Origin of the sequence: Blautia sp. AF19-10LB (assembly GCF_003461245.1) — a bacterium.
GTDB lineage: Bacteria > Bacillota > Clostridia > Lachnospirales > Lachnospiraceae > Blautia_A > Blautia_A intestinihominis.
This window is the reverse complement of the sequence record NZ_QTWS01000005.1, coordinates 1-57671: the sequence shown is the minus strand read 5'-3', so window position 1 is coordinate 57671 and position 57671 is coordinate 1. Positions and strand designations below refer to the sequence as shown.

38 protein-coding genes and 1 riboswitch (1 of these 39 running past the window's edge) are annotated in these 57671 nt (G+C 43.4%); of the genes, 33 read left to right on the top strand and 5 right to left on the bottom strand.

All coding sequences use genetic code 11. The annotated features are described in order from the left end of the window. The 11 genes from DWX28_RS04715 to DWX28_RS19820 all read left to right on the top strand — a co-directional run. Positions 1 to 1305 carry the 3' portion of an NAD(P)-dependent oxidoreductase gene (locus DWX28_RS04715; protein ID WP_118252006.1) on the top strand. The gene continues 807 nt to the left of window position 1, outside the view, so the window shows 1305 of its 2112 coding nt (coding positions 808–2112); the start codon falls outside the window, past its left edge; its stop codon occupies positions 1303 to 1305. Beyond that, complete coding sequence (locus tag DWX28_RS04710) at positions 1302 to 2195, top strand: hypothetical protein (RefSeq protein WP_118252005.1); 894 nt, start codon at positions 1302 to 1304, stop codon at positions 2193 to 2195. Before DWX28_RS04715 ends, DWX28_RS04710 begins: the two co-directional genes overlap by 4 nt. Further along, entirely contained in the window at positions 2183 to 4027 is a 1845-nt protein-coding gene (locus DWX28_RS04705) for a DUF2194 domain-containing protein (protein ID WP_243002338.1), read from the top strand. The genes DWX28_RS04710 and DWX28_RS04705 overlap by 13 nt, the downstream gene beginning before the upstream one ends. A 39-nt stretch (positions 4028 to 4066) precedes the next feature. Next, on the top strand, positions 4067 to 5491 hold the full coding sequence (gene pelF / locus DWX28_RS04700; RefSeq protein ID WP_118252004.1) for a GT4 family glycosyltransferase PelF: 1425 nt from the start codon (positions 4067 to 4069) through the stop codon (positions 5489 to 5491). Beyond that, positions 5472 to 6941, top strand: a complete 1470-nt coding sequence (pelG, locus tag DWX28_RS04695) for an exopolysaccharide Pel transporter PelG (RefSeq protein ID WP_118252003.1) — start codon at positions 5472 to 5474, stop codon at positions 6939 to 6941. Before pelF ends, pelG begins: the two co-directional genes overlap by 20 nt. After that, on the top strand, positions 6928 to 8706 hold the full coding sequence (locus DWX28_RS04690) for a CotH kinase family protein (protein WP_243002335.1): 1779 nt from the start codon (positions 6928 to 6930) through the stop codon (positions 8704 to 8706). The genes pelG and DWX28_RS04690 overlap by 14 nt, the downstream gene beginning before the upstream one ends. Next, entirely contained in the window at positions 8696 to 9445 is a 750-nt protein-coding gene (locus tag DWX28_RS04685; protein WP_118252002.1) for a polyphosphate polymerase domain-containing protein, read from the top strand. Before DWX28_RS04690 ends, DWX28_RS04685 begins: the two co-directional genes overlap by 11 nt. Further along, the gene (locus DWX28_RS04680) at positions 9442 to 10113 is read left to right on the top strand and encodes a DUF4956 domain-containing protein (protein ID WP_118252001.1); all 672 of its coding nucleotides are present in this window, start codon (positions 9442 to 9444) and stop codon (positions 10111 to 10113) included. The genes DWX28_RS04685 and DWX28_RS04680 overlap by 4 nt, the downstream gene beginning before the upstream one ends. A 56-nt stretch (positions 10114 to 10169) precedes the next feature. Further along, complete coding sequence (locus DWX28_RS04675) at positions 10170 to 10430, top strand: hypothetical protein (RefSeq protein WP_147342081.1); 261 nt, start codon at positions 10170 to 10172, stop codon at positions 10428 to 10430. After that, positions 10422 to 10512, top strand: a riboswitch (cyclic di-GMP riboswitch). It overlaps the preceding gene by 9 nt. Before the next feature lie 236 nt (positions 10513 to 10748). After that, on the top strand, positions 10749 to 13955 hold the full coding sequence (locus DWX28_RS04670; RefSeq protein WP_118251999.1) for a response regulator: 3207 nt from the start codon (positions 10749 to 10751) through the stop codon (positions 13953 to 13955). 411 nt (positions 13956 to 14366) lie between these two features. Beyond that, positions 14367 to 17093 carry a hybrid sensor histidine kinase/response regulator gene (locus tag DWX28_RS19820; RefSeq protein WP_243002333.1) on the top strand — a complete coding sequence of 909 codons (2727 nt, stop codon included), beginning with the start codon at positions 14367 to 14369 and terminating at the stop codon, positions 17091 to 17093. On the opposite strand, the gene DWX28_RS04660 is transcribed toward DWX28_RS19820, so the two are convergent. Beyond that, entirely contained in the window at positions 17094 to 18029 is a 936-nt protein-coding gene (locus DWX28_RS04660) for a leucine-rich repeat protein (protein ID WP_118251998.1), read from the bottom strand. Between the two features lie 188 nt (positions 18030 to 18217). On the opposite strand from DWX28_RS04660, the gene DWX28_RS04655 reads away from it, so the two are divergent. The 9 genes from DWX28_RS04655 (at position 18218) to DWX28_RS20360 (ending at position 37718) form a co-directional block, all read left to right on the top strand. Beyond that, positions 18218 to 19111: a hypothetical protein gene (locus tag DWX28_RS04655; protein ID WP_118251997.1), complete on the top strand. Its 894-nt coding sequence runs from the start codon at positions 18218 to 18220 to the stop codon at positions 19109 to 19111. A 252-nt stretch (positions 19112 to 19363) separates the two neighbouring features. Then, positions 19364 to 19984 (top strand): hypothetical protein, encoded by a 621-nt coding sequence (locus DWX28_RS04650; protein WP_118251996.1) that lies wholly within the window; start codon positions 19364 to 19366, stop codon positions 19982 to 19984. A 102-nt stretch (positions 19985 to 20086) separates the two neighbouring features. Next, the gene (locus tag DWX28_RS04645) at positions 20087 to 21538 is read left to right on the top strand and encodes a transposase (RefSeq protein WP_118251995.1); all 1452 of its coding nucleotides are present in this window, start codon (positions 20087 to 20089) and stop codon (positions 21536 to 21538) included. Positions 21539 to 22003: 465 nt separating this feature from the next. Further along, the gene (locus DWX28_RS04635) at positions 22004 to 23083 is read left to right on the top strand and encodes a hypothetical protein (protein ID WP_118251993.1); all 1080 of its coding nucleotides are present in this window, start codon (positions 22004 to 22006) and stop codon (positions 23081 to 23083) included. Between the two features lie 34 nt (positions 23084 to 23117). Next, positions 23118 to 23831, top strand: coding sequence for a hypothetical protein (locus DWX28_RS04630; protein WP_118251992.1), 714 nt, complete (start codon positions 23118 to 23120; stop codon positions 23829 to 23831). Between the two features lie 25 nt (positions 23832 to 23856). Next, positions 23857 to 24819, top strand: coding sequence for a hypothetical protein (locus DWX28_RS04625; protein ID WP_118251991.1), 963 nt, complete (start codon positions 23857 to 23859; stop codon positions 24817 to 24819). Between the two features lie 75 nt (positions 24820 to 24894). Then, positions 24895 to 36456 (top strand): hypothetical protein, encoded by an 11562-nt coding sequence (locus DWX28_RS04620; RefSeq protein ID WP_118251990.1) that lies wholly within the window; start codon positions 24895 to 24897, stop codon positions 36454 to 36456. Between the two features lie 291 nt (positions 36457 to 36747). After that, the gene (locus DWX28_RS20365; protein WP_319638493.1) at positions 36748 to 37146 is read left to right on the top strand and encodes a hypothetical protein; all 399 of its coding nucleotides are present in this window, start codon (positions 36748 to 36750) and stop codon (positions 37144 to 37146) included. A gap of 125 nt (positions 37147 to 37271) precedes the next feature. Then, the gene (locus DWX28_RS20360) at positions 37272 to 37718 is read left to right on the top strand and encodes a hypothetical protein (RefSeq protein WP_319638492.1); all 447 of its coding nucleotides are present in this window, start codon (positions 37272 to 37274) and stop codon (positions 37716 to 37718) included. Positions 37719 to 37860: 142 nt separating this feature from the next. On the opposite strand, the gene DWX28_RS04610 is transcribed toward DWX28_RS20360, so the two are convergent. The 4 genes from DWX28_RS04610 to DWX28_RS04595 all read right to left on the bottom strand — a co-directional run bounded on the left by DWX28_RS04610 (position 37861) and on the right by DWX28_RS04595 (position 40779). Continuing rightward, positions 37861 to 39210: a lectin like domain-containing protein gene (locus DWX28_RS04610; protein WP_147342079.1), complete on the bottom strand. Its 1350-nt coding sequence runs from the start codon at positions 39208 to 39210 to the stop codon at positions 37861 to 37863. Continuing rightward, positions 39161 to 39514, bottom strand: coding sequence for a hypothetical protein (locus DWX28_RS04605; protein ID WP_118251988.1), 354 nt, complete (start codon positions 39512 to 39514; stop codon positions 39161 to 39163). Before DWX28_RS04605 ends, DWX28_RS04610 begins: the two co-directional genes overlap by 50 nt. After that, entirely contained in the window at positions 39511 to 40152 is a 642-nt protein-coding gene (locus tag DWX28_RS04600; RefSeq protein ID WP_022214550.1) for a C1 family peptidase, read from the bottom strand. Before DWX28_RS04600 ends, DWX28_RS04605 begins: the two co-directional genes overlap by 4 nt. 183 nt (positions 40153 to 40335) lie before the next feature. After that, positions 40336 to 40779, bottom strand: coding sequence for an RbsD/FucU family protein (locus tag DWX28_RS04595; RefSeq protein ID WP_022214549.1), 444 nt, complete (start codon positions 40777 to 40779; stop codon positions 40336 to 40338). A 305-nt stretch (positions 40780 to 41084) separates the two neighbouring features. On the opposite strand from DWX28_RS04595, the gene DWX28_RS04590 reads away from it, so the two are divergent. The 13 genes from DWX28_RS04590 (at position 41085) to DWX28_RS04525 (ending at position 57554) form a co-directional block, all read left to right on the top strand. Then, positions 41085 to 41936, top strand: a complete 852-nt coding sequence (locus DWX28_RS04590) for a class II fructose-bisphosphate aldolase (RefSeq protein ID WP_118251987.1) — start codon at positions 41085 to 41087, stop codon at positions 41934 to 41936. A gap of 26 nt (positions 41937 to 41962) precedes the next feature. After that, the gene (locus tag DWX28_RS04585; RefSeq protein WP_118251986.1) at positions 41963 to 42985 is read left to right on the top strand and encodes a LacI family DNA-binding transcriptional regulator; all 1023 of its coding nucleotides are present in this window, start codon (positions 41963 to 41965) and stop codon (positions 42983 to 42985) included. Positions 42986 to 43089: 104 nt separating this feature from the next. Beyond that, a complete protein-coding gene (gene xylB, locus DWX28_RS04580) occupies positions 43090 to 44604 on the top strand; it encodes a xylulokinase (protein ID WP_118252059.1) in 1515 nt (504 codons plus the stop codon). A 314-nt stretch (positions 44605 to 44918) separates the two neighbouring features. Then, positions 44919 to 45971 carry a galactitol-1-phosphate 5-dehydrogenase gene (locus tag DWX28_RS04575; RefSeq protein WP_118251985.1) on the top strand — a complete coding sequence of 351 codons (1053 nt, stop codon included), beginning with the start codon at positions 44919 to 44921 and terminating at the stop codon, positions 45969 to 45971. A gap of 2 nt (positions 45972 to 45973) precedes the next feature. Next, positions 45974 to 46903, top strand: a complete 930-nt coding sequence (gene pfkB / locus DWX28_RS04570) for a 1-phosphofructokinase (protein WP_118251984.1) — start codon at positions 45974 to 45976, stop codon at positions 46901 to 46903. Between the two features lie 74 nt (positions 46904 to 46977). After that, complete coding sequence (locus tag DWX28_RS04565; RefSeq protein ID WP_022214543.1) at positions 46978 to 47979, top strand: aldo/keto reductase; 1002 nt, start codon at positions 46978 to 46980, stop codon at positions 47977 to 47979. A 283-nt stretch (positions 47980 to 48262) separates the two neighbouring features. Continuing rightward, positions 48263 to 49882, top strand: a complete 1620-nt coding sequence (locus DWX28_RS04555; protein WP_022214542.1) for a response regulator — start codon at positions 48263 to 48265, stop codon at positions 49880 to 49882. Then, positions 49879 to 51666, top strand: a complete 1788-nt coding sequence (locus DWX28_RS04550; RefSeq protein ID WP_022214541.1) for a cache domain-containing sensor histidine kinase — start codon at positions 49879 to 49881, stop codon at positions 51664 to 51666. The genes DWX28_RS04555 and DWX28_RS04550 overlap by 4 nt, the downstream gene beginning before the upstream one ends. After that, entirely contained in the window at positions 51663 to 52655 is a 993-nt protein-coding gene (locus DWX28_RS04545) for a substrate-binding domain-containing protein (protein WP_022214540.1), read from the top strand. The genes DWX28_RS04550 and DWX28_RS04545 overlap by 4 nt, the downstream gene beginning before the upstream one ends. A 158-nt stretch (positions 52656 to 52813) precedes the next feature. Continuing rightward, positions 52814 to 53791 (top strand): ABC transporter permease, encoded by a 978-nt coding sequence (locus tag DWX28_RS04540; protein ID WP_118251982.1) that lies wholly within the window; start codon positions 52814 to 52816, stop codon positions 53789 to 53791. A 20-nt stretch (positions 53792 to 53811) separates the two neighbouring features. Beyond that, complete coding sequence (locus tag DWX28_RS04535; protein ID WP_118251981.1) at positions 53812 to 55326, top strand: sugar ABC transporter ATP-binding protein; 1515 nt, start codon at positions 53812 to 53814, stop codon at positions 55324 to 55326. A gap of 11 nt (positions 55327 to 55337) precedes the next feature. Continuing rightward, a complete protein-coding gene (locus DWX28_RS04530) occupies positions 55338 to 56318 on the top strand; it encodes an ABC transporter permease (RefSeq protein ID WP_118251980.1) in 981 nt (326 codons plus the stop codon). A gap of 120 nt (positions 56319 to 56438) precedes the next feature. Next, entirely contained in the window at positions 56439 to 57554 is a 1116-nt protein-coding gene (locus tag DWX28_RS04525) for a substrate-binding domain-containing protein (RefSeq protein ID WP_022214495.1), read from the top strand. The last annotated feature ends 117 nt before the right edge of the window (positions 57555 to 57671 follow it).

Genomic DNA, 57671 nt, shown 5'->3' with positions numbered 1-57671 from the left:
TATGAGGATTATTGTGAGAAAACGAACCATAAGACACGGAAGATCGATGTAGTAAAAACTTTTTTGAAAGCACATGATAAAATCGTGAAAATCGTGGAATTGCTGCTCACATTTTTTGTTTTTGAAGCACTGAACCGGATGGCGGGAAATCAGGTGCAGTTTCAGATGATCGATCTGAGGCTTGTTTACATCGTGCTGTTCAGCAGTCTGTACGGCATTAATTACGGGCTTGCTGCAGCGGGGCTGGAAACACTTTCATTGCTGGCAGCATATACGAAAACCGGGATCGGCTGGACGACACTTTTCTACGAACCTTCGAACTGGATTCCGTTTATCTTCTATTTTGCAGTCGGCGCGATCTGTGGTTACATCCGACTGAAAAACAGAGATAATATTCAATTCATGAAAGAGGAGAATAAACTGATCCTGGATAAATTTCTGTTTATGAGAGAAATGTATCAGGAGACGCTTTCTGATAAACGGCAGTACAAGAAGCAGATTCTGGGAAGCCGTGACAGCTTTGGTAAGATTTTTGATATTACGAAAAAACTGGATATCATTCTTCCGCAGGAGCTTTTTGTTGAAACTCTGCATGTGATGGAATCAGTTCTTGAGAATCATACATTTGCGATTTATTCAGTTGGAAAGAATCAGAGCTATGGACGTCTTGAGATCGCATCCCAGGGAATGACAGATGTGTTGAAAAAATCCATTTGTCTGGATGATTATCTGGAAGCGAAAGAGACGATTGTGTCAGGAAAGGTGTGGGTAAACCGGAATTTCCTGGACGGCTATCCGATGTATATGAACGGGATTCACAAGGATGGAGAGCTCGTGATGCTGATTTTCATTCAGGAAGTGGGAAATGAACAGCTTTCCCTCTATTATCTGAATCTGTTCCAGATTCTCTGCGGTCTGGTAGAAACAGCACTTTTGCACGCACTGGAATATCAGGAGGCAATCAAGAACAGGCAGTACGTGCAGGGTACACGTATATTGAAGCAGGAGTATTTTGAAGAACGGCTGTATTCCTTCCATTCTATGAGGGAGGAGAATCGGGCATCCTATGTGCTTTTGAAGCTGGAGTATCCGAAGATGACACTGGAAGAGGCAGACACAGCGCTACAGGCTTCGGTCCGTGAAAATGATGTCTGGGGGATTTCTGAAAAAGGAGAGCTCTTCCTCATTCTTTCACAGACGGACAGAAGTTCCTTGCCGATCATTCTTGCAAGACTGGAAAATGACGGCTTCGTCTGTCATGAGATCGATACCGTGGAGAATGCAAATACAGGAGAAAAATTATGATTCAGACAGTGCTTGGAGTATTCCTGATCCTGTTGCATATTGTCTGCTGTGTGCTGGTCTGGCTGGGGATAAAGACACATCTGCTGAAGGTGAAAAAATATCTGATGGCACTTGTGATCTTCGTTCCTTTCTGGGGAACAGTGTGCGTGCTGCTTTTGCATTTGCAAATGCTGACCAGAAGAGACAATAGGATAGAACCGGGAGTGGAAAAGCTTCGTGTAAATGAAGAGATTTATAAAAATATTTTTCAGGCAGTTTCGGATACGGACAAAAAGATCGTTCCGTTAGAGGAAGCACTTTTGATTAACGAACCGAGAGTGCGCCGTGAACTGATCATGGATGTGTTAAATGATGATCCGGAAGAATATATGGATCTTCTGAAACAGGCCCGCATGAATGAAGATGTAGAGGTTGTCCATTATGCGATCACAGCCATGGTTGAACTTTCCAAGGAATATGATTTTCGTTTGCAGAAGATGGAGAAGCTGTATGCGGCATCACCGGACGATCCGGAAATCCTGGAGCAGTACTGTGATTTTATGGAAGAGTATCTGAATCAGGGGATTCTGGAAGCCCAGATGGAGAGAGAACAGAGGAAACATTATATCCGTCTTTTAAGACAAAAGCTGAAGGTGAAAACGACGCTTTCCACATGTGTGCGTCTGTTCCAAAATCTGATGAAAACAGGAGATTATGTTCAGGCGGAAGAGATTCTAGGGCTGATGGATCAGAAATGGCATCGGAAAGAGGAGTTCTGGATTTTGAAGATCCGGTATCTGGCAGAACGAAAAAAGGGAGCGGAGTTGCAGCAGTGTTTAAGACAGATGAAAGAGGAGCAGATCTATCTGTCGTCTAAGAGTAAGGAGGAATTGGCTTTTTGGCTGGATTAAAATCATTGAAAACATTTCCGTTTAAAAGTATGCTGGTGATCCTGGGTGTATTTCTGATGATCGCGGTCGTCCTTTTTGCTGAACGAAGTGGAATTCAATATACTGAAAAAGACAGAAAAGTCGCATATCTCAGTCAGGAAGAAGTGGTTACGGAACAGATGGCTGCGAAATCACTGCCGAAGACCTGTCTGGTACTTCGTAACAGTGAAGATGAGGCGAGTGTGGCTGCATGGGAGCAGTTTCAACAAATTTTTAAAGATATGAAGGTTGGAACAGATGTGGTAGACCTGCAGAGTGCATCCTCTATTCCAGATTATCATGCTTATGAAACGGTTGTTGTATTACTGAGTGATGTAAGTCCGTTGAAAGAGAATCTTATGGAACTGTGTGATTGGGTGTCAGAGGGTGGGAATGTACTTTTTGCCCTGACACTTCAGAAAACAGCGTATTCATCAGTGATTGAGCAGAAGCTTGGAATCATTTCTTCCGGATATGACAATACACTTGTAGACAGTATTTATTTTGAACCGGAATTTATGCTTGGCGGGGGACAGGCTTATACGATCACAGATCCGTATGATGCTGCCTGGGCGGTCGAGTTGAGCGAAAAAGCACAGGTATATGCGAGAATCAGAGATGAAAAGGGAGCGCCGCTGATCTGGGAAAACCAATATGGAAAAGGGAAGTTTGTAGTAGACAACTTTGGACTGTATGAGAAAGCGGTGCGTGGATTCTATGCGGCTTCCTACAGTCTCCTTACTGATGTGGGGGTTTATCCGGTGATCAATGGATCAGCATTTTATCTGGATGACTTTCCATCACCGGTTCCGGAGGGAGATGCTACTTATGTGAAGCGGGACTATGGAATGAGCATTAGTGATTTCTATATGGATGTGTGGTGGCCGGATATGCAGGAGCTTGCATCCGATCACAACATTCGCTATACCGGTGTGATTATTGAAAATTATGAGGATGCGACGGATGGAACGATTAAGAAACAGAAGGATACCAGACGTTTTCAGTATTTTGGAAATATGCTGCTTCATCAAGGTGGAGAACTCGGGTATCATGGATACAATCATCAGCCGTTGAGTCTTTCAAATGTGGATTATGGTGACGTGCTTCCGTATGATACATGGAAAAATGAGGCGGCCATGAAAAAGGCTGTAAAAGAATTGATCCATTTTGGAGAGGATACATTTCCCAGTGTATCAATGTCAGTCTATGTACCGCCGTCCAATGTATTGTCAGCAGAAGGAAGAGAGATGCTCGCGAAAGATTTCCCGGAGATCCGGACGATCGCCAGTAATTATTTCACCGGTGAGTTTGCGTATGTGCAGGAATTTGAAGTTGCAAAGGATGGGATTGTAGAACAGCCGCGTATCATCTCCGGTGCAATTATCGATGATTATATGAAGATGGCGGCACTGTCGGAATTAAATATGCATTTTGTGAACAGTCATTTTATTCATCCGGATGATCTTCTGGACGAAGACCGCGGTGCAGCACTTGGCTGGGAAAAGATGAAGAGCAACCTCGCTGAATATATGGACTGGCTGGTGGATTCGGCACCGTCCTTGAGACAACTCACCGGTTCGGAACTATCCGGTGCGATTCAGCGTTATGGAGCGGTTACATTTACAAAGACAGTGACAGAGCAGTCTATAGAATTGAAGCTTAAAAACTTCTATGATGAAGCATATTTTATGGTGAGGATCAATGAAGGAACACCGGGTGAAGTTTCGGGAGGAAAACTTACACATCTGACAGGAAATCTCTATCTGCTTCAGGCAAAGGAACCAACAGTAACTATCGAGAAATTAGAAGATTGAAATACAAAGCGGTAACACGCGACAGATAAGGAGTTAATTGTGAGAATCTGTCTCATATTGGAGGGGTGTTATCCCTACATATTTGGAGGTGTATCCACCTGGATGCACCAGTATATCAATGAAATGAAAGAGCATGAGTTTGTTCTGTGGGTGATTGGGGCAAATGCGAAGGATAAAGGGAAATTTGTCTACGAGCTTCCGAAAAATGTTGTAGAAGTTCACGAGGTCTTTCTGGATGACGCCTTGCGGCTGAAGGATTCAGGAAAAATGCTTCATGCCTTTACAGAGGAAGAGACGAACAGCCTGAAAGAGCTGATGCTGTGTAGACGCCCGAATTGGGAAATCTTGTTTCGGCTCTATCATGACCAGAAGCTGAATCCTATGTCTTTTTTAAGAAGTGAGGAATTCCTGAATATATTGACGGAGTGCTGTATAAAAGATTATCCATATACTCCGTTTGCGGATGCATTTCACACAATGCGTTCTATGCTGCTTCCGGTCTTTTATCTAATGGGAAGTGAAGTGCCCAAGGCAGATGTCTATCATGCAATCTGTACAGGATATGGCGGACTTCTTGCATGCCTGGGCGGGTATGTTTATAAGAAGAAAGTGCTGCTGACAGAGCATGGAATATACACAAGAGAGCGTGAAGAAGAGATCATTCGTGCAAAATGGGTACAGCCGGCATTTAAAAAGCAGTGGATTTCTTTCTTCTATATGCTGTCGGATATTATTTATACGAGAGCGTTTCTAGTCTCAGCATTATTTACCAATGCCATGCATGCACAGATCCAGATGGGATGTGACAAGGAGAAATGTCGTGTCGTTGAGAACGGAATCAACTATGAAAGGCTTTCCCCTATTCCATTGAAAGAGGAAGACGGATGGGTTGACATCGGTGCGATCGTGCGTCTGGCACCGATCAAGGATATCAAGACGATGATCTATGCGTTTTATGAGCTTTGCACGACAAGAGAACATGTGCGTCTCCACATTATGGGAGGCGTCGATGATGAGGAGTATGCGCAGGAGTGTTATGCGCTGGTCGATCAGCTTCATCTGGAAAATGTGATCTTTACAGGACGAGTGGATATCATCTCTTATATGGAGAAGCTGGATTTTACAATTTTGACGAGTATATCGGAAGGACAGCCGCTGTCTGTTTTAGAATCATTTGCTGCAAGGCGGCCTTGTGTGACTACAGATGTAGGATGCTGCAGGGAGCTTCTGAATGGTAATGAGGAGGATCGATACGGAACAGCAGGATATTGTGTTCCACCGATGTATCGAGAGGGGCTCGCGCAGGCAATGGATCAGATGTGCGCTTCCAGAGCTCGGAGACTCCGCATGGGGGAGAAGGCACAGAAACGAGTGAAAGCATATTATCGAAAAGAAGAAATGATTGAAAAGTACCGGAAGATGTATCAGGAGGTGGAAGAGGCAGATGGCCGGAATCGGATTTGAGTTAAAAAAATTATTCCAGAAGCGCGGACTTGCAGCGACGGCAAAAGCGTATGGGTATGCAGGAGTGATCTGTACAGGTCCGATGCTGCTCGGTATCGTGCTGTTGGTAGGAATCGCTTTTATCTGCGATCATACCGGTGCGACGAGACATAACCGGGAACTTCTGAACTGTATGATTACTTACACACTTCTCGCTTCGTTGACCGTGACCAGTTTCTTCTCTATGGTCGTGACGAGATATATTGCGGATATGCTGTATGAAGAACGCCACGAGGCGGTGCTTTCTTCTTTCTGGGGTTCAACAGCGATCCTGCTTTTAGTCGGCGGAATCATGTATGGGATTTTTCTTCTGTTTTCAGGAATCAATCTGATCGATCAGTTTTTGTGCCTGGAGTTTTTCGGAGAATTGATCGTCACCTGGAATGCGATGAGTTATCTGACAGCGATCAAGGATTACAAAGGGATTCTTATTTCATTTATTACAGCGGTAGCGGTATCATTGTTGGTCGGATTCCTATTGATCCTGATTGGGATTCCACATGTAGAGGCGTTGATGATCGCAGTTACGATCGGTTATGGAATTATGCTGCTTTGGGATGTGACGCTGTTGTACCGTTATTTTCCGCAGAGAGAGATCAGTGCATTTTTCTTTTTACGCTGGGTGGATCAGTTCCTTCCGCTTGCGTTTACAGGCTTGTTCACGAACATCGGACTATTTGCACATCTTGTTATCATGTGGTGCGGACCGATCCGTGTACATGTTCAGGGATTATTTTATGGTGCACCGTATCATGATGTACCTGCGATGATCGCCTATTTGACGATTCTTATTACAACCGTTAATTTCGTTGTATCTGTGGAAGTGAATTTCTATCCGAAATATCGGAATTATTATAGTTTGTTTAATGACAAGGGAGAAATCAAGGATATCCTGCAGGCGGGAAATGAGATGAGAAAGGTTTTAAACATGGAGCTGAAATATACGGCGTTAAAGCAGCTACTTACAACGGCACTGGCGATTTCGATCGGACAGCTGCTTCTGACATATCTTCCGCTTGGATTTAATGATCTTATGGAAGGATATTTCCGTACACTCTGTGTCGGCTATGGACTCTATGCAATTGCTAACACAATGATGTTGATCTTACTTTATTTTACAGATTACAAAGGAGCATTATTTGCAACAGGAATGTTCGCCGCGTGTACGACGACATTTACCTGTGTGTCTTTATTCTTCCCACAGGTGTATTATGGGTTTGGATTTTTGCTGGGAAGTGCAGTGTTCTTTTTGATCTGTACACTGCGTCTTGGATATTTTATAAAAAAACTTCCGTATTATATTTTGAGTGTACAGCCGATTGTAGCAGAGGATAAAACAGGTTTCTTCACACGGCTTGGATGCTTTTTGGAAGAGAAAATAGAGAGGGGAGATAAGCTTGAAAAAATATAAATTACTTGCGTTGGTATGTGCCCTTTTATTAGGAATGTCCTGTTGCCTGACGGGATGTACCACCCCGGAGAAAACAGGGGATACTTCAAAGAAACAGACAGAACAACAGGAAGAGATAAAAAAGGCAGAGACACAGGATATCAACGACGTTCACCTCAGGGATAAGGATAGTCTCTATGAAAATGATGACGAGACAAGTGTTGTGACGATGTATCTCACCGTTTCCCGCGGAAATTCTTCAGAGGGAACGGATCACACCTGGAAGGAGATCAACAGTTATTCGGCCTATGATTATGACAAGATGGGAGTAGACCGTTACCAGACAGCGGCGCTTCTTCAGGTTGGTGATGAGTCAGGTCCGCAGAGCGGGGAGGTTGGATATGGTGAAAATGTGCCGAATGCTACTGTGCAGATCAGAGGACAGACATCAAGCCGTAATGCACAGAAAAACTACAAGATTGAGCTGAAGAAGAACAAAGGAACCTGGCGTGGACAGCGCACAATCAATCTGAATAAACATCAGACAGAGGGAATGCGTTTCCGTAATAAGCTGTCCTACGATCTTCTGAAAGGGATACCGCAGCTGATGTCTCTTAGAACTCAGTTCGTACATTTATATGTAAGAGATCTTACCGAGGGGGACAGCTCAGAATTCCAGGACTATGGATTGTACACACAGGTGGAACAGCTGAACAAGACAGGAATGAAGAACCATGGAATGGATTCGAAAGGACAGTTGTACAAAATTAATTCGTTTGAGTTTTTCCGCTATGAAGATGTAATAAAAAAAGAAGACGATCCGACCTATGACCAGAAAGCCTTTGAAAAGCTCCTGGAGATCAAAGGAAATTCAGATCATACGAAACTGATTCAAATGCTGACAGATCTGAATGATATTTCTCAACCGATTGCGGATATCCTGGATCAATATTTTGACAGAGAAAATCTGACGTACTGGATGGCGTATCAGATACTGACCGGAAATGTAGATACACAGAATCGTAATACATATTTATATAGTCCACAGAATTCGGACACATGGTATCTGATTGCGTGGGATAATGACGGCTCTTTCATGAGAACCGAATACAACATTCAGAATCGTTTCGATCAGGAAAGTTGGGAATGTGGAGTCAGCAATTACTGGGGAAATGTTCTTTTTCAAAGATGTCTGCAGTCCGAGGATTTCCGTGAGGAACTTGACGCGGCGATCCAGGATCTGAGATCCTATCTCAGTGTGGATCGGATCAGTAGTATGATAGAGGAATATCGTACAGTTACTCAGAAGTATTTAAATCAGATGCCGGACCAGATGTATGCACCGTTGACTGAAGCGAAGTATGAAACAATTGCATCGGCAATCCCTTCAGAGGTAGAACAAAATTATAAACTTTATAAGGAGAGCCTGGAAAAGCCAATGCCGTTTTTTATCGGAAAACCGGTAATCGAGGGAAATATTTTGAAGTTCAACTGGGACGCATCGTATGACTTTGATGCAGAGACGATCACTTACACAGTTGAACTGGCAAAAGATTATAAGTTTAATGAGATTGTATTTCGTAAGGAGAATATTCAAATTCCGGAAGCGGAGACTACAGTTCCGGCAGATGGTCAGTATTTTGTGCGTGTCCGTGCGACAAATACATCTGGACAGACGCAGGATGCTTTTGATTATTATGTAACAGACGCTGGAAAGAATTATGGTATGAAATGTTTCTACATTACAGGCGGACAAAACGTTGAGGAAGATATTTATGAGGAATGATTTATCAAAAGAACGCTTCCGTAATGAATGGAAATATCTGATCAGTACCAGTGAGAAAAAATTGCTGGAGCTGAGGATGAAGCATTTGCTGAAAAAGGATCCAAATGCAAAGGGAAATGGTTATATGATCCGCAGCCTCTATTTTGAAGATTATTTCAACAGCGCTTATGCGGAAAAGGAATCTGGTGTCCTGATGCGAAAAAAATACAGGATCCGTATTTATGATTGTAGTGACCGTTCGATCAAGCTGGAGCGGAAGAAGAAATTCGGAAGTTATATTTATAAAGAAAGTGCTCCGCTGACAAAGGAAGAATTCTATAAGATCCTTGATGGAGATTATAAATTTTTGTTAAGCAGTCCGTATCCGTTGTGCAGAGAATTTTATGTGGAATGTGTCAGCAATCTCATGCGTCCACGCACGATCGTTGACTATGACCGTGTACCGTGGATCATGGATGAGGGGACAGTCAGGATTACATTTGACAGTGATGTGAGGGCTGCGGTCGGAAGTTATGACATCTTTGATCCGTCCCTTCCGACACTTCCGGTGCTTGAACCGGGGAAACTGGTTATGGAAGTGAAATTCACAGAGATGCTTCCACAGATCGTGCGTGACTTGCTTCCACCAAATGCACAAGAATTCACAGCAGTATCAAAATATGTACTCTGTTATGACAAATCGCAGTATTTGCATGGATTTGAATATTGGAATGAAACACAGGAGAGAAAACTATTATGAGTATACAAGATATGATTAAGAAGTCGGTGCTGGAATCCGGCGTATTTGATAGCTTTAATGCACCGAAGATGGCAATTTCGCTGATCATTGCATTGCTTCTTGGAGCGGTGATCTATATGGTTTACAGCAAATTTTATGTAGGGGTAATCTTTTCCAGAAGCTTTGCGGTTACTTTGGTCGGAATGACGCTTCTTACCTGTATGGTTACTCTGGCGATCAGTACGAACATTGTGATCTCACTTGGTATGGTCGGAGCGTTGTCTATCGTTCGTTTCCGTACAGCGGTGAAAGATCCGATGGATCTGCTATATCTTTTCTGGGCGATCACTACAGGAATCACAACCGGAGCAGGAATGTATGTGCTGGCTCTGATCGCGGCAGTTGTGATGATCGCAATGATCTTTTTGTTCTATCATAAGCAGCAGAAGGGCAGGATCTATATCGCAGTGATTCATTATCAGGGAGATGAGGCAGGTGATGAAATTATCCGCAACTTTGGAAAAATGAAATATTTCATAAAGTCAAAGACGATGCGTGGGGAGAAAACAGAGATGGCAGTTGAGGTATTCTGTCGGCAGAATGATCTCGATTTCACAGAGAGGATCCGGAAGATCACAAATGTAGAAGATATTACATTGATCCAGTATAATGGAGAGTATCATGGATAAAATGAAAAGATTATAACTGGTTGATTTATGCGGTAATCACAAGCCGAATAGATTCTTTGAATCGAAGAAAAACGCTTAGTAAGAGCCTTGCTTCGGCAAGGCTCTTATTTTGTGGAAAAGGAGATGGTGTAAAGGTTCCACATCTTGCAGCCAGTGAAATTGTAATAAATAATTTTATGGTGAGTGGTTTGGCGAGCCGATCGATAACTGACAATGCAGGCTGGCATACGCAAAATACACAGATTTTCTATCCAGCAATATTGACGTATGGAAAACTTTATGGTATTTTGTTTTTGATAAAAATAGAAATTATTTAAAGGCAAACCTGCTGAAAGGCAGGGACGCAAAGCCAGAAGGGGCTAAAGTCAAAAAGTTTGACCAGGTCAGCCGGTTGCCACTGTTTTCATATCATATATAGAAAAGATGTGAAAACGGAAGAGATTTCGATAACTTTTATACTATACGGATGTGTGATTTTGAAGAAATGTAGTAGGGACACTGGCATATTTTGGCATGTGTTCTTTTTTGTATGCCAAAATGGCAAAATGGGTAAGAAAACTGGCAGGGACAGGTTCTCTGTATACAGATAAAAGCAGGATGAAGAAGGCATAAGACGGAGAGAGGATTTTTATAAAATGAAAAATTATGAAGACAAAATATATTCATTAGGTGAGAATGTAACGGGGCAGACACAGGCCATGTTACAGGCCGTACAGAAAACACTGGAAAATAATGGCGGGGTAGGTATAATGACAGGATCTTATGACCAAAACCTGTCTATTTTGTCTGTGAATAATCTGCTGTTGCATAGTACAGGATATACATTCGATACTTTCATGAAACAGACAAAAGGCTCATTGAAAAACTTCTTTTATAATGGGGAAGATATAATGAATCGAGACCGTTTTTCGCAGCTTCACGGAGCAGGGGAAGCACAGATCCTTACTGCGGACGGTACCGTGAATAATGTACGGCTTTATAAAGAGGATGCGACAGATGAAGCAGGCAGACAGATCTGGGTTATGTCCGTACAGGTCAACTGGGATCATGTAAATTTGGCACTGCTCAATGAGGCTATCTATTCCGGCTTCTGGTATTTTGACTGTGACGAAAACAGTGAGATTGTGAATGCAAACTGGAGTCATGAATTCCGAAAAATGCTTGGCTATCATGACACTCTGGACTTTCCGAATAAACTGGAATCCTGGTCAGACCTTCTGCATCCACAGGATAAAGAAAGAGTAATGGTGCAGCTTCAGGCGGCAATTAAGGATAAGACGAACCAGATAAAATACCAGGTAGAGTATCGTATGAGAATGAAGGATAATCAATACCAGTGGTTTCGGGCATCGGCAGAAGTGATACGCCGGCTGGATGGTTCTGCCAGCAGGATTGCCGGGATTTTTATTAATATTGATGCAGAGAAAAAAGAGACCATGCAGGCACAAAAATCTGCTGCTTTCCACAGGGCTTTTACGAAAGCAGACCTGTGCGAGTATTATGTGAATCTGGAAGCGAATACTTTTGATACCTTTAAGGTTGAACCGTCCCTGATGACAGTCTTTGAACAGAGTCATACATGGGATGAACTGATCCGTCATTTTGTGGATTCCTATGTTGTGGAGACAGATAAGAAGGCGGTATCCGCTTTTTACGACCGTGGTTATGTTGCAGAAAGGCTGAAGGGTCTGGAAACAGAACTGGCTTTGGAGTGCCGCATCACTCTGAATGGTGAAGAACGATGGGTCCGTAATGTGATCATACGTGGAGAGATAGAGGATTCAGAATATGCCATGATTTTCCTGCGGGATATTACAGAGGCAAAGGTGGAGAGCGCACGGCATCTGCAAATGGCAGCGGACAATGCTTCCATGGAGCAGCTGATCCAGAGCATTGTGCGTCTGGTTGACCGTTTTGTTGTCTGTGATCTGGAAAATGACAGATATGAATTCTACAACCTGAATGGACAGATGATATATAAACCTTTGGGATTCTATCATGATTTTCAGATACAGGTTCTTGAAAAGTATAAGACACTGGAACCACTGGAGACTATGGATATCCTGACAGCACCGGAAAATATCCGGAAGAATCTGAAAAGTGAAAATGATATTTATAAGTTTGAGTACTGCAGCCTGGATGAAAAGATTTATAAAATCGCTTCTTATATTCCTCTGGAATGGGAGAATGGAAAGCTGGTAAAGGTATTGCTGGCATCCATGGATGTGACACAGGAGAAGAAAGCAGAGATTGAATCCCGTCAGGCACTGAAAGAGGCTTACCGATCCGCAGAAAATGCAAATCGTGCGAAAACAGAATTCCTTTCCAATATGTCCCATGATATCCGGACGCCGATGAATGCCATTGTGGGTCTGACGGCAATCGCAGGAGCAAATATTGAGAGTCAGGACAGAGTCATTGAGTGTCTCAGCAAAATTACAAAATCAAGCCGTCATCTGCTGGGGCTGATTAATGAAGTGCTGGATATGGCACGTATTGAAAGTGGAAAAATGACGCTGGCACAGGAGGATTTCAATCTGCCAGATCTGGTGGATAATCTTATAACACTCACAAAACCGGTGATTGATGAACATAAACACAATTTAGATATACACATTAATCACATTGAACATGAGAGTGTCTGTGGTGATAGCCTGAGAATCCAGCAGGTATTTGTGAATCTGATGAGTAATGCGATCAAGTATACACCGGATGGTGGGAATATTACTTTTTCCATAGAGGAAAAGCCAAATGGATTTTCGGAACTTGGATGCTATGAATTTACGATTGAGGATAATGGAATCGGTATGTCACCGGAATTCCAGAAAATCATGTTTGATCCTTTCAGCCGCGCAGATGACCATCGGACAACCAGAGTTCAGGGAACAGGTCTTGGAATGGCAATCAGCAGAAATATTGTGAACCTGATGAATGGTAATATTAAAGTGGAAAGCACCTTACATAAGGGAACTAAAATTACAGTAACAATTTATCTGGAACTTCAGGAAAAAGAAAAAGAACAGGACAGAAATCTGATGAATCTGCCTGTTCTGGTTGTGGATGATGATAAGACATGCTGTGAAAGTACAGTTGCCACATTGAAGGAGATTGGGATTACAGGCGAATGGGTCCTCTCTGGCAGGGAAGCTGTTGAACGTTGTTATGCACGTCATGAGCTAAAAAATGATTATTTTGCTGTTATCCTGGACTGGAAGATGCCGGAAATGGATGGCATAGAGACAGCCAGACAGATCCGGAAACGGATAGGGAAAGAGATTACCATTATTGTACTGACATCTTATGAATTCAGCGAGATCGAAGAAGAAGCAAAGGCTGCAGGCGTAGATGCTTTTATTGCAAAACCGCTGTTCCGTTCCCGGCTAACGGCTACATTGCGGCAGTTTACTTCTGGCAGAAAAGAAAAAACAGCAAGAAATTATCTGGATGAGCTGTCTGAAGCAGATTACACAGGAAAAAGGATTCTGCTGGTTGAGGATAATGAGTTGAACAGAGAAATTGCTGTTGAAATTCTGCAGATGACAGGGGCAGAAGTGGAAACAGCGGAAAATGGAAAAATTGCAGTTGAAAAAGTGGAAGCTTCTCCGGAAGGATTGTATGATCTTGTTTTTATGGATATTCAAATGCCTGTTATGAATGGTTATGAGGCAACAGCGGCAATCAGGAGCCTTCCGGGTGAACAGGGAAAACTGCCAATTGTTGCCATGACTGCCAATGCTTTTGCAGAAGATGTACAGCTGGCCAAAAATACAGGCATGAATGGACATATTGCAAAACCATTGGATATGAATAAGCTGAATGATGTTCTGGAAAGCTGGCTGTAATTCAATTCCAGGTGTGTATGGGAAAATTAAAAATGCTGGAAGAACATAATATGCGTTAGAATAAAATTTTATCCAAAGTCGTGGCGGGTATATGAGATGCGAAGATACCTGCCGCGACTTTATAACTAAGAGCATTCCTGATCAAATTCTATAACAAATGATATCATATGCTTCAGTTGTGCTAAACATCTGGTTATTAGTAATAAATTTTTATATTTTCCACAACAAATAAACAGATTTCCAATTGCTTCAAAAAATGATATACTCTTATTGATAATACTGTTTATGCAGTTCGATGTATTAAACAGTTAGGTAACTATTCAGAAAGCAGTATCCCGCGAGGCATTTTGACTCGTGACTGTGAGGGTGCTGAACAGTTACGAAATAGAATGGAACAGGAAAGGGGACTTTATGGGGGCACATTCATCAGGATATTACAGTATTGACGGGGATTACAATATTATTGGGTTTAACGAGACAGCGAAGGAAATCTATCCGAGTCTTCAGATGGGAATGAAATGTTACAAAGCACTGATGGGACTGGATGCACCATGTCCGCCGTGTCCGGTTGTCAATGGAATCTGTGGTCCAAAGACGTATCTGGATCCCATTCGTCATATTTACGAGACTGTGGATGCGGTGGATACCATCCTTCCAGACGGCGGCAGAGGGCATGCACTGGTTTTCAGTACCGTTGCAGAGGGAGAGAGACTGTCAAGTGCGATTCCTACAGGAGAGAAATCTCTGCGTCTTCTGGGGGCAGTCAATCGGCTTGCTTCGGACTATGTGGCAGTTTATTCTGTCAACCGTCAGCAGAAAACAATTTCTGTTTACCGCTCTGAATTTACAAATGATCCGGACAACAGTATTGTGAAAGATAATGCGGATTATGATACAGTGAGGGAATATCTTACCCGCTATATCCATCCAGATGACCGCAGCTACGTCCTGAAAAAAATGGAACTGGATTATCTGGAACAGAAACTTGCAAATTCATCGAGTTTCAGGGTACATTTCAGGAGTGCAGGAGAAGAGACGCATTATTACTATCTTCTGGTTACCAGAAACGGTGAAACGGAGGATGAGCAGGATTTTGTAATCGCTGCCGCATGCGAGGATAATGATGTAAATGCACGCAAAATATATGAAAATCAACTGAATTCCCTGATCGGTTCCATTTCTCATGCGGCGGGATATTTTCATCTGGATATCACGGATGATAAGATACTCAAAACCGGTGGAACATCTGCGATCGTGGATACACTGGAGTCGGATTGTACGATTGATGCGTTTGTCCGGGATACGGCACAGTATATTCCGAAGGAGCAGGACAGACAGGATTTCATCGATGCTTTCTGTCGAAACTCCATGCTTGAGAACTACAATGCAGGACAGGTGGAGATAACGAGAATTTCGAAATGCTATTATGATGACAATATTGCACGTATTTCAAAGTACGTGGTACGGCTTTTGATAAATCCGTCGAATAATCATCTGGAGGGACTTTTGTATGGAGTGGATATTACCCGGTCACAGGAGGAATATGAGACGCAGGTCAGTATTGTCCGTACACTCAGCAGCAATTACAGGGATGTATATCTTCTGAATCTCCGAGAAAAAACGCTCTCGATCATCAAAGAGGAAGAGGGAAATGAAGATGGACTGAAGAAGAAAGAGGACGGCAGCTATTCTTATAAGAAGTTTCTTGCAAAATACATTGAAGAGCGGGTGCATCCGGATGACCGCGATATGCTGCATGAAGTACTGAGGCTTCGCAATGTGCGTAAGAGGATCAGGGAAAAAGAAGAGTACAAGGGCAACTACCGGGTAAAAAACGGAGATGAGATTCATTATTATCAGTTCCGCGTTATCAGAAACGAGGATTCAGGGATCATTGTGCTGGGATTCCTGAATGTAGATGATGTCGTGGAGGCTGAAATCCGACAGCAGAAGCTTCTGAAAGAAGCACTGGATACTGCAGAGCGTGCCAATGAAGCCAAGACAAATTTCCTCAGGAGAATGAGTCATGATATCCGCACACCGATCAATGGAATCTGCGGGATGCTCGAGGTCGCGGATTATTACCATAATGATATAAATAAACTGGCAGAATGCAGAGAAAAGATCAGGGATGCCTCTCACCTTCTGCTGGAGCTGATCAATGAGGTTCTTGATATGGGAAAACTGGAATCCGGTGAGATTATGCTGGAGGAGGTTCCATTTAACCTTCATGATATAGAACAAAGCGTTCTTAAAGTAATCGAAAAAATGGCGGAGGAACGAAAAATAGAAATCACCCAGGACAACATTGGAGTTGCCCACTGGAATCTGATCGGCAGTCCGGTTTATGTAAAACGTATCATGATGAATTTTATAAGTAACGCAGTCAAGTATAATAAGGAGCATGGCAAGATTATGCTGAGATGCAGAGAGATTTCTACAGAGGGTGATACTGCAGTGTTCGAATTTACCTGCAGAGATACGGGAATTGGCATGAGCCGGGAATTCCAGGAACATCTTTTTGAACCGTTCACGCAGGAGAGGGTCGGCGGTTACAGCAAATATGGCAGTACGGGACTTGGAATGTCGATTACGATGGCGCTTGTAAAAAGAATGGGCGGAGATATTACTTTTGAGAGTGAGAAGGACAAGGGGACTACATTTGTGATCACGATACCGTTCAAAATTGATGCGGAAAAAAGAGAGGCAGAACAGAAAGCAAAGAAATCTGTATGTTCCATTGCCGGGATGAATATCCTTCTGGTTGAGGACAATGAACTGAATATGGAAATCGTGGAATTTATCACACAGAATGCGGGGGCGGTTGTGACAAAGGCATGGAATGGCCGGGAAGCCCTTGAAATTTTTGAAAAATCTGCGGAAGGCTGCTTCGATGCGATCCTGATGGATGTCATGATGCCGGAGATGGATGGTTATGAAGCAACCGAAAGAATCCGCAGATTGAACAGAAAAGATGCCAGAACAATTCCCATCATTGCAATGACTGCAAATGCTTTTACGGAAGATAAAATAAGGTCAAAAGAAGCTGGGATGAACGAACACATTGCGAAGCCGCTGAATACGGAACTTGTACTTCGGGCAGTGGCAAAACTGGTTCAGCCACAGATGGTGGACTGATCAGAATCGTTTCACAAGGACTGTTCTGGAGTGTTTTCGCAGCAGGCGGTTATAGGCTGAATATTTTGCTTTTGGAACGCGGACGGTCATCTTTTTTGCACCCTGATCGATTTTAGAGGAAACGGTGGTAAGGCAGGTGCTTTTGATTGTGATGACGCATTTTGCTTTTACATTCCGGAATGCCTGGGAACCGATGCGTGTCAGTCCGGTACCGATCGTGACGGCCTTGAGATTCCGGCAGTTATAGAAGGCCTGGCTTCCGATGGCAGAAACATTATGTCCGATCACAACGCTGGAAAGATTCTTCTTTCCGGTAAAAGCTTTGGTCCATACAGAAGTTACCTTGTAGGTGACGCCTGCATATTTGATGGTGAGTGGTATGACAGCCTTGCCAAGGCGACTGTTGGAAGTTCCATAGCAGGTGACGGTCTGCCTGCCGGTTACACGGTAGATCAGAGAAGAAGCTGTATAACTCAGGCTCCATTGTGCGTACAAAGTGATGTTCTGTTTGATCTTAAAGGTCTGTCCCGGTAAGTAACGTGTACCTTTTCCATCGGCTCTGGTATTCCAGCCGGTGAAGAAACGGGAAGTGCAGTAAGGTGCTTTCTGAACTTTGACATTTCGTCCGGAAGTGTATTTGGTCTTATCAGAAGGAAGACTTCCTACACTGAGCCGGGTATTTTTGACATATTTTACCTGGTAGGTACGCGGTTTCGGAGTGGCGGTCGGTTTCGGAGTGGCGGTTGGTTTTGGAGTAGCAGTCGGAGTTACAGTAACGGTTGGTGTCGGAGAAACAGTCGGAACTGGAGTTGCAGTAACAGTAGGCATCGGAGAAACAGTCGGAGTCACCGTAACGGTCGGCGTTGGCGTAACCGTAGGAACCTTTGTTACGCTAATCTGAAAACCTGCGCTGTCAATAATTTCTTGAACTCGCATAGAAAGAATGATAATATAAAATCAAAGCATATTTCTTAAACTTTCAGGGCATTTTGCCGTCTATTTATTTTTTCTAAAAACATTTCAGAAATCCATGCTTTTAAATTCCGATCAAAATAAAAGCAGGAGTTTGAAGTGATAAAAAACAGTACATTTTTTGACTCCTGCAAAAAACAGGAGGTATATCTATGACAAGAAGAAAGAATCGAAAAATTGCTGTAAAGAAGAATTGTAATGTAAGAAAAAATCTGACAGCAAACAGAAAGTATAAGGATACTGTATTTCGAATGCTGTTTTCTGACAGAAAGAATTTATTGTCACTTTATAATGCTGTAAATGGAAGTGCGTATGAAGATGAAGCGGCGCTGGAAATTGTAACATTGGAAAACGCTATCTACATGGGAATGAAAAATGACTTGGCATTTATTGTAGATACAGGACTGTTTTTGTATGAACATCAGTCAACCTATACTCCTAATATGCCGTTGAGAGATTTGTTTTACATATCAGCAGAATACCAAAAGTTTGTAAACCACAGATCATTGTATTCTTCAGTGATTCAGAAAATTCCTGCACCGAATTTTATTGTATTTTATAATGGGACAGAAAAGAAGGAAGACAGTTGGATAAATTATCTTTCAGAAGCATATCAAAACCTGTCGGGTGAGCCGAACCTGGAATTGAAAGTACTCACACTGAATATTAATGAAGGTCACAATGGTGAGCTTATGGAGCAGTGCCAGATTTTGAGAGAATATGCACAATATGTGGCAAAGGTGAGGGAGTACGCTCGAGAGACTGAATTAGATGTTGCAGTGGAACAGGCAGTGAATGACTGTATTCAGAATAATATTCTTACAGAATTTCTTCGGAAAAACAAGTCGGAGGTAATAGCAATGAGTATATTCGAATATGACAAGGAAGAGGAAGAAAAGAAACTTCGCAAAGCAGAATTTGAGGCCGGCAGGGAAGCTGGAAAAAAAGAAATTATACAGTATATGTACAGTACGGGTAAATATACGCTTGATGAGATTGCGGAAATTCTGGGATTATCAATTGGTGAAGTTAGAAGAAACCACTAGGGACGGAGTTTTCCGACTCGTTTGGTGTTACAGTGTTTTTTGAATCAATGTGAGTTATAATGCATTTCCCACGGTGGTAATATGGAAAAATATTTTAAAATACCTTGAATCAGAAGAGAAAGAATGCTACCATAAACCCAAAGTATATTTCTTTTTATTCCAGGCATCTATGCCGTCTATTTGTTTTTTTCTAAAATCATTTCAGAAATTCATGCTTTTAAACCCAACAAAAATCAAAAGCAGGAGTTTGACATGGTGGCAGAAACAACATACTACATTTTTGGACTCCTGCAAAAACAGGAGGTACTATTATATTCTTCAACCTTACAGAAGATACCACCCCCCAATTTTTTTGCATTCTATAATGGGACAGAACGACCAGAAGACAGGTGGGAGGATTTGCTGTTAGATGCATATGAGAACCTGACGGAGACACCAAATCTGGAATTAAAAGTACTCACTTTAAATATCAATGAAGGGCACAACGAGGAACTGATGGAACAATGCCTGATACTAAAGGAGTATGCACAGTATGTGGCAAAAGTACGAAATTACACAAAAGAAATGAAGTTGGATGTAGCCGTGGAACGTGCTGTAAACGAATGCATCCATGAGGGAATTCTTGTCGAATTTCTAAGGAAAAATCGAGCGGAGGTTATTGCTATGAGCATATTTGAATATGACAAGGAAGAGGAAGAAAAGAAACTTCGCAAAGCAGAATTTGAAGCTGGAGTAGAAGCTGGATTTAAAACTGGAATTGAAACAGGAATAAAGTCAATGCTGGATTTAGGAAAATACTCTATGGAAGAGATTGCAGAAGTATTTCATGTTTCTGTAGATAAAGTAAAAGCTGTCAGGAACATGCTAATCTAATCAGGCAATCATAGGGGAGGGAGTTTTTGATGTATCCATAAGTGACACTAATTGAACCGGAAAACTCCGTCCCCCCCCAGTGATTTGTGAAAGGAGCAATTTATGCCAAGACAAGCCAGAAAAAAGAGTGCTCTCAATATTAACCATATCATTTTGAGAGGTGTTAATCAGCAGATTATTTTCGAAGACGAATATGATTATCAGCAATTTATCAGCATTTTGCGTTATTATAAAGACATTTGTAATTTCAGAGTATATGCCTATTGTCTTATGAATAATCATATACATCTATTGATTGGGCATACAAGTACAGAGCCCGGCATGATAATGCAGAAAATAGAAGTAAAATTTGTCAGATGGTACAACCAGAGGTATCAACGCATAGGAAATCTGTTTCAGGATCGATATAAAAGTGAACCGGTAAATGACCTGGGACACCTCAAAACGATATTTCGATATATTCATCAAAACCCACTTCACGCAGGATTGGAAACGATACCAGGTACATATTTCTGGAGTAGTTACCATGCGTATGCGGATTTGGAGGCTTCTTTTATAGATATCGACAAAATTCTTAGTTTGTTTCAAAGTCATGTGGAATGCATGAACTATCTCAATAGTAATTCAGACGAAAAATGCATGGAGCATCATTCTTCTGTACATCTTTCTGATGTGGATGCTCTCAGGATAATTCAGGCAAAAACATCTTGCAATTCCCCCTCGGACTTTCAGCGTCTTGACCTTTTTACAAGAAATCAATACCTGCAGTTATTAAAACATTCCGGTATTTCTGTCCGCCAGCTTAGCAGACTTACCGGAATTTTGTTATATTATAACGATTTAGCAACGAAGCTATCTGGAAGGCGTGGGATTCGAAAGGAGAATATTATGTATAAGTTTGTAACAGACAAAGTCTATCTGAAAGAATCCTATCGTATCTGTGCCGGCATGGTCAATCAACTGGTGCAAAATCTTAAAGGCCGTGGGATACAGGCACGGATGGCTGTGGCGGGCAGTAAAAAAAGAGGGCTTGTAACACAGAATGAACGAGAAGCGATAGATTATGACTTTAATTTGTGGATTGAAGAGGCGCAAAATATTGATATATGGAATGATCCAAGGCAATTAAAAACTACAATCATAGAATCCTTCAATGAAATATTGGTCAGGAATGACTGGAAAACATGCGATGATTCCACATCAGTTATTACGACAAAAAAAGTACAGTTGGAGAAGGGAAATAAGACGCCATTTCGCATTGATCTTTGTATTGTAAGAGAAGATGATTGTGGGAATTGGTATCGATTGATCCATAAGAAAACAGGAAACACAAGATCAGATCAGTACTGTTGGGAACAGGGAATATCAATAAAAGATCTGAATTCCAAGGAAAAATTTCTGAAGCCTGCCCATTGGATGAAGGTTAGGGAAACTTATCTGGTCAAAAAAAACATGCATCTTTCCAGACAGGATACGGACAGGCATTCATCCTATAATTGCTATATCGAGGCAATAAATGAAGTGTATGCGAAGGTGCATGCTGGAAATAAATGAACCGATAGGGAACTCTTTACAAATCATCATCTGACTGTGAATCTGTCGATATCCTAAACCAGAAACCACTGGGACATCAAACGAGCCGAAAACACCGTCCCCAGAATCCCATTGAACCGAGTTCTGCAATATGCTATTCTTACAGTAAGAAAGAGGAGAGATGTCGTTGTGTGTGATGCATTAAGAGAGTTATTCAAAGATGAACTGGAAGAGAAATATGAGAGTGGCGTTCACGAGGGAATGCAATAAAGTTTTCTATCAAAAGTCGTGGCAGGCGGAAGTGCAGGCCGCGACTTTTGATGTTGGTCAAAAAAATCACAATACAGCCACACAATGTCGAAAAAAATATGTTATAATTCATGATAAAAAGAGTTTTTATTGAAATTGAAATTCTGCTATGATACCATAAAACAGAGTATACATTACATAAGAAGAAATTTTGATGATAAATATGGAGGTGTACCGATGGCAGATGGAAATAAAACAGATCAGATTCCAGATGAACTGGAGAATCTGTCGCCGGAAGAACTGCAGGAACGCATACAGGAAGAAAAGAAAAACGCGAAGCGTAGCCTCAGATTTGCATTTACAGCACTGCTTGCAATTGTCGCAGTCTGTATTGCCTGGTTTGTGGCAAATAACCGTGTTACCATGACAGGGACGCAGATTTCTGCGGAGAACACAGTACCGTTTGAACTGGCAAGTATAGGATCAAGGCAGAAGGTCGAAATAGATAAATTGAAGGAAAATAATAAAAATATTCTTTCAGCGGGAACATCAAGTCAAAAGTACGAAAAATATATAGATATATATACGGGAACTGAAGAAACATTAGAAAAAGATCTGAATGGAAATAATCCGGAATTTCATGTAGGTACAAGTGGTCTGGCATGGTATCTTAACGGGCAGGAAAGTCTGGTACCAGGAGCAGGCGGGAAACTGGAATTTTATCTGATACCGAAGAAAAGCGGACTTACATCGGCTGCAGTTAAGTTAAATCTGAAAGGCTATACAGAAGATAACAGCGGAAAAGCAATAGAGTTAGATAATGACAAAATCCAGCGTCTTCTTAATGGACATATCCTCTTTTTTAGACATCTGGATAATGAAAAAGGCTATTATGGCTGGATTGGGGATGAGGAGGAATTAAAATTGAATGCTCCGGGTTCAGAAACAGATAACTCCGCAACATTTACAAAGGACATGCCATATAAGGTGACTTTATACTGGAAATGGCCTCAGTATTTCCGTAATTATATTTATACGGACAGAAGTACACAGGGCGATCTGTTTACGAATGTAGTAGAGCAGAGCGAATATTCAAACCTGAATGATTTTATAAATAAGCAGAAGAATGTAAACAGCAGTAAACTTTTTTACGATGTAGCAGCAACAGATGATACAAAAATTACCGCTGATATAAACAACCAAATGAATGATGATACATTAAATACTTGCAGTAACTATTATAATCAGGCAGATGAGTATATTGGCAAAAATGCAAGATATGTCTATGTGCAGATTCAGGTGGATCCGGCAGACTAGCAGATCAGAACAGTCAGATACAGGGAATGAATAAATGAGTGAAGAAATAGAAATGCAGGATAAACAAACGAAAAAAACAGTGAACAGAAAAAAATTATACTATTCGATCGCAGCACTTGTGGTTGTTGCAGTATTGCTTGTGGGATTTTCATTTGCATGGTTTTTTAATAAGACAGATATGGCAACGCTGATGCCAATAAAAGAACCATCAAACATAACAATCCTGGGACCGAATGGCTCAGAACTGACATCGTTGGATCTGAATTATACAGCTGCAGACAAAAATGGCAATACCGTGACGGTGCGGAGAGTAATCTGTGTGCAGAGTGCAGCAGATAAATTTAAGCTGGAAATTGCACATACAACGAACCTTAAAGGTCTGACATTTAAGCTGTATCCGGTTTCTTCGAATGGAACCGACAGTGGATATACGTACAGTTACAACGCTGCAAATCCAATCGAGGGCACGTATATAAACCTTGACAATGAAAAAACGACAACGGATTATAAATATGCCAATACATCTAAACATAATAACAATTACGGAGATTACCAGAGTGTCCAGACGCATGCAGAACCCTTGTACTGGCTGACCAGTCAGCCCCTGAATGCGGATAAAAGCACAGTGGAGAATCAGGTGATGATTGATGGTGTTCAGAATCACCGTACCTATTATGTTTGCGAGGTAACTTGGACAGAAACAACAAAAGAAACAGATATTTTCTATATTCTGGCACAAACTGCATAAATAAAGCAGGGTAAGAGGTTAGAGAATGAGATTTACAGACAGACCAAAATGGAAAAGAACAGTGCTGGCAGTTATTTGCCTGATCGGTTTGCTTGCAGTTGCAGGAGGCAGTTTTGCAGCATACACCAGTCAGGCTTTTCAGCGTGGTGTGGCACGAAACAGAGATAATGAAACGGTACGTTTTACTTCAAATTATCTGCAGAGTTGTGCTTCTAATGCTGCAGAGAGTTCATATGCGACAAGAATTGTTTCATTTGGGGAAGACAACAAAAACTCAGAGCGATTAGACGTTGAGCTGGATATATATAATTATGTGTATAACTACACAGATGGAAATACAAACCTGATAAGTCAGAGAGATATTACGTATGATCTGACCATTTCATTCAGCGGCGGTGGAGAAAATGGATATAGTATAAGCACGGATGCGGGAACCGTTAGTGGCAGTGGAACAAAATTTCAGGTAAAAGATCTGACTCTGACGGGCCGTACAGCCAGATCTCATAAGTTTAATATACACTTCCCAGTCAGTGATCTGGATCAGGTGAAAATTACAGTGACTGCGGTTCCACGCAATCTGTCTGTAACGAATGGGCAGAAACTGGCAGCAGTGATTTCACCGTGCGTTGGAACGGCAACGGCTACATTCAGTTCAGAGGGGAAATTTGTTTACGATACAAACGCAAATCCGACTGACTATGATGGATTTAATTATGAAATTTCTATTTCAAGTGGTGAGGCAACTGCGGTACTTGAGTGGAATCCTGATGTTTTGGAAATAGATCAGTTTTTCCTGAGTACTAATAATTTAACGCCCTCATCAGGTATAACTCATTCTGGGTGGAAACAGATTACAATGAAGATGGATCAGACAAAAGGAGAAGGTGATTATCTGATTTCATTTTACAAAAATACATCTACCATTCCGGCTACCTGGGATGAAATGAACAGCAATATCAGTTTTACTGCAACACAGATAACGCAGTAACACAAAATCAGATTTGATGACAGATATCTGACGGAAGATCAGATAGCAGATCTTAATTCTGGAGGAGTGAGATTCGTGAAAAAATACAAACAGGTTCTGGCAGCATTTGTGGCAATGAATTTAACAGTATATGTAATGCCGACAGGCATAGTGAAAATCAGTGCCAGCGTAGAAAGTCAGGAAGATAAAAATACAACAGAAACGGCATTGTCAGCAGAATCGGAAAATGCTGCAGCAGGAGAATCAGAAAATACTGTATCTGTAGGGATGACAGAAAATACAGAAGCTGCAACAGCATCAGAAGAGGGTACCAGTGAGTCTGCAGAGACAGAAGACGATACAGATTTTTTCGATACAGATGTGGAAATTACAGAAGACGATACAGACAACAGTGAGGATACTTCTGATATCGACCAATCAGAGATATCTGTTTCAGAAGAAGAGGACATGTTTTCTGATGGAACACAGTCAGGGACGGATTCTGTGGCTGATGTGCAGGAGAAAGAGGTACCGACAGTACAGGCAGCTGTCACCGGAAAGCTGCATCTGGAACAGCTCAAACATTATGATGCAAATACAAAGACGATGACACTCTTTGATGCGACAGATTTGATTTTGCTTTCAAACTGTGATCAGAGCGAAGTACAGAATATTACTGTATTGTTTAACAACTCCGGTGACTGGGATGTTACTGCAAAAGCGAACATAAAAGCAAATACAGACATTTCAGACCATATGAATGGAACGACTGTGGCTGCAGTAAATGATGAAGAGAATCTGCAGGAGGCTGTTGCCGAGACCGAGAGCACAGAGTCGGTGGAAATACAGAATAATGGCGAAGAGACAGATACAGAGATTCAGAATGTAACAGAAGCAGAGCTGGAAGATACTGCAGATGAACAGAACATTACAGAATCTTCATCTGCAGCCTCTGCAAATGAAGATTCTGAGGGGGCAGGAGAGGCACTTGAGACATCAGAAACATTTATTACGCAGCAGGAATACTCATATCAGGGAATTGGTGATGCAACGAATCCTTTCCAGGGAAAGATTTCAGGAACAGCTCCTGCGACCTTGAGAGTAGATCATAGCTTTTTTGGAGGCCTGTCATCAATTGCAACGGTTGGGATGTATTATAATGCGAGCCTGACGATTACCTGGTGCGGGGATGGTTCGATGCCGATGATGGCGGAGGTATATCAGTTTGATACAATGTCAGATGGTTCGACATCACATGTATTGCCGGTCAAAGTGAATGGTGCTTCTTCAGCAACGATGGGAAGTCTGCTTGGAACAGTACAGGGAGTTGCAGGACATACATTAAATATTGGATCAGGTATTACTTATGGAACTAATATCAACGCAACTTCTGCGACTGGAAATACAGGTTTGATCTGTAACACTCTGAGCAGTGGAACAATTTGCATTCAGGATGGTTATACGTATCCAAATGGTTCGACAGAGAATAAGGTAAGTATCACATCAGCGGCAGGAAGTGCCGGTGGTGTTGTTGGTGTGATGGAAAACGGAACAGAGCTTGACATAGAAACAACTCTTAGATTTGATAATGTGACAGTGACTGCAACTGCAACTGCCGGAAATGCCGGTGGCCTGGCAGGCAAACTGAGTGATAACGCAGTGATCAATATAAAACAGAATCTTAGCTTTAGTAATACTGTAACAATTGAAGGATCTGCGAATGCCGGTGGCCTGACTGGAGTAATGGCGAATGAGGGTGCCAAAGCGAATAATGGTGCCAAAATCATAACATCTGCCGGTGCGGCAGTTAATTTTGAGTCGACAACAGTTAGCTCCAGTGCAGGGGCAGCCGGTGGACTGGCAGGAACCATGGCGTTCGATACAAAGCTTCAAACAGATGGTACTGCTGCAATTACACTTACTTCTATGACGATTGAAGGAGGTACTGCGGCTGGTGGTGTATCCGGCAAAGTAGATAACGTTACTTCAGAGAATCTGAATGGGAATGTTACAGTAGCTGAACCATCTGTAGGTGGAAGCAAGAGTGGTGCACAGGCTGGTGGATTTATCGGAAATTATACACTAAATAAGGAGGTTGTCAAAAATGATCAGACATTGCCGGATAAGGTGGTAATTAATGAACCAACGGTATTCGTGCATGGTATTCAAAGCCCTGGTGGAGGAAATGCCGGTGGATATTTTGGCATTTTGAATCTGCAGGGAGCAATTCAATACACAATCGGAAACAGTGAGGAAAATAATAAATTTGAATTTCAGTCAACCTATAAAAAAAAAGGTGGAAACGCAGAAGGATATGGAGCCATAGCAGGACAGCTGACGACATCTGCAAAAGAAAGTACATTACTGATTCAGAATTTTAAGGTTACCTCTAATTTTACTTCGGGTTCTGATAGACCAAGGTATCACGGTGGATTGATTGGAAGAACGGGTGATGACACAGAAAGTAAGGCTACTTATCTTGAAGTAAAAAATGTGGAGGTGACGATATCACTTCCGCATGCAGGTGAATATTTTGGAGGGATTACAGCCTATTTGACTAAAAAAAGTATCCTCAAGGCAGAGGATGTAACTGTATCGACGAATGGAAGTGACAGCAGCCTGTGGGAAGGTGCTGGTATTTTAGGATATGCCGGTCAGGGGAGTGTACTGGAATTATCAGGAATTACAGATCTTACAGATGTGAAATTTCAGGGAAGATATCAGGTAGCACAGATAGTAAGATATAATAACTGTGGACTGATCTATGCAACAGGGGATGGAAATGGAAAGGGATGGACATATAAGCGAAGTGATTTTACCAGCTACAGTTCGGCAGTGAACGACATCGGAAATTACGGACAGATTATTCGCCTGAATGCAGACAATACTTCAACAACCGGACTCAGCAGCAATTTGATTACGATAACCGAAGAGCATCAGGTCAAATTGGGCAAGACTGAGAATTGGAGTGATGCTATCAGCCTTTCTTCTGCGGACGATTTCGCATTATTGTCTATAGCGATGAATTCCAGAGGATATTTCAGTGCAGATTCCAGTATTACAAATTCTAACTGGATAAATCTTTATGCAAAAAACATCACACTTACAGCAGATATAGATTTAAGTGGTACAGGAATAACCGGACTGAGTCGTGACGCGGGAGATGAAACTGTATACACAGGGACTTTTTCTGGTGGAACTGATAAACATACACTGACTCTTGGAATTGGTGAAACATTTGGCCATCAAAAAGCTCAGGCTGCTGGTGAGGGAGCAGAAGGTTGCGGAAAAGTATATGCTTATGGAGATTTTCACAAGTGCCAGGGGCTTTTTGCGAAGGTCCGGTCATCTGCAAGTGGAGGATTCAATAATCTTGTTCTTGCAGGGAAGATTCATGTGAGTAACGCAGGAAACGCAATAGAGGCTGGAGGTATTGCTGCGGAAGCTGATGGGGTTGATACTGCTTATGCGATTACCCAGGGCATCATTGTACAGGAAACAATTTTGGCAGACGCCCCAAACGGCAGCAATAGTGTATCTGTTGGCGGATTTTTTGGAACTGCGACTGGAAATCTGACTTTGGACAATAAGACTCAAGGTTCTTCGACGATTACAATTCAAAATGTGGCAGAAGCAGCTGAGACAAGAGTATTTGCCGGTGGAGTGATCGGACGAGTTGATAGCGTAACATTCAAGCTGAGATGTAAGAGCCTGACAGTCGGCGGTGGAATCACCAGTGATGCAAAGGAGTATGCCTATGTAGGTGGTCTTGTTGGAATTATTAAAAATGCGAACAGTACACGAGATGCAAATCATTGGATGGAAATAAAAAATGTGACATTTGATGGATTTAAGATAGATGCTCCAAATGCGACAAAGATGTGTGGAGGACTGTTTGGCAGTATCTGGAGTCATGTTGGCGTTTATTTCATGGGAGAAAATGACAATAATGATGGAACGGATACCAAGCTGACGGTGCAAAGTGCTGAGATCAATGCTCCGAAGGCAGAGAATGTAGGGGGGCTGGCATATCGTTCCAGTGGAATCTGGGAAATCCGTTCTTATGGAATTGATATGCAAAATCTGAAGATTCAGGCAGGCAAAAATGTTGGATTGCTGGTGTGCCGCGGAGAAAAAGGAACAGAAAAAATAGATGGCACGAACACAGAGCTTGGGGCACTGTATCTGAATACGACAAAGTATTGGGATGATGGAACTAAATTTGCGTATAGAATTGGTTTTGGGGTAGATATCAATGTAACCACTTCTGGTGCATTTGATGAATTTGTAGCTTATACAGCTGCATCGGCAGATTCAATTACAAAAAATGGTGAAAACGGGGTTGTTTCTATTGCGACCAAGGCGAGTGGAGCAGATAATTGGGTTGGTGTAGATGCAGAAGAATGCACGACTTATATAAACCGGACCGCATATGGACAGCAGCATCAGACAAATGGATGTAGTCGTTACTATTATGATTTGAAGAGGTGTATCGATAAGGCAAACAAAGACAGTAAGAAGTTTGATGGGTATATAGATACTTCGGAAGAACTTCTTCTGTGGAGTGTATACCGTTATACATGGACGAATATCAGCTATTTTTTCAACAAAGAGGGTAATAAGTACAACATTTCAGATATAACGAAAAGTACTACAATCGGTGGTGCATCAGAAAAGATTACGTTGGATATGAAGAAGTACAGTTATTATCCGATTGATCTGGATAGTAGCATTACAGTGCAGAATGCCATTATAAAATTTCACAATGAGGAAATTGAAGGATTTGAAAACAGTAAAACCAATAAGTCTACTGCGGCAGACAGCGATGCATCACGTACACAGCATTACACGATGCACTGTGGGCTGTTTTTGAATCATTTAAATGATTCTGATGCTAAAATGACAGTGAATGTTAGCGATGTTACTTTTTCAGGAAGTGTTGGAAAAGTAAATAACAACAGTGGTTCGGGTGTGTTATTTGCAGGAAATGTACGTGGAAACAAGAAAGAGAATGCAACGTGTGAAGCTGAGGTAACGATAGATGATATTTGTTTTGAAAATCTGAAGGTTACGAATTGTAGAGCAGATTATGCACCGCTTCTGATTAATACAATTGGAAATTATACAACACTGACTGTGAATGGAATAACGAATAGTTATGAGTCCAAAAACGCGGTAGCTTCCAGTCTGATCGGAAACGTGGGATCTGCGGATGGAGTACAGATTAATCTGTCTTTCCTGAATATTTCTCTTCCGGATCATGCCGTCGGAGAGGGAGGAATCTTTACACATGCCACTTTATTAGAATCATTTAAACATAATGGTTCTTCTTCTGTTGCAACTTACAACTTTTATCAGGCAGATGACAGAGAGAACGGCAGTTATAAACATAGAAATGTGACCTATGGAAAGGAAATATCTGCTTCCTCAGAGTACACAAATCTGCAGAATTGGTATTATGATGAAAAACTGCATGGAACGGATGATGGAATCATAAAAGATGGCACGAATAAGAATAGTGTGGATTTTTCCGGATATCTTCCATATGTGTGTGCAGGATATAATGAAACCCAGCTGGCACATGAAATAAAAGTTAACCAGCGAGTTGCAGACATAGTAAAAGGATGTGGAACTTACGGACATCCGTATAATATCACGACAGAAGGTCAGATGATGATCATCTCAGAATATCTGTCGACTGGTATGGCACGTAAGGACTGGAGAGTTACGATCACCAGTAATCAGAACGCTTTCTGTACAGGACAGAATGATAGCACATATGATGTAACGTATCAGTTTAATGGCTCACAGTGGAAGCAGGTACGGAATATAAGAACGCAGAATGCGTCGGTATGGGAAGAAGTGCCGGACGCAGAACCACTGGAGAATGAAGTAATCCTGCAGTATATGCTGAACGCATATTATGATATTGTAGGAACAAAGCAGAACGATGGCACATATCAGATGAGTCTGACGAACTTCGGAGGCTTTGGTTCAAATGATACATGGCCGTTCCGTGGTGTGCTTACCAGTACAAATGAAAGTGGCACTAAGCTGGTACTGGAAGGTGCCACTACAGGAAATGGTCTGATTCCGTACAGTTATGGTAGTGTAGTAAAAAATCTGACAGTTTCTTATGAGGGAACTGGAAAGACCCTGACGTATGATGGAACGAAAACCTCAGATTATTATCAGAATGCATGTTTTGGCGGTGTGATTGGCTGTGTCCTTGGCGGGGATAACATTATTGACAATGTGTCGATAACAATGGTGGATAGTTGGCTGACTGTCACAGGAACGAAGAAACATCTGATCCCAGTAGGCGGTTATGTTGGTTCTGTCTGCGGTGGAGGTGTGATCTTCCGCGGAATGGGAAACGGTACATCTGCAAAGACAGGACTGACTGATACAATGCTTTCAGGTGATGCGGTTTCTGTGGATGCCAGTGCGAAAAAGAGCATGTATGTCAATCCGTATGTAGGACGTGTACTGGATGGATTTGCGTTCAATGAATCTGGCATTGTGCTTGATAATACAGACAAGAATTATAAGATCAACCAGCTTGATACAGATAATACAGGAAGTATCAGTACAACGATCAGTACAACGGGAACAACTACGACTGTAAAAGACGCACAGGGACTGTTGCTTTTGTCAGCAGCTGTCAACAGTGGTGCTGTGTCTGGTGGAAGCAGCAACGCTTACAGTACACAGACAAATGGTGGAAACAAGACGGCAGGAACATACGAGTTTCAGTTTGGTGGTAAGTATGGAAAGGTAAGGAAGGCATCCTACAGTCACATTGGAAAAACAGGAACCGATGGGGATGAGAACTTGGCAAAATCAGATGACCAGAGCATACCTGGAACAACGAATCTGCCATATCTGCTCAGCAAGTATGGAAATGAAGACAGCTTTAAGATCTGCAGTGCATCTGCAACTATTAATCTGCAACAGGGAAATTATGACATGACTGCTTATGGAAGTGGGTATCAGGGAATTGCTGCAAGATATGTTTCGAATGCGATTGTGAATGCGACGGTTTCTGATGCAAAAGGCATTGTACCGGAATTAGCGAGTATGGATGGAAGTGGAAGTGCTCTGATTCTGGATACAACTGTAAAAGAATACGCGGATGACGATTTCCATTCTGCATCCATCGGTGGAGTATTTAATTTACTTAGACCTGGAAAGACGACAACCATCAGCAATCTGACACTTCAGGGAAGTAATTCAACTGGAACGGTATCTGGCGGAGTGGCATTGAAATATTACACCGCTGAGGGCGAGGAAATAGAGAGTCCTTCTGATGATTGGAATACCTATAAGAGCAATGTGGGAGTAGGTGGCTTTGCCGGTACGACTGCCAGTATTTCTGCCAGTGAAAGTACCAGTACGGCAAATATTAAATTTGATCAGGTAACTGTTCGGAATATGCACATAAAGGGATCTGTTGATGCAGGAGGACTGCTTGGCAGTTCTGGAAAATCAGCTCCGACGACAAAACCTGTCGGCTATACAGCAAGCAAGAATATTGCCTGCCTGTTAGAACCAACGATGAACAACAGGACTTCTGTGGGAGTACAGATAACAAATTCCCAGTATAACAATATTGTGGTTGAAGCTGCGAATTCCGCCGGTGGTTTTGTGGGATATGTGGACAGCCAGGATAAGACCAGTGTTATCAGCTCCCTGAACATAACACAGCAAAACTACGTTGTCGGACGGAGTTCAAAGATTGGGAAAGCTGACAATACAACTACATATGCCGGAGGCACTTTTGGATATATAAGGACACAGATAAAAATCAATACGGATGAGAACACGGATGAAGCTGTGATGCAGGGAGTTACGAGTGAGGCAGGTGAGTGTGCCGGCGGCTTTATTGGAAAAATTGATAATAAGGGATATCAGATCCGTAAAGCGGTGGTGAAAGGAAGCGATGCGGAACCGAATGGAATTATATCTGTGAAATCAAGAACCGGCTATGCCGGTGGTCTTGTAGGAAGGGCAAATGGGAGGACTGATGATTCATGTGAATTTCAGAATTGCCGGGCAGATACTATTGCCATAAATGTTAGCGATTTGAGAGGCGTCGAAAGTACTAGCGGCGGCGATGGCGGAATTGTGGGGCGAATTCAGGGGGCTGAGGTCACAATCAGTGACTGCGAGGTACAGAAAACTTCCATAACAGGCGGAAAGTCAGGAGGAGTAGTAGGAAATACCGCAGTAACGGTAAAGTTACAGAATTGTGTGGTAAATGGAACTGAAGATCAAAAGTATGAAATAACCGGAGAAGAAACCGCAGGCGGTATGATTGGATTATCTACTGCTCCTAATAAAAAAATCCAAATGAAACAGTGTGAAGTCAGCAACATGAAAATGATTTCCAACAAATGGGGATGTGGCGGCATGCTGGGAGATGTAGACTGGGCGGCGAATCTGGATACACTGTATTTGTTTGACTGTGCAGTAGAAGATTCTGAAATTCAGGGTACTACAAACGATACAACTGCGGGAGGTTTTACTGGCGATATTCGAGGAAATCTGACGGCGTCAAATTTATTATTGAACAATACAAGTATTCATTGTACTCAGTCAAATAAAGTTGGTATGGTAATCGGTCTTGTTGACAGCAAAACGGGAGCAATATCGGTAGCAGGTCTGAGTATTCAGAACGCAGAGGCATATTATGAAAATGCTGGGAAAAAGAATTCCGTAACACAGTTGTACGGTGTAATCAACAATGACTCAAGTGTTGCAAATACAATAAAGAACAAAAGTTATATAGCCTTTGCTGATTATTCTGGTGCAGCATTGGGTGCACAGTCTGTTGGAGATGGAAAAACAGATAAACTGCTGGCAATTCCTGAAAAAACGAATGATACAGATACGGCAGAAATACCTGTGAAACCATATGTGGTGACAAGCCCAAAAAGTACAGCATATGTTTCAACAAAAGGAACTGCTACGACTCCGGCAAAACAGTTTTACCTTTATGGAGACGGGGCGTCCTGGAAAACAAACGGATCGAATTTTACAGTAAAGGCTGAAGAAATTTACAACGACTATAATAATACTGGTTCAGCAAATGCCGGTCTGTACAAATACGCGGATACAGGTATAACTACATTTGAATTCAGTAAGATGATTTCTACATACAATGCGAATCAGTCAACAAAAGCGAACTCTGATTTTCCGGTACTGCAGATTACAGGAAACGATGCGACAGAAATTTCAAAATATCTGGATATTGTTACAAATGGAGGATTCTCAAGGGCGAATGCATTAAACACTTCCGAGAATGCACATGTTACAGCAAGAGCAGATGTATACAGCTATGATACGACAAGCAGAAAATTTATAAGAAAGCCATCGGAAACTTCTTCACTTCGAATATCCAGAAACAGTACCGGAGCACTCAGCTTCAATACCAGTTCAGAATATGATAATACACGGGATCGTTTTACTCTTCTGATGGTGACATTTACAGAAACAGATATAAATGGAACAGTCCACAAATATAATGTGATGGTTCCGGTTGTTGTTCGCCGTATGCTGGAGCTGGATTTTTCAGCGACATTAAGTTATGGAACAAACTTCCAAAGCAGTACATATGAAAGTCTGGAAAGGCATGTCCTGGAAAGTTTCGGAAGTTCGATCACAGCTTATCTGAAATACACATATAACAGTGAGAAAGAAACATTTACAGATTATGGCTGGCAGAGTTACATTAACGGTGGTGGTGACGTAACCGAATCATTGGATAAGAAGATCGTATTTTCTCAGGGAACAGATGTAAAGCTTCCAGCAGGGACACAGTTATCTCTGGTGGATTGTACAAATGGTAAGGTATATTATTATAGAGTTCCGGATAACTCAAGTCTTACAGTCGCTGAGGCGAATAAAATTGCAATGAGTGAATTCAGGGCTTCAGATAGAACAGCGTACCAGGCACCAAGTATTGGAGAACTGATGGGAGCTGTTGCAGAATCGTCAGAGAATGGCACGTTTATAAAAGTGGATCAGAATGGAAAACCAGAAGATATAGAAGTTTCTGATGGAAGAAAATATCCGAAACCAACAGTTAAGATCAAGAACCAAGACGGAACATATTCTTATTACAGACTGGCACAGGGAACAGAAACCGGAGGATATAACATTAAAGTTGCGGACAGCAGTTTAAAAACCGGAACAAAGAGCGCGGTTTCAGAGGAATATTATCTTGTGGTTACCGTTCCAAAAGGTACGAACAGTGGACTGCTGAATGGCTCTATACAGACAGAAGTAACAGACAAAATTCCTCACAATATTAACTACCGAACGAAAAAAAAAGGTAATTGGACGGAGGATGATCATGGAGGTACTGCAAGTACATACGTTATTTCAAGCGGATATACGCACAGTGTAAAAGAAGAAAATATAACTGATCTGGCAAAGAAAATATCAGCTTCGGACTCGACTATGAAGGTAGATGTGGTGGATACAATCATGTTTCCAAATACACAGACGTATAACTCATATGATGAATTATATCAGAGGTTCGTGGGTGGCATACAAAATACGGTAAATGGAAAGACTCTGGGTCAACAGTTCCCAAGTGGATCATCCGGAACTGCAAAGTTCTATGTTTATACAGGAAGCGGAACTTCCAGAGTATACTATCAATATACAAATGGTTCATGGAGTGTAGCTTCAGGAGAAACGTCAGCTACGGAATATGCGTGGGTTTCAAATAACGGAACTATGGAATTACCGTTATCAACAGATGGTACGATTGAGAATGCAATCAGTCTTCAGGGAGTGCGTGATCGGGTAAAGGGAACTGCTGGTAGTAGTACTTTTTATGTGGAACTTAAGATGGATGTAAATATTCCAACGTCGGGTCTGAATGCGATTCCGGAGTCAAAGATTGAAGATGGCAAGAGTTTACCGACAGACTTTACAAAGCTGACATATTCCTCACAGCTTTCCACAGAAAAACAGAGTATTACGTACAGTACAAACCGTGCTTTGGCACCAGGTACGCGGACTGCATATTACAGGGATGCTCCGGTAGGCGCAAAACTTACTTATGAAGCAGACCAGATCAGCCAGCTGGGTATCAACTTATTGGATCTTCAGTATCTGGATGCTTCTCAGGAAAGTTCACTGATAGATACGACAGCTGTTTATGATTTGTCAGCAATGAAGGACCTAGACAAAGAACTGCAAAATTCCAGAGGTATCAGATTTACATTAAGTTTGATGCCAAAGAATACATCTGGATCACTGGAAGAATATCAGAATGCGCTGGCAGATGCGAAGGATTATCTGGATGTGGAACTGAAATCAAAGGATTCTGGTACCGTTGAATATACTGTTGGAACAAATGGAGAAGCAGGAAGCTGGTCATGGACTGTTCCAAAGGAGACGTACTGGAAAGATGATAATGTAAGGACTGATTCTGTCTTTAATGGAAACATTTTAACACAGGCAATTCGGCTCAAAGTAAAAATAGACAATGTCGAAGACAAGAGTCATATGTATTCTAATTACAAGGTCTTTCTTCAGGCCGAAGTTTTAGGAAGCAGTGCAACTACTGTAGTGAGCGGCACACAACAGGACGATAACATCATCTATACTCTTGCAAAGATTAAACCCGAATTTCTCCAGTAGGGATGGTGTTTTCTGGCATTTTCCCTGTCACGCGTGGTTGATTCCATGCGGGACGTTTAACAAACCCTCCCCGTTTCCGGGACTGTCACAACATGACAGTCCCGGAAACGGGGAGGGTTTTGGTTAAGTCTGTCGAATGATTTTTCTTGCTGTATAAGTACATATCGTGCTACACTGATTATATCTTAAATTCTAAGCCCGTCAGGGCATTCTTATATGTTTCAGTTCTGAAACAGAAATCCAACAAAGCAAAAATCTATTAAAATTGCCCAAACGAAAGGAAGCCTGCTTATGCAAACAAAACTTCAGCAGTATTTTCCCATGCTCAGAAGCAGGGAAGAAATTTTGAGAGAAATTGATGCGACCGTGAAACTTACAGAAAAATTTTACAGCTGGAGGGAGGCGCAGAGACAGGAATTTCTGGATTTCTGTACAGGAGTGCGTGGAATCAAGATGCTGTATGATTCGTTTTTTAAGGAGATTATAAATCCGGGAACCGTACCGGAGAGACTGGAAGAATTTCTCAGTATTCTGTTGAATCGAAAAGTGAAAATTGTAGATGTACTGCTGGGAGATTCCACCAGGCTTGCGGACGAGCAGTCACTGCTGATCATGGATATCCTGGTACGTTTTGAGGATGGGACATACTGCAATGTAGAGGTACAGAAGATTGGATATGCCTTTCCGTGAGAGCGGTGTGCGTGTTATTCCTCAGATCTGTTGCTCCGCCAGTACAAAAAAGCCCGGTAGTTTTTCAGAAATATGCGGATAATTATATTCATACCTTTACGCAGCAGTCAGATACAGGATTGGAGATGGATTTACTGCAAAAATATATTTTTATTCCTCTTGACATCTTTAAAGAAAATGTAGAAAATAAAGGTATCAAGAACAAAATGGACGGATGGCTGACATTTCTGGGTATGGATGAACCGGAGAAGATCATAGAACTGATTAATACTTACCCGGAATTCAGGGAGATGTATGAGCATGTGTATTACATATGCCGGAATGTGGAGGATGTTATGGGGATATTTTCGGAAGAACTGAGAATCATGAATCGTAATACTGTGAGATATATGGTAGATGAAATGCAGGAGACGATAGACGAGCAGAAGGAAATGATAGTGGGACAGCAAGAACAGTTGAAGAAGAAGGACAGCGAGATGCAGAAAATGATATTGGAAAAGGACGAAAAGATGAAAGAAAAAGAACACATTATTGAAGAACTGAAAAAACAGATCGCATTGCTTCAAAAATGAATATCAGCCGGGACGGGGTGTGGTTCACTTCCCGTCCCACATGGCTGAGCTACAACCGAATCTTAAACCAATATCTCAACTAAAACCTCCCCGCTTCGGATCTGCCGTAAATGGCAGTATTCCTGAACGGGGAGGTTTGCTGTTAAAATTTCTTAATAATAACGCTTTTTGATTTCTTACGCAGAAGCCGATTATAAGCAGAATACTTTGCCTTCGGGACGCGGACGGTCATTTGCTTTACGCCCTGGTCAATTTTGGATGAAACGGCTTTGAGTTTTTGGCTTTTGATTGTGATGACGCATTTTGCTTTTACATTCCGGAATGCCTGGGAACCGATGCGTGTCAGTCCGGTACCGATCGTGACGGCTTTCAGATTTTTGCAGTTATAGAAAGCCTGGCTTCCGATGGCAGAAACATTATGTCCGATCACAACGCTGGAAAGATTCTTCTTGTTGGCAAAGGCCTTGCTCCATACAGAAGTTACCTTGTAGGTGACGCCTGCATATTTGATGGTGAGTGGTATGACAGCCTTGCCAAGGCGACTGTTGGAAGTTCCATAGCAGGTGACGGTCTGCCTGCCGGTTACACGGTAGATCAGAGAAGAAGCTGTATAACTCAGGCTCCATTGTGCGTACAAAGTGATGTTCTGTTTGATCTTAAAGGTCTGTCCCGGTAAGTAACGTGTACCTTTTCCATCGGCTCTGGTATTCCAGCCGGTGAAGAAACGGGAAGTGCAGTAAGGTGCTTTCTGAACTTTGACATTTCGTCCGGAAGTGTATTTGGTCTTATCAGAAGGAAGACTTCCTACACTGAGCCGGGTATTTTTGACATATTTTACCTGGTAGGTACGCGGTTTCGGAGTGGCGGTCGGTTTCGGAGTGGCGGTCGGTTTTGGAGTAGCAGTCGGAGTTACAGTAACGGTTGGTGTCGGAGAAACAGTCGGAACAAAAGTTACAGTCTTCGTATGCGCCTTAATCGAAAAGCAATACGGATCTGCAAGCTTCCCAACATCAATCCAGGAAGATCCATTTCTGGAATAAAAGCTCTGGTTCGGGCTGGTGTCGGCAGAAACGGTGATCCAGCCGAGGTCTTGAGATTTTTCCACATAGTAGGAAACCGGGTTTCCGGTCACGGTGATGACAACGGAATACTGAGAACCCGGGGCAAGCAGAACCGGTTCCGGAAGGGGGATGGTATCAATTCCGGCGAGTGCCTGTGTGTATTCAAAAGGCTCTGCATAGGCAGGTGTTCCGCTGACCGGATTGGATGGATTTTTCAGATCTGTGTAGACCTGAATCTGGTAGGATGTATAATCGTTTTTGGAAGCGGTTACGATCTCACCGAGTTCTTCATAGCTTCCATTTCCGGCTTTTGCGGTAAAAATATTGGCAACAGAGTAACCGGCCGGGAGATTAAGGCTGGCGGTGCTGGCAGTGACTCCGTCATTTTTCTTTTTTGTAATTGTCGTCCCACCCAATAAGAGTAACTGCATGATTAACCACACCGTCAAAAGGATAGCAGGAGGCGGCGGTGTCAGGGCAGTAGTATTTTCCGGAATTATCCATATAGATCATGGTGGAAACAGAACCGTACTCTGAAATCAGGAGTTTGACTCTGTCTGCGTCATAAGCGGAAAAAACAGCATCTTCAAGATAGACAGAAGTATCATAGGCAAGGCTGCTGTCCGGGATCATGGAAGAAGAAAGGTCGCGGATGTGAGAGTTGTCCGTGGGAAGCGGAACCTGATCTTCTGTAGCCATGCCGGACCAGGTACTCAGGAAAAAGGAAGCGATCATGCCATTTCCACCGTTATGATAATTGGTCTGGTGGATAAAATGGTCATCTGGGGTGTTTCCGCTGTGGAGAGCAGACTGAAAGCCCAGCAGATGCCAAAAGGGTTCTGGTTTTTGACGGAAGTTATGAGGTTCTGTTCTCTGGAATCGTAACTTTCAGGAAAAATATCGCAGAGAGAGACCGAAAAATCACTGTTTACCTCTTCTTCTGGGGTAAAGGTGGTCAAAGTCTGCATCGGCGCGAGCTGTGCCTGTCGTTCCTCTTCTGTCATAGGACGGCCGAGAATGTAATCCAGGTTTTCGGCTGTTTCGTCGGAATCTCCGGATGTGAACGTATCCTCATCTTCTGTCTGAGAGGAAGCAGGGGATTCGTTTTCAATGGAAGTGCCAGAGGAATCCTGTGAAATATCCGGGATGTCTGTGTCAGGCGCTGCTTCAGCAGAAGCGTCTGTGTTTTCGTCTATATCTTCCAGACTGATGTCTGTATCCGAAGAAGTCACCTCTTCGTCAGAAGAAATAAAGTCAATATCAGTGGACTGTGCAGAAACAGTCTGAACGGCAGGAGTGAAACTTCCTGCCAGAACAGCGGCAGAGAGAATCACAGAAAGACTGCGCAGGAATCGGGGTGTTTTTTTCCTCATTAAAAATCCTCCTGTTAACTTGACAGATCAGGAAAGTGCCTGACTGCATTTTTTAACGAATCAAGTAAGTCCCCTACAGGGTTGCGAAGAGCAATGTGGGGACTTGCATATAATTATCATAACATGAAAAAATGCCCCGGACAATAAAGTCCGGAGCATTTCAGAAGAAAAGATGGCCGATGATTAATTGTTGATGACAACACCTTTCTGCAGCATAACGTTTGCATACAGAGCTTTTTCACTTGTGGAGATGATGCAGTAAGCTGTTTTGGCTTCGTCATAGAATGCAAAACGCTCGATGTTTCCTACAACTGCGTCTCCTCTGTCATCGTATTTGCGGATGATTTCTTTGTAGGTATCCCAGATCGGGGTTTCTACATCGTCACCAGGCATAACTTCCATAAGGTTTACAGGATGCTCTACATAAGTATCCAGCGGGAAAACTTTGAGAATAGCTTCCAGAATTTCCGGTACACCGTGTCCGTCGCAGCGGATGGTGATCGCATTCTTGCCCATGGATTCAACCGGGAAGTTGCCGTCTGCGATTACAAGACGGTCGCTGTGTCCCATTTCGCATAATACCTTTAATAATTCTGGTGATAAGATTTCAGGAATTCCTTTTAACATATCTGTGCCCTCCGTTCATTTCTATAAAAAAAATAGGGTGTCCGGATCTGCATGAGCAGACAGGGACGCTTCTTTTTATCACTATCTTAAAATTTACCTGCATTTGAATGGTTTGACAAGGGAATATTCTCCTGTAAAAGATGAATATTTTACGGTTGACAGAAAGCCGTTACAGAGGTATGATGAAGTCAAACGGAAACGTTTCGGTTTTGCAGTAACAGGCATTTATATAGCTGTGAGGATACTGAACGGTTATGAAGTTACTATAAAAATATCATACATATAATGATGAGGAGGAAAACATCATGTCACTTGTAACATCAAAAGAAATGCTGTTAAAGGCACAGGAAGGCGGATACGCAGTAGGAGCTTTTAATGCTGAGAATATGGAGATGGTCAAAGCAATCATCCAGGCTGCAGAAGAACTGAAAGCACCGGTAATGATCCAGACAACTCCATCCACAGTCAAATATGGCACGGTAGAGACTTATGCAGCAATCGTTGCAGCTGAGGCTGCCAAAGCATCTGTTCCGGTATGCCTTCATCTGGATCACGGCAGCAGCTTTGAACTGGCTATGCAGGCAATGCATGCTGGATATACTTCTGTTATGATCGACGGCTCCAAGCTGGATTTTGAAGCAAACATTGCAGAGACAAAGCGTGTGGCAGATGTGGCAAAAGCGCTGAACATCCCATGTGAGGCAGAGCTTGGCAAAGTCGGCGGCAAGGAAGATGATCTTGAAGCAGAGGCAGACACCAACACAGATCCGCAGGAAGCAAAAGAATTCGTAGAGCGTACAGGTGTTACTTCTCTTGCAGTTGCAATCGGAACTGCACACGGATTCTATGTAGGTACACCGGTTCTGGACAAAGAACGTCTCAGCGAGATCCGTGAAGTTGTTGACATCCCGCTGGTTCTCCACGGAGCATCCGGTCTCAGTGATGAGGATGTTATGGACTGTGTAAAACGTGGTATCTGCAAGGTAAACTTTGCAACAGAGCTTCGTGCAGCATACTCCAAAGCAGTCAAAGAACTTCTTGCAGAAAAACCGGATACCATTGATCCGAAAGCATATGGCAAAACAGCAATCCAGGCAGTCAAAGAACTTGTTATGGCAAGAATGAAAGTCTGCGGATGTGACGGAAAAGCTGAATAACTGATACAGAAGGGCAGTGAGGCGGGATGGCAGCAACGATGAAAGATATTGCCAGACGGACAGGTCTTGGTCTGGCTACGATTTCTTCTTATTTTAATGGCGGGAATGTCAGGGAAAAAAACAGAATAAAGATTGAAGAAGCCATTGAGGAGCTTCACTATGAAGTCAATGAGGTTGCCAGAGGACTGAAGACCAATGCGACCAAGACTATCGGTGTTGTGATCCCGGAGCTGAACAATACGTTTTGTGCTGAGATCATCACCGGAATGGAGGATGTTCTACGGAGCCACGGTTATGCAACGATCGTATGTGACTGCCGGACTGATAAGAAACTGGAATGTGAAGCGGTGGAATTCCTGATCCGCAGGCGTGTGGATGGAATCATCAATATGCCAGTAGATGAAGAGGGAAATCATCTCAGGAAGTTCCAGAAGACAGGGAAGCCTATTGTTCTGATCGACCGTAAGATACAGGGGATTTCCTGCGACAGTGTTCTGGTTGATAATCGGAAAGCGGCAGAGGATGCAGTGCAGTGCTTCATAAAAAAAGGTCACAGAAACATTGGAATTATTGGTGGACCGGAGGGGATTTTTACAGCACAGGAGCGTCTGGCAGGATATTCCAAAGCGTTGAATGAGGCAGGAATATCGATTCGGGATTCCCTGATCTTTCATGGAGATTACACGATCCAGGGAGGGGTCCGCGGACTGGAGAAGCTGGTTCGGGACAATCCGGATATGACTGCTGTTTTTGTTACGAACTACGAGATGACAATGGGGGCGATGATTGGAGTAAATGAACTGGGTATCCAGATTCCACAGCAGCTGTCCCTGATTGGATTTGACAATCTTCAGTTTGCACGTGCATGTAACCCGAAACTTACGATTGTGTCTCAGCCAACGGACGGAATTGCCAGAGAGGTAGCCAGGATCATGCTGGAACATCTTGAGAACGGAAAGCAGGAAGGCGAAGAAAGCTTTTCTGAAAAACTCCGGACAGAGATCATTGAGGGAAAATCCGTAAGCTTTCTGAACGGAAAGCTGCCGTGAATGGAGTGAACAGCAACAACTGGAACAGACTGCCGGAATGTGGCAGCAATTTATAGAAGGAATCGCTACTGTTTACAGGTAGTGGAGAAATGGGAGCAGCAGAAATGACAAAATCATATTTACTTGGAATTGATATCGGGACAAGTGCCTGCAAGGTTGCTGTATTTGACAGAAATGGACAAGTCCTGGCAGCGGCAAACGGCGACTATCCAGTATACTATCCACAGGAAGGCTGGGCAGAGCAGAATCCGGAAGAATGGTGGAGCGCAGTCTGCAAGGCAACAAAAGAAACTATTCAGAAAGCAGGGATTGCGTCGGAGGAGATTGCCGGAGTCGGAATCGATGGTCAGAGCTGGTCAGCAATCGCCATTGACAAAGAGGGTAAAGTCCTTACCAACACACCAATCTGGATGGACACCAGAGCACAGTCCATCTGCGACTGCCTGAACGAAGAAATCGGCGCAGACAAGATCTTTGAAGTGGCAGGAAATTCACTCCAGCCATCCTATACAACAGCAAAAATCATCTGGTACAAAGAAAATCTGCCGGAAGTTTATGCAAATATCTACAAGATCCTTCAGTCCAACAGCTACATCGCATTCAAGCTGACAGACGCCATCACCCAGGATGTATCACAGGGTTACGGTCTCCACTGTTTCGACATGCGCAAAGGCTGCTGGGACGAAGAAATGTGTGAGCGTCTTGGAATCCCGATGAATTTCCTTCCGGAGATCTGCAACTGTGACCACGTAGTCGGCACGGTTACTGCCAAAGCTGCACAGGAGTGCGGACTTGCAGAAGGCACACCGGTTGTAGCCGGAGGTCTCGATGCAGCGTGCGGAACCCTCGGTGCAGGAGTCATCCACCCGGGCGAAACCCAGGAACAGGGCGGACAGGCAGGCGGAATGAGCATCTGCATGGACGAATACAAAGCCGATCCAAGACTGATCCTCGGCTACCACGTCATCCCGGACAAATGGCTTCTCCAGGGAGGAACCACCGGAGGCGGCGGAGTCATGCGCTGGTTCGAACACGAATTCGCAGACTACGAACGAATGATGAAAGAACAGACAGGAGAATCTTCCCTGAATCAGCTAAACGAGATCGCCGAAAAAGTATCTCCAGGCTGTGACGGAATGGTCTTCCTCCCATACATGTCCGGCGAACGTTCTCCGATCTGGAATCCATACGCCAAAGGTGTCTTCTACGGCCTTGACTTCGCCAAAACCAAAGGTCACATGGTCCGTGCCTGCATGGAAGGCGTAGCCCTTTCCCTCAGACACAACCTAGAAATTGCCGAAGAAGCCGGAGCCAAAGTTGAAGTCCTCAGAGCCATGGGCGGCTCCGCCAACTCCCACCTCTGGACCCAGATCAAGGCAGACATCACAGGCAAACCAATCGTAGTCCCAGCCTCCGACACAGCCACAACCCTGGGAGCAGCCCTCCTCGCCGGAGTAGGAACAGGCTTCTACAAAGACTACGACGAAGCCGTAACCCTGACCGTAAAAGAAACACGTCACCACGAGCCAGATTCGGACAACAAAACAGTTTACGACCAGACCTACCAAACCTACCTGGATCTCTACAAATCCCTGGCCCACCTGATGATCAAACACTAAGAGTTTGTATCCACTTGAGGATACAGATTTATATAATAACCAGCAATATTGTTCCCTTAAGGACAACGTTCCTCACAGGAACATCATAATATACAACATTCGACAGTATGTCCCCACACAGGACACTCTACCAACATAAATAACCAGGAGAGAACACCCCCACCAAAACATAGAACTATCAATAACGTAGCTCATGTTTCAGGAAAAAGCGCAGGGGGTGCCCGAGGGGGCGACGCGCTCGCCCCCTCGGATACAGCCCACCGCGGCCACAGCGGTACGTTTCTCCCCTTTGACGAAAGGAGCAAAACCACATTATGAAAGCAGCAGTAGTAGTAGCAAACGAAGACGTACAGTATCAGGAAGTTGAAGAACCACAGGTATCCAAAGGCACAGTGAAGATCCGCGTCAGATACTCCGGCATCTGCGGCTCCGACATCCCGCGAGTATTGAACAACGGTGTTCATTTTTATCCTATAGTCCTCGGCCACGAATTCTCCGGCGACGTAGTAGAAGTCGGCGAAGGCGTAACCAAGGTTAAAGTAGGCGACCGCGTATCCGGCGCACCACTCCTCCCATGCATGAAATGCGACGACTGCCAGCAGGGAAACTTCTCTCTCTGCAAACACTACAGCTTCATCGGTTCCAGACAGCAGGGAAGCAACGCAGACTACGTAGTAGTTCCAGAGCAGAATGCAGTTCCATTTGACAAGAGCGTTTCCTACGAACAGGGCGCAATGTTCGAGCCTGCAACCGTAGCGATCCACGGTGTATTCCAGAACGACTATCACGGCGGCGAATACGTAGCAATCCTCGGCGGCGGTACTGTAGGAATGTTCACCATGCAGTGGACCAAGATCTTCGGTTCCAAGAAAGTAGTCGTATTCGACATCAGTGATGAACGTCTTGACCTTGCAAAACGTCTCGGTGCAGACGAAGTCATCAATACAAAAGAAGAAGGCTACATGGAAAAAGCAATGGCGATCACAGGCGGCAAAGGATACGGATTCGTATTTGAGACAGCAGGACAGGTTCCGACCATGCATATGGCATTCGAACTGGCTGCAAACAAAGCACACGTATGCTTCATCGGAACACCACATGAGAACCTGACCTTCACACCAAAACAGTGGGAAAACATGAACCGTAAAGAATTCAAACTGACAGGTTCCTGGATGTCCTACAGTGCACCATATCCGGGACGCGAATGGGATCTGACAGCACATTACTTCGCAACAGGTCAGCTCAAATTTGACCCGGGCTTCATCTACAAAAAGATCCCGATGAGCCAGACACAGGAAGCATTCCAGTTATTCAAGACACCGGGACTTGTACAAGGAAAGATTCTCTTATCAAACGAGGAAGAATAAAGATGATACTGACAGTTACATTAAATGCTGCAATCGATAAAAGATATGTAGTAGATGATTATAAAGTAGGCGAAGTAAACCGCGTCCGGGAATGTTCTTACGTTCCCGGAGGTAAAGGCCTCAACGTATCAAAACCGGCATCCATCTACGGTGCCGAGGTTGTGGCTACCGGATTTGTCGGCGGTCACGCAGGAAATTATATCGAAGATGCTCTCAAACCATTCGGCATCAAAGGCGAGTTTTATCATGTAGCCGCAGAGAGCAGATCCTGCATCAATATCTGGGATGAAGTCAATCATGTACAGACAGAATTCCTGGAGCCAGGATTTACCCTGACAGAAGAAGACTTCGCCGGTTTTGAAAAAAAATTCAAAGAACTGGTAAAGGATGCAGATGTCGTTTCCATGTCAGGAAGCGTACCGAAAGGACTGGATGGAATCGCATACCAGCGGCTTGTCAAGATTGCCAAAGAAGCAGGCAAACCAGTCATTCTCGACACCAGCGGCAAACTTCTGGAAATGGGAATCGAAGCCTGCCCGACACTGATCAAGCCAAACATCGACGAGATCCGCATGCTGACAGGCAAACACTGTGATGACATTCAGGACATTATTGATGCAGCAAAAGCGATCCACGCCAAAGGAGTGGAGATCGTAGCAGTCTCCCTCGGAGCAGATGGTTCCCTGGCAGTCAGTGATGAAGGAACTTACCGTGCGATCGTTCCGAAGATCGATGCAGTAAATACTGTAGGATGCGGGGATTCCATGATCGCAGGTTTTGCACTTGGATTAAGCGAGGGGCTTTCTCTGGAAGAAACATTAAGAAGAGCCAGCGCGATCTCAGCAGCGGCAGCAATGCGTGAGGAGACAGGATTCTTCGTGATGGAAGATATGGAGAAACTGTTACCACAGATTAAGATTGAAAAATTGTAACTAACGGCTACGAAAAACTTAAAAAAATATAAGAAAACGAAAACTATATAATTATCAATCAGGAGGAAACAAAAATGGCAGAATTTATCGATCCGGCAATCGTGCCGAAAGTAACACTTCCGTCAGGAGAAGAAGTTCCGTGCATGGGAATGGGAACCTTTGGTTCTGACAGAGTAAGTGCAGAAGATGTATCCGCAGCAGTTGCAGGTGCGATCCGCAGCGGATACCGCATGTTTGACTGCGCAGCATGCTATGGAAATGAACATCAGATCGGAGAAGTTTTCAAAGCAGCAATGGATGAAGGCGTAGTAGAGAGAAAAGACCTCTTCATCATGACAAAAGTATGGAATGACATGCACAGAAAAGTAGAAGAGGCCTGCACAAAGAGCATTCAGGATCTGCAGTGCGACTATGTGGATCTGTACTTCATTCACTGGCCGTTCCCGAACTATCATGCACCATTCTGTGATGTAGATTCCAGAAATCCGGATTCCAGACCGTTCAGTGTGGAAGAATTTATGGATACTTACCGCCAGTGTGAAGAACTTGTAGAAAAAGGCAAGATCCGCTACATCGGTATTTCCAACATGACAATTCCGAAACTGGAAGCAGTTCTTCCGTTAATGAAGATCAAACCGGCAGCATGTGAACTGGAACTGCATCCATGCTTCCAGCAGCAGGAACAGTACGATTACCTGGTAGCACATAACATCCAGCCGGTAGGCTATATGCCACTTGGATCCCCAAGAAGACCGGAAAGAGATATCTGCCCGGAAGACGTAGCTGACATGCAGACACCGGAAATGCAGGAAATCGCCAAAGCACACGGCGTACATCCGGCACTGATCGCACTGAAATGGGCACACCAGAGAGGTGAGATCTCTATTCCATTCTCTGTACATAACTATGCAAGCAACCTGAAATGCGTCACAGAAGATCCACTGACCGAAGAAGAAATGGCAAAGATCGCAACCCTCGAAAAAGGAAACCGACTTGTCAAAGGACAGGTATTTTTGTGGGAAGGCGCGAAGGACTGGCATGATTTGTGGGATGAAGAGGGATTCATAGTTAAATAATCCCCTTGGATCCCCTTTGATTTTGCAAAATATGAAAACCCTGAGGGGGAGCATCTCGAAGTCTGCGAAGGCCGAAGCTCCCCCTCAGACTCCCCCTGCTTGGCCACGCGGCTTTGGTGTGGGGACGGGCGTGCTTTGCACCCCTCCTTCCTTCCGTCACCTCCACCACACACATCCCCACAATTCCAGAAACTCCCTACTTCAAAAACTTTTTATTTTATGGTACAATAAAATACTGGGTAAACAGGAACGTAAACAGACAAAATACAAATGGGGGACAAAAATGTATCGGATACTACTGGTAGATGACGAGATTCTCGTCAGGGATGCAATAAAAGAAAACATCGACTGGCAAAGTATGGACTGCGAACTGGTAGGTGACTGTGAGAATGGAAAACAGGCGGCAGAATTTGTACAGGAACACCCTGTAGATATTGTCCTGACAGATATCCTCATGCCTTATATGGACGGAATGGAATTAAGCCATTTCCTGCATGACAACTACCCGGATATTGTGATCGTAGTATTCAGCGGTTTTGGAGAGTTTGAGTATGCCAAGAAGGCAATTCAGTACGGAGTCAGCGAATATCTGCTCAAACCGGTGACGGCGATGGAACTTACTGGCGTAATTCAGAAAATGAAAGAAAAAGTAGAACAGACCCGCAAAGAAAAAGCCAAAATGGAATCACTGACCAAAACCTCCGAGAACTATCGCGAAAATGCACAGGTGATACGATCCAAGACACTGGAGGCTCTTGTAAACTGCACCATAGATATCCAGAAAAGCCTGGACAAACTGGAAGAAATGGGAATCACACTTTCCGGGTGTGGATACCGCGTGGCAGTTTTTGATATAGATCTTTATTCAGGTATGTATCAGCTGGATATGGAGAAACGCCAGGAAAGTGCGCTGATGGCATTTGTCCTTTTTAACATCAGCGATGAGATTGTGAACCGTGAGAATGAAGGAATTGTTTATCAGGAAGGAAACAACCGTGTATGCGTGCTTTTTCAGGAAAAATGGAGCCGCAATTTTAACGGAAGAATCAAGGAAATCTGCCATGAGATTCAGACAGAGATCAGAAAGGTCATGGGAACAGAAGTATCCATGGCAATCGGCAAATGGGTAAAGACTCTGGAAGAACTCAGCGGTTCTCATGATGTGGCGGTACAGGCCCTGCAGTATCGGTATCTTCTGGGGGGAAGCCTTCTGATCGATATGGAGGAAATACATCCGGTACAGGATATCGATCTTCGAAAATCTCTGGACAGACTGAAAGAATTTCTCAAATCCGGCAAAAAAGAAGAAATGGAAGCAGAATTTCAGTCCATCGAAGAACAGGTGAAACAGTCATTTGCAGAGAAGAGCCGCGCCTGCATGTATCTTCAGCAGGTGATCCGTGTCGTGGATGTGGCAGGAGAGGAAGTTTCTTCCGATATCTCCAGAATCCGCGACGAAAGAAAAGATCTGCTCTGTCAGGTAACGGCGCAGAAATCTTTTGAACAGGCATGCAAAATCGTAAAAGAATATATTTTACAGGTTTATGATGCCCTGACAGAACTGAATACATCCAGCGGTGAGCGCCAGGCAAGAATGGCACTGGATTATATTCAGAAAAATTATATGGATCCGAACCTGAGTCTGAATGATATCTGTTCTTATCTTAATATCAGCACCAGTTATTTCAGCACCATATTCAAAGAAGTGACGGGAGAAACTTTTACAGAGGTTCTGATCCGCACCAGAATGGAGAAGGCAAAGGAACTTCTGGAAAATACGACCATGAAAAACTATGAGATCGCAGAGAGAGTCGGATTTGCCGATGCACATTATTTCGGAATCTCATTCAAAAAGATGACAGGATGCACGCCGACAGAATATGCAAGGGAGAAGCGTAAATGAACAAAAAAGGACTTGCAACTGTAGTCGTAGGAAAGTTCAAAAGCATTCAGAGCGTTATTTTTGCAACGGTTGCTTTTCTGGTTCTCTGTGCGGTTGTGATTGTGACCGGTGTTTCCATGCGATTTACCAATACGTCTATTTTTGAGAATTCTTCGGAATATACGCACACGATCATCAAACAGATGAACCAGAACATTGATTCCTACATAGACTACATGGAAAATATCGCATATCTGATCTCCAGCAGTCAGGATGTACAGGATTATCTTTTTGATGATGAGATCGACAATGAGGCGAGATACCGTATTCTGAATCAGTTTGAGACGATCCTGGACAGCCGGAGTGACATCCGAAACGTCGGGATCATCAGCAAAAACGGCAGGATGCTGATCAATAATGGAAGAAAATCAGTGAACAGAGATCTGGATCTGAACACGCAGGAATGGTATACACAGGCACTTGACAGTCCGGAAGGACCGATGCTCACCTCTTCTCATGTGCAGCATATCATCAGCGGAGAGCGGCCGTGGGTGATCACTCTGAGCCGTGGAATCCGTGACCGTGGAGGCAGTGGTGAGAAAGAAGGCGTCTTTTTTATTGATCTGAACTACAGCGCGATCAGCGGACTGTGTGATCAGAGTACAGTGGGAACCAAGGGATATGCATTTATTCTGGATGCCAGAGGAAATATTGTCTATCATCCACAGCAGCAGCAGCTTTACAATGAACTGCAGACAGAAAATATCAATCTGATCATGGACACAGAAGATGATACAGTTCTGACAGGAACCGGCAAGGATGGAAAGCTGTACTCCATTTCCAGATCAGACAAGACCGGATGGACGGTCGTGGACTGTACCAGTGTCCGGGAACTTCTGAGCAAGAGCCGGCAGGCCCAGAGTATTTATGTGCTTATGGCAGTGCTGCTGGTGATTGTCTCTCTTCTTTTTTCCAGATTTATGGCACGGAGTATCACGCTTCCGATTCAGAAACTCCGCGATTCTATGGAGAAGGTTCAGGAGGGAGACTTCAGCATTTCGGATGTTGTAGTAGACTCCGATAATGAGATAGGAAGTCTGACCAAATCCTTTGATGTGATGACACACCGTATTCAGGAACTGATGGAACAGAACGTCTATGAGCAGGAACAGAAGCGAAAAAGTGAGCTCAAAGCACTGCAGTCACAGATCAATCCGCATTTTCTGTACAATACACTGGATTCTATCATATGGATGGCAGAAGGAAAGAAAAACGAAGAAGTTGTGCTGATGACGGCATCTCTGGCCCGCCTTCTGAGACAGAGTATCAGCAATGAGGATGAAGTAGTTCCGATCGCAAATGAAGTGGAATATGCCCGAGGCTATCTTACCATTCAGAAAATGCGTTACAAAGACAAACTGGAATTTCAGATTGAGGTAGAGCCTTCTATATTACATATCCCACTGATCAAGCTGGTTCTTCAGCCGATCATTGAGAATGCGATTTATCATGGACTGAAGTACAAAGAGAGTAAAGGACTTCTTATTATAAAGGGATTCATGAAAGACGGAAATGCGGTTCTTCAGGTGATCGATGACGGAGTGGGAATGGATGAGGAAACGCTGGCCCATATTTATGACAGGCACAAGGTCAACTACCATTCGAACGGTGTGGGTGTTTACAATGTGCAGAAACGTCTGAAGCTTTACTATGGCGATGACTATGGAATTACCTATGAGAGCAAAAAAGGCGAAGGAACCACAGCAACGATCACGATTCCGGGCAGACAGGAGGCAGTACGATGAAAAAACATAAAAAATGGCTGAGTGTCTGTCTCGTAGTCTGTCTGATAGGAGGGCTGGGGGGAGCAGTCTGGTACAGACACAAAATAATCGAGGAGAGGAAGCTTTCTCTGATCTACATCCCAAAAGTTGTCGACGGGACAAATGATTTCTGGAAATCCCTGATCCTCGGAGCAAAAATGGCAGCCAAAGAATACAATGCAGAGATCGGTATCCTTGCGCCTTCCGAAGAAAATGACGTAGAGCGTCAGAATGAACTTCTGAAGGAGGCAATAGAAAAGAAACCGGATGCGATTCTTTTTTCACCGTCCAGTTTCACAGAATCGGATGCCCTTCTGAAAGAAGCAAAAGAAGACGGAATCAGGATCGGCTTTATTGATTCCTACACAAAAGAAGCAATACAGGATCTGACGGTAGCTACAGACAATCTGGAAGCGGGAGAAAAGCTTGGGAAATTTGCGGCAACACTTCTCGGTCCGGAGGATCAGATCGCGGTTGTGGCACATGTCAAAGGCGTATCTACTGCCGTCGAGAGAGAAGAGGGATTCCGCAAAGGTCTCGGAAAACTGGCAGACAATATCGTGGAAGTGGTGTACTGTGATTCGCAGTATGAGAAGTCACGCCAGCTCACTGTTGAGCTGATGAAAAAATATCCGAATCTCAAGATGATCGCGGGAATGAATGAATATTCTTCTGTCGGTGCAGCCAGAGCTGTCAAGGCGGCCGGTGCAAAAGACCGGATCCAGGTAGTCGGTGTGGACAGTTCCCAGGAGGCAGTTCAGCTTATGGAGAACGGAGTCTTTAAGGGACTGGTCGTACAGAAGGCTTTTAAGATGGGATATATGGGAGTCAAGGAAACGGTTCTCATGCTCCGCGGCAAAAAATACGAAAAGGATGTAAACTCCGGATGTGAACTGGTAACCCCGGAAAATATGTATTCCAGTGAAATAGAGAAACTGCTGTTTCCGTTTAATACACTCAGGCTTTCCTGAGAAAAATAGTAAAAAATCTATAAAGAAGGTTAAATATTTATGTATGAACCGTAAATATTTAACCTTTTTTTGGAAGATTTTCCATTACAATTGTGCAGAATTAACGGTATTATATAGAAAACGCGAGATATGTGTAAACTTTTAAGGAGGGTGAAAAATTGGAAAAGCTCAAACAAAATCCAATCGTGAAAAAGCTCGGCCTGAACAGAATACTGCTTGTCTGTATTCTTGTTCTCATGTTCGTAGTCTTTAAAGTAGTTCTGGGAAGTAAGTTCCCTGTTGGAGACAGTGTCAAATCTACTTTAAACTATGTATACTTCCTGGGCTTCTTATCACTGGGCGTTACATTTGTAATCGCAACCGGAGGAATCGATTTCTCCATCGGACCGGTAATGTTCTGTTGTGCACTGGTATCTGGTTACTGCATGACATCTTATGGTGTTCCTTGTGCAGCAGCAATGGTGATCTGTGTACTCATCGGTCTTGCATTTGGTATCTTTAATGGATGGCTGGTATCTTACCTGTCAGTTCCGGCATTTATCGTATCCATGGCATCCATGAACATCGCCAAAGGTATTGCTTCAGTCTTCACCAAGACACAGTCTGTAAGCTGGCCGCTGAGCAGTGACCCGACAAACGGATGGTTCCGTAACATTGTATCTTACAAAGGTTTCCCGGTAGGTCTGGTGATCTTCCTGGTAATGGCAGTTGTGTGTGGCATTGTTCTTTACAACACAAAACCTGGACGTTATATCCTCTGCCTTGGTTCCAACACAGAAGCGGTTCGTCTTTCCGGTGTTAATACCAAGAAATGGAACATGCTTGCTTATGTGATCTGTGGATTCCTGGTAGGAATCGCAGCACTGTTCTTTGTAGCTACATATACAACCGTTCAGCCAGGTTATGGCGATCAGTACAACAACGAAGCAATTGCTGGTTGTGTAATGGGTGGTACATCCATGGTTGGTGGACTTGCTTCCATCGGTGGTACTGTGATCGGTGTATTTATTATCTCTCTTCTTCAGCAGGGAATCATGGCATTTGGCCTTGGTAAAGGACAGCAGATGATCATCACAGGTATCATCGTAATCGTAGCTGTATATGCCGATGTTTCTGCAAGACGTAGAAAGAACTGATCGAAAGGGAGGATGAAACAATGGGTGACGTTATCTTAACAATGAAGGATATTGATAAGTCCTTTCCTGGAGTTCATGCCCTGGATCACGTTAACTTTGAAGTGAGACGCGGTGAAGTACATGCACTTATGGGAGAGAACGGTGCCGGTAAATCAACACTGATGAAGGTTCTTACCGGTATTTATCAGAAGGATTCCGGTTCTATCACATACAAGGGTCAGGAAGTTGCTTTCCATAATACCCGTGAAGCACAGGATGCCGGTATCGTAATCGTACATCAGGAATTAAACATGGTCGGAGACCTTACTGTTGCACAGAATATCTTCATCGGACGTGAGCCGAAGAAGGGAATCCGTGTAGACGACAAGAAGATGATCGAAGACTCCAAGAAATTATTCCAGGATCTGAACATCGAGATCGATCCAAGAGAAAAGATGAGCAACTTAACTGTTGGTAAACAGCAGATGTGTGAGATCGCCAAAGCAATCTCTCACAAAGCAGAGGTTATCATCTTTGATGAGCCGTCAGCAGCTCTTACCGAGAAAGAAATTGCTGACCTGTTCGTAATCATCCGTGATCTTCGCGAGAAGAATTACGGTATCGTATATATCTCACACCGTATGGATGAGATCAAGATGATCACAGACCGTGTAACTGTCATGCGAGATGGCGGCTATGTAGGAACTCTGATCACAAAAGACAGTACAAAAGAAGACATCATCAACATGATGGTTGGTCGTGTTATTTACGAAGATCCTAAGGAACACAGTATGGTTGCTCCGGATGCACCGGTTGTTCTTAAGGTAGAGCATCTGAATGCAGGAAAGATGGTTCAGGATGTAAGCTTCGAACTGAGAAAAGGTGAGATTCTTGGATTCTCCGGACTGATGGGTGCAGGACGTACTGAGACAGCGAGAGCACTGTTTGGAGCAGATCCGAAGCAGAGCGGTAAGATTTCCATTATGGACAAGCAGACCGGAAAGCTTCGTGAAGTAACAATCAATACACCGCAGGATGCTGTTAAATATGGTATCGGTTATCTGTCAGAGGACAGAAGAAGATATGGTGTTGTTGTACAGAAATCTGTAAACGAAAACACAACACTGGCTACAATGGAAGAATTCACAAACGGAATTTTCATCAACAAAGCAAAAGAGAAAAAAGTCAGTGAGAAATACATCAAAGAACTTGCTACCAAGACACCGAGTGGTGATCAGCTGGTTGTAAACCTTTCCGGTGGTAACCAGCAGAAAGTCGTAATCGCCAAATGGCTGACCAGAGACAGTGACATCCTGATCTTCGATGAGCCGACCAGAGGTATCGACGTTGGTGCCAAGAACGAAATTTACAAGTTAATGAGTAAACTGGCAGCAGAAGGCAAATCCATCATTATGATTTCTTCTGAAATGACAGAGATTCTCCGAATGAGTGACCGTATCATCATCATGTGCGAAGGTAAAGTGACAGGAGATATTGATATTTCTGAAGCAACACAGGAACACATCATGGATAAGGCTACAAGGAATATCGATTAAGGAGGAAAGTCATGACTAAGAAGAAAAAAAGTATTTTAAGTGATCAGAGATTTATTGTTTTGCTGGTTATTATCGCACTCAGTGCGGTATTCTCCATAATGAGTAAGGAGTTCAGACAGTATACAACTCTTTTGAGTATGCTCGATTTCTCCTACTATGATCTTCTGATGGCAATCGGTGTTACCTTCCCACTTATCACTGGAGGTGTAGACCTGTCAATCGGAACTGGTATGGTTTGTTACGCATTGATCGCTGGAACAATGGTAAGAAGCCACGGATGGCCGGTTGCAGCAGCTATGCTGCTCTGTCTGGTACTTGGTATCCTCGTTGGAGCACTGAATGGTGTTCTGATCGGAATCATGAACCTGCCGCCATTCCTTGCAACTCTTTGTACCTGTATGATCACCCGTGGTGCAGGTTCTCTCTGCAGCGCAACACCGTGGCCGGCACTTACCCAGGACGGTGGATGGTTCCATACAATCTTCAAGATTACTGTTGGTACAGGAAGAAGTGCTTCTCGTTATCCAATTGGTTTCCTGTGGATGGTACTTCTGGTTATCCTGATGGAATTCGTTCTGAACCATACAAAATTCGGACGTTATACTATCGCGATCGGATCTAACAAAGAAGCAGCAGCTCTTTCAGGAATCAACGTTAAATTTTACCATGTAATGGTATATGTAGTATGTGGTCTGTTTGTAGGTCTTGCAGCTATCGCTTATGCAGCAGTTACACCTACTGTACAGCCTGGTACCGGTGCCGGACTTGAGATGGATGCGATCGGCGGTGTATTCGTCGGTGGTGTTGCAGCAACCGGTGGTTACGGTTCCGTAATTGGTACATTTGTTGGTATCTTCGTTATCATGCTTCTGAAGACCGGTCTTCCATATGTCGGACTTCAGGCAAACTGGCAGCAGATCATCACAGGTCTTGTTCTTATCGTAGCAGTCCTGATCGATATCATCAAAGAAAAGAAAAAAGCAGCTATGTAAAGAAAAACTGCTTTGCAGTTTTTCTTTATCCAAACTAAGTATGTGGGGCGTCAGACTAATTCCTACTGACGTATCATAATAAAAAAAACTATATAATAATTTATAAGGAGGAAGTAAGTTATGAATTTCAAGAAAGTGGTAGCATTAAGCATCTGTGCAGCAATGGTAGCAGGAATGTCTATGTCAACAGTTATGGCAGCTGATCTCCCGGATCAGTTCAAAGATCTGAAAGCAAACGAAGCATATGAATTCCCGATGATGGTTAAATCTTTCCAGTCTACCTACTGGGATGCAGCTCAGGAAGGTATGAAGAAAGCTGCTGAAGAACTTGGTGTTACTTACACACCACAGGGACCGAACAGTGAGTCCGATATCGCTGACCAGGTTAACATGATCAACACAGCAATCGCTTCCAACCCGAAAGGAATCGGTATTGCAGCATGCGATACATCTTCTGTTCTGGATGCACTGCAGACATGTGCTGACAAAGGAATCCCGGTTGTAACATTTGATACAGGTATCGCAGATGCTCCGGAAGGATCTGTAGTATGTGAAGTCTGCACAGACAACGCACAGGCTGGTGCAGAAGCAGCAACTCATATGTACGATGCAATCAAAGACGTAGTAGCTAATGCAGACGGACAGGTTGTTATCGGTGAAGTTAACCAGGATGCTACAGCTCAGAACATTCAGCAGCGTGGCGGCGGATTCATCGACAAAATGATTGAACTTCTTCAGGCTGACGGCAAAACAGTAGCAGTTGCAGGAAACGAATTCTATGTAAACGCAGCAAAAGGCGCTGATGCAACAGAAGCAGATGCAGACGTTGTTATCCAGGTTGCAGTTCCGGCACAGACAACTGTAGAGCTTTGCTCCAATGAAGCACAGGCTATCCTTTCCAAAGAAAACTGCATCGCTATCTTCGGTTCCAACCAGACAGCAGCAGAAGGTGTTCTTGCAGCTAACGCAAACCTGAACGTTCTTGGTTCTGACGCAGCAAACGGCGATGTTATCGGTGTTGGTTTCGACGCTGGTTCTATCATCAAAGCAGCAGTTCAGGACGGAACATTCCTCGGAGCAGTTACACAGTCTCCTCTGATGATGGGATACTATGCAATCTACGCTCTGACAGCAGCAGCAAACGGAGAAGAACTTGAAGACGTTCCTACAGATGGATACTGGTATGATTCCACAAACATGGACGACGAAGAGATCGCTCCGAACCTTTATGACTAATCTGAATACAGCTTTTGAAGCAGTGTTCTGAAGACATAAAAAGAAACCCCGGATTTTCCCAATGTCATTAAGTTATCATAGGCAAGCTGATTTGGCGTTTGCCCAGAAACAGGTTGA

What these genes read in the sequence shown, in the direction of transcription:
- DWX28_RS04710 (WP_118252005.1), top strand. Translation starts at nt 1,302, where the DNA reads ATGATTCAGACAGTGCTTGGAGTATTCCTGATCCTGTTGCATATTGTC.
- pelG (WP_118252003.1), top strand. Translation starts at nt 5,472, where the DNA reads ATGGCCGGAATCGGATTTGAGTTAAAAAAATTATTCCAGAAGCGCGGA.
- DWX28_RS04685 (WP_118252002.1), top strand. Translation starts at nt 8,696, where the DNA reads ATGAGGAATGATTTATCAAAAGAACGCTTCCGTAATGAATGGAAATAT.
- DWX28_RS04680 (WP_118252001.1), top strand. Translation starts at nt 9,442, where the DNA reads ATGAGTATACAAGATATGATTAAGAAGTCGGTGCTGGAATCCGGCGTA.
- DWX28_RS04670 (WP_118251999.1), top strand. Translation starts at nt 10,749, where the DNA reads ATGAAAAATTATGAAGACAAAATATATTCATTAGGTGAGAATGTAACG.
- DWX28_RS19820 (WP_243002333.1), top strand. Translation starts at nt 14,367, where the DNA reads ATGGGGGCACATTCATCAGGATATTACAGTATTGACGGGGATTACAAT.
- DWX28_RS04660 (WP_118251998.1), bottom strand. Translation starts at nt 18,029, where the DNA reads ATGCGAGTTCAAGAAATTATTGACAGCGCAGGTTTTCAGATTAGCGTA.
- DWX28_RS04655 (WP_118251997.1), top strand. Translation starts at nt 18,218, where the DNA reads ATGACAAGAAGAAAGAATCGAAAAATTGCTGTAAAGAAGAATTGTAAT.
- DWX28_RS04650 (WP_118251996.1), top strand. Translation starts at nt 19,364, where the DNA reads ATGGTGGCAGAAACAACATACTACATTTTTGGACTCCTGCAAAAACAG.
- DWX28_RS04645 (WP_118251995.1), top strand. Translation starts at nt 20,087, where the DNA reads ATGCCAAGACAAGCCAGAAAAAAGAGTGCTCTCAATATTAACCATATC.
- DWX28_RS04635 (WP_118251993.1), top strand. Translation starts at nt 22,004, where the DNA reads ATGGCAGATGGAAATAAAACAGATCAGATTCCAGATGAACTGGAGAAT.
- DWX28_RS04630 (WP_118251992.1), top strand. Translation starts at nt 23,118, where the DNA reads ATGAGTGAAGAAATAGAAATGCAGGATAAACAAACGAAAAAAACAGTG.
- DWX28_RS04625 (WP_118251991.1), top strand. Translation starts at nt 23,857, where the DNA reads ATGAGATTTACAGACAGACCAAAATGGAAAAGAACAGTGCTGGCAGTT.
- DWX28_RS20365 (WP_319638493.1), top strand. Translation starts at nt 36,748, where the DNA reads ATGCAAACAAAACTTCAGCAGTATTTTCCCATGCTCAGAAGCAGGGAA.
- DWX28_RS20360 (WP_319638492.1), top strand. Translation starts at nt 37,272, where the DNA reads ATGGATTTACTGCAAAAATATATTTTTATTCCTCTTGACATCTTTAAA.
- DWX28_RS04610 (WP_147342079.1), bottom strand. Translation starts at nt 39,210, where the DNA reads ATGCAGTTACTCTTATTGGGTGGGACGACAATTACAAAAAAGAAAAAT.
- DWX28_RS04605 (WP_118251988.1), bottom strand. Translation starts at nt 39,514, where the DNA reads ATGATCGCTTCCTTTTTCCTGAGTACCTGGTCCGGCATGGCTACAGAA.
- DWX28_RS04600 (WP_022214550.1), bottom strand. Translation starts at nt 40,152, where the DNA reads ATGAGGAAAAAAACACCCCGATTCCTGCGCAGTCTTTCTGTGATTCTC.
- DWX28_RS04595 (WP_022214549.1), bottom strand. Translation starts at nt 40,779, where the DNA reads ATGTTAAAAGGAATTCCTGAAATCTTATCACCAGAATTATTAAAGGTA.
- DWX28_RS04590 (WP_118251987.1), top strand. Translation starts at nt 41,085, where the DNA reads ATGTCACTTGTAACATCAAAAGAAATGCTGTTAAAGGCACAGGAAGGC.
- DWX28_RS04585 (WP_118251986.1), top strand. Translation starts at nt 41,963, where the DNA reads ATGGCAGCAACGATGAAAGATATTGCCAGACGGACAGGTCTTGGTCTG.
- xylB (WP_118252059.1), top strand. Translation starts at nt 43,090, where the DNA reads ATGACAAAATCATATTTACTTGGAATTGATATCGGGACAAGTGCCTGC.
- DWX28_RS04575 (WP_118251985.1), top strand. Translation starts at nt 44,919, where the DNA reads ATGAAAGCAGCAGTAGTAGTAGCAAACGAAGACGTACAGTATCAGGAA.
- pfkB (WP_118251984.1), top strand. Translation starts at nt 45,974, where the DNA reads ATGATACTGACAGTTACATTAAATGCTGCAATCGATAAAAGATATGTA.
- DWX28_RS04565 (WP_022214543.1), top strand. Translation starts at nt 46,978, where the DNA reads ATGGCAGAATTTATCGATCCGGCAATCGTGCCGAAAGTAACACTTCCG.
- DWX28_RS04555 (WP_022214542.1), top strand. Translation starts at nt 48,263, where the DNA reads ATGTATCGGATACTACTGGTAGATGACGAGATTCTCGTCAGGGATGCA.
- DWX28_RS04550 (WP_022214541.1), top strand. Translation starts at nt 49,879, where the DNA reads ATGAACAAAAAAGGACTTGCAACTGTAGTCGTAGGAAAGTTCAAAAGC.
- DWX28_RS04545 (WP_022214540.1), top strand. Translation starts at nt 51,663, where the DNA reads ATGAAAAAACATAAAAAATGGCTGAGTGTCTGTCTCGTAGTCTGTCTG.
- DWX28_RS04535 (WP_118251981.1), top strand. Translation starts at nt 53,812, where the DNA reads ATGGGTGACGTTATCTTAACAATGAAGGATATTGATAAGTCCTTTCCT.
- DWX28_RS04530 (WP_118251980.1), top strand. Translation starts at nt 55,338, where the DNA reads ATGACTAAGAAGAAAAAAAGTATTTTAAGTGATCAGAGATTTATTGTT.
- DWX28_RS04525 (WP_022214495.1), top strand. Translation starts at nt 56,439, where the DNA reads ATGAATTTCAAGAAAGTGGTAGCATTAAGCATCTGTGCAGCAATGGTA.